This window comes from Pseudovibrio sp. WM33 (genome assembly GCF_001623165.1).
Lineage (GTDB): Bacteria > Pseudomonadota > Alphaproteobacteria > Rhizobiales > Stappiaceae > Pseudovibrio.
Map to the genome: position 1 here is coordinate 1 of NZ_LMCK01000110.1, position 57671 is coordinate 57671.

Sequence of the window (57671 nt, forward strand, 5' to 3'; positions counted from 1 at the left end):
ATACAACACCTCCTTCGGGGGGGAATAAACTCGCCTGTCTTTTCCAGGTTTCTAACCTCCCGCTCGCCAGTGGGTCGTAGAAAACTCTTTGTCGTGCGGATCTTCAACAGCCAGAAAAGAAGGCTTTGAATATGGACGACACTGCATGCGCCTGTGGCGCCACAAATACTCTTCAAAATGAAATTGACGAAGTAAACATTGCTGTTTCTGATCTTCAGAACCTTGCATACATCCAGCATATGGTGCTGAGCGAGCGGATGAAGAACAGCTGCGAGCGTGATGCTTTGTTCACTCTGCACCATGCATTATCTGACCGCCTAGAGGCACTCAACAAGACCTGCGGAATTTTAACTGATGCGTTGTCCGGTACGTCCTTCCCTAAAGGATTTTCCGGCCACGCGACACGCAGCGTCGCCTCTCCACCAATGGTCAACACCAATACTGTGTCTCTTGATTAGATCACTGTAACCGGCACTCCAAGGGCTGGCAGTACCACCCTTACACAGCCCTTCATGAGTGTCCTGCTGGTCTGCGGCCGGGCGAATTGTGCCCGCAGGCCAGCGTTTTTGCGTGTGCGTTTGTATGGATGTGTTGGTGCTTTCCCATGGGCTTTAGGGGGTATGTATCCCGGCTCGGGGGCCGGGAAGACACCGGGGTGTTCGCCAGCACGAGGCCTAGATCTGGCGAGTTCCCAGAGACTGGCAGAAGCGGAGCAAGTAACCGTCTGGATCAGCGACGACGAACTGGCGGTTGCCGACTTCACTACTGTTTTTGCGGTACCACTTGTCCTCGGGCTCCAAAAAGAGCGAGACCTGCGCTTGCTTCAGTGCATGGAGCATAGGCTCTATGGTTTCTACCCCAATCTGCACGTTCAATCCCCTGCCGAATGGATAGGATTGCGGGGCGTGGCCATTGTCGAACGTTCGGCCTACTCCAATCTGGTCGATCATGATCTCCGCAAGGCCAAGGCGCAGATAACAAAACCCTTCTTCTGGCCGCTCGTAGACGCATTCAAAGCCAAGCACCTCGCAATAAAAGCGCTTGGATGCAAGCCAATCGGAGACGGCGAATTCAGGGACCAGCGGGCTGCTCATGCCGGAACGAGGCCGAGCAGGTTTGGTAGGGTGGTCATGGATTGGAACGGGTGGGCGCCGAAGAAGTTTGAGGGTGCAGGAATGGATTCCGGCGTGTAGGCGAAGCAGCGCATGCCGGCGCTAGCGGCGGCTTTCATGCCGGTGGCGCTGTCCTCAATGACGACGCAGTGCTCCGGGTTGATGCCTGCCCTCTTCGCGGCGTGCAGGAACAGGTCTGGTGCGGGTTTACTGGCGCCGACATCCTTTGCGGTGAAGACGTTGCCGTCAAACCATGGCAGCAGGCCGGTGATTTCCAGCGACATGCGGACCGTGAACGGATGTCCGTTCGAGCCAACGCAGATGGGGATTTTTGCGTTGGCGAGTTGCTTTATCACCTGCTGAATGCCGCTCACGGGCTGGACTTCCTTTTCCAGTAGAGCGTTTGACTGCTCGTGGAAGTCCTTGTTCCAATGGCTGGGCGCGTTCAGGCCTTGCTCTTTGAGGTAGGCTTCAACCTCGCGGCTGGTTTTGCCGACGAACATCTCCCAGCATTGCTGAAAGGTGAGCGGCGCCCCGTAGGACTGCAGCAAGCGGTGCAGAGTGCGGATGTAGAGCGGCTCGGAGTCCACAAGCACGCCATCACAATCAAAAATCACAAGTTTGGGTGGGGCCGACAAAAAAGACACTGCAATATTCCCGAGAGTAAAACCGGAGCCTAGCTTTTGGAGGCGGGCGTGGCAAGCGTGGTTTGATGGGTGGTTCTTGTGAAGACTAGCCTGCCACTTTGCGCATGAGGGCTTCGACTGGGCCGCGTTTGAAGAACTGGCTCCAGATGAGGGCGTAGATGACTGCTGTAGCGCAGAAAATGGCTGAGGCGAGGAAGGCTGCTTGCGGGGTTTGACCGCCGAGCAGGCCGAGTTCTTCCATCACGCCCATGCCGAGCAGGATGTGAGCGAGGTAGAGTGTTAATGTCTGGCGGCCTGCGGGGTTGAGGACGGTCAACACGCCGGAGCTTTTCAGCATTGGGGCTGCGCGCAGGCATACGCCGACGACCATAGAGGCGACGGACATGCCAGCCATCAGGTAAAACGGCATTGGCGGCACCGGGCTTGTGCCCACCAAATCGGCCAGTTCCGGCTCTACCATCGCGATGAGCGGTTGCAGGTAGGCACTGACAGCGTTGACGAGCAAGAAGACCAGAAGGCCGCCGAACATGAGCGCATCTTGCGTTTTGGTGGAGGAGAGGTTTGAGCGGCTTAGCATCACGCCAAACAGCAGGAACCCAAGCCACGGGATGACCGGATGCCAGCCGTTGAAGAACAGATTGCGGAGGAAACCGACGGGTGTCCAGAACTCAGGATAAGTCAGGTCGGTCCAGTTCCAGCCAGCGTCATAATCCAACAGGATGACCATGACCACCGCGGTAGTGGCCAGACCCGCAATGAGCCAGCCCAGAGTGCGGGTGCTCAATGGCAGCAGCAGAGCGCCGAAGAGGAAGTAGAACGCGTAGTAGTGCAGGATGTCAGCATCAAAAATGAGCATGTTGAGCAGGCCGAGCACGAGCAGGAAGGCAGCGCGTTTGACCGTGGTGAAGATGGTGAGGTTAAGCTCCCCTTTCATCCCCGCCAGACCAAGGCCGATGCCTGCCAGCACGACGAAGGTGGCTGCAGCGCGTCCTTCCAGTGCGTAGATGATGTTGCTGAGGATACCCTCAGCGCCTTCTGCACCCATCACGATGGAGAAGTTGACGATCACCATACCCACGAAGGCGATGAACCTGGCAAGGTCCAGCCCCTCCAGTCGCCCGATTTTAGTTGCTGCAGCCATCACGTTCCTATCCGACCTGATATGGCCTATACTGTTCGTTCTGCCTCCCAGAGCACCCCGCGTTCATTTACATTCGCGCACCGCACTCTAACATCTTTGTCGGAGCGAATTCTTTTCGTTTGCTTGAATCCAATCAAACGGAACACGCTCTAACCCCCAACGGGTTGCATGCCCTTTACCTTCTTCGTAATGCCGCCAAACAAGGTTTGAATTGCAAGTGCGCTGGCATCATTGGTTGCGATGTTTCCGGCCTGTGATGTGCTTGCTGCTGCATACAAAACAGCGTCCAGCGAGGCTATAATCCAGCTGTTTGGAATGAAGGAGAGAATGTCGCCTTCTTCCTTTGCGCGAACAATTAAATCACAGAGTTCCTTGTCGTGGCGCTTGATTTCTCTAGCAATTTCGGGATCATCCCAGACGTCGGGATTCTTCCAGAGGAAGTGACAGGAATCTGCATAAGGCACCAGAGCGCCTACAATGGCTTTGAGCTGTTCAAACGCTTTGCGCTTGCCTTTGATGGCTGCATAAGACGCTTCGTCCATCTGGTCTAAAGCGCGCAAGGCCACGTCACGCAGCAATTCCTCACGTGTGCCAATAACACGGTGAAGAGTTACGCGTTTTACGCCTGCGGCCTCTGCAATATCTGCCAGAGACGCCCGTGGCTGATTGTTGAGCACACGTACGGCTGCTTCCAGCAGTTTGTCTTTTGTGGTGTTGTTCAATGGTATCGACATGATACTTATATGTATCATTAGATACACAACTGTCAATAAAGGTCCTGTAATTTTCTGCAGGAAATAAGAAGGTTAAAAGCCCATGTTTCTTCTCAATACGACGGATTTTTTATGAATATTATCAAAAGAATGTGCCAAGCTTGCTTTGTGGCACCGGCTCTTTTCATGAGCGTGATTATTTGCCCACCAGCCTTGGCTGACCATTGGGTGCCCTGGGCGTTTTCATGGGACAAGAATGGCGCAACACAGCAGCATATCAGCCCGCAGCAGGGCTTGAGTAAAATAAAGACAACCTCTCTGTGGAGCCCGGATGGGGAGCTGCTGGTGGTTCAGCTGGTTTCTTCCAAGAGCTTCCAAAAGACAGTTGAGTTGCTGGACAAGGACATTTCCTCCAACAGCAATCCGGAACTGATTGCCCGGTATGGCACGCTTCTGACGTATGGGGCCTATATGTCGGAGGATGAAGGCGAGATGGCTGAGTTGGCAGCCCGTGCTGATGTTTATTTTGATCAGGCCCTGAGTCAAGATAAGGCCAGCTGGGGCGCGTGGCTTGGGAAAGCGACTCTCTATGGCTTCTCTCATAAGCGGGATCAGGAGGCTTCCTCCATCAAAATTCTGAAGTCCATGATTGAGGCGCAGCAGAAAACCAAGTCCAACTGGCATCATGTGTACCCGTATCTGGTGCTTGGGGCGATTTATGAGCAGAAGCGGGACTTTCTGACTGCCAAAGAAATCTGGACAGAAGGTCTGCAGCACTTCCCTAATAACGAAGCACTGCTTGCAAAAATGATCGACTGATCTGATGTGCTGGCGAGATAACCTCTTGCCAGCCCCTCTCCTGCTACTTTTTCTTCAATGCTCTGATGAAGGAATGCGCTGTTAGCCCGTGCAGGATAACGCTGAGGCCGATGGTGGTTACAGCAGTTGATGCGATGACGGAACTGCCCGGCAGGTTCGCATCCAGCACGATAATAGCGAAGACGATGCTTGCCAGACCTCGTGGGCCAAACCAACCAATAAAGAGCTTTTCTTTTGTGCTCAAAGGCTCACCGCGCAAGACGAAAAGGACAGGCAGAATTCTGACGACCGTCAGGCTCAGGATGGAATAGGCTAGGATTTCCCAAGTGAACTCGTGCAGGACTGAGCCAATGATAGCAGCACCGAAGATGAGCCATGTCATGAGGGAGAGCGAGTCCCCTATTCCTTCTGCTGAATCCAGGAGCTGCTCTTTGTAAGGCTTCTCCAGCCAGCCGAAAACAATACCGCCCACAAAGGCCGCGATGAACCCGCTGCCACCTGCCAGTTGCGCGACTGAAAAGCAGCAAATCGCCAGTGCAACGACAGTCACTTGCTCCCACGTTTTGGATTGCTCCTTGGTCTGGAAAGAGTAATCAATGATTTGCCCAGCGAGAATGGCAATGCCAATCCCCACAAGAACACCCAGGCCGATCTGCTCAGCAAGCAATTGCGCGGCCATTTTGTTCAGGTGACTTATCAGGGATGGATCAGCCGCAATTGGGAGGAGAGAAAACACAATTGGAACGCAGATGCCGTCGTTTAACCCGCTTTCGGCATTCAGAGTTCCTCTGATCTTGGCTGGTACAGAGGGATCTGTCACCACGGCCTTGCCAAGCGCGGCATCCGTTGGAGCGAGTAAAGCGGCCAGAATTGCAATCTCGATGACGGGGAGTTGTGGCAACAACGCCATCCCGGCTCCGATGCCAAATATGATTGTGAGCGGCAAGCCAACCAAAAGGAGCCGTCGTGGCAAGTCAATGTTGGTGGCAAGGACTTTGAGGTTTGCTTTGGCCGCATCCGTAAACAAAACAATGGCAAGGGCTAATTCGGCCAGTGTCTTGATGGATTCATTGGTGAGTTTGACCTGAAACCACCCCAAACCGTCATTGCCAAGCAAAAAGCCAATTATGCAAAACAGCAATGCTCCATTGATCGGCTTTTGCTCCAGCCGTCGGCTCATCACGCTGTACAAAAAAACCACTGCAAAGATGACGGTCAGATTTTGATAGGACATTTGGCCATTTTAATCCCGGCGGTGTCCACTATTCATGTTCAATGGATCGCCTTTAAGTTGCGCATTCCCGACACTCTAAGAAGATAGTCTTTGCATTGGTTTAAGCTGCACAAGCCGATTTGCCTCAGCGCCTCAACAGTCTCATTGCTGCCCAACGAAGACCTGCGTCGAATAATCAATCACGATTTGCTCGTCCTCCCCCCAATGTTCTTGCAGAATCTGATCAAGCTCAATCAGGAAAACGCCATTGCTTGCTTTGATCGCAGCTTGAACTTTTGAGGAGGATTTGGCCATTTCAACAAAATCCTGATGTGACATGGAACGGGACCAGGGGAACCGCCGAACGTTTGCCTGAGCAAAGCCTGCCTTTTGCATCTCCTGCGCATAGTCGAACCTGCGGTAATCTCTTGAGTAACTGGTGTTGTGCGTTTCGATTAAGGTTTCATAGGCATGCATGAAAGCCTTGCCTTCCAGCTGCCGGTTGTTCTCGATAATTACCAGACACCCCTGTGAGGTGAGGACACGCTGTACTTCCCGGTAGAACTTCGGTCGATCAAACCATTGTGCGGCCTGTGCGACGGTGATGAGATGAAAGGCACTGTCTTCGAACGGAAGCTTTTCAGCAGCGGCTTGATGCCAAGACACTTCACCTGCCTTATCCCTTGCTTTTGCCTGAAACAGCATGTCTTCGTTGACGTCGCATCCTGTAAACTTGCTGCCTGGTGACAGCCCTTGAAGTTGGCGCGTCAAAATTCCGGTGCCGCAGCCAACATCCAATAGATGCCCCTGCTCTGCACCTTTGGGCATCTCCAACAGATCCACGATGTGTTCCAGCGCATCCTGTGGGTAGCGCGGACGAGCTTGGTCATAGATTTTTTGCAGGCCGGAAAATGCGTGATCACTTGCGATATTCATGAAGTACCTCAATTTTGCATACATAAGTATACAAAAATCAAACCTGGCTCAAGTTGTTATTGGCAGATCATGCATCAGACACCCGAAGGCGGGATGTTCAGTTTCAGATACTCAGGCCAATCAACACTGTGATGTTTGATGTAAACTCACTTGTTCCATCTGTGTCGGGCAAGGTAGGTTTCTTCCATGAAAACAACGAATGATATCATTGATGGTGTACCCGTCATCGAAAAGCTCAGTGTTGATGAGCTTGCTGCTGGGAAACACCGTTTCTTCTTTAAAGCCTCCACAGACTCCCTGGGAAATTACCACCGTATTCCGGTGATTGTGATCAAGGGTGCGGAGCGCGGAACAAAGCTATTCATTCAGTCAACGCTGCATGGCGATGAGGTTCAGGGGGTGGATGTGATCCACCAGTTGTTACCGCATCTTGATCCAGCGGCTCTGAAAGGTACTGTTGTTCTGGTACCGGGCGCAAACCCTCCTGGCATGCAGCTGGCTTCGCGCTACTACCCTTCGCAAAATGAGACACAGACCTTCACAAACCTCAACCGCATGATGCCGGGGGATGCGAAGAGCTCAAATGCGGGAAGCCGGTATGCCTATGCGCTTTGGCATAATCTTTACATGGACAATGCGGATATCTTTCTGGATCTGCACACGGATTCAACCGGAACAGCTTTCCCATTCTTTATGTTCGCAGACTTCCGCAGTGCAGATGTATGTCGACTGGCCGCTCTTCAACCTGCAGATCAGATCCTAGAAGATGACGGTATTGATGGCTCGGTTGAGACTGAGTTGGTTCGGGCTGGCGTTCCATCGCTTACCATCGAGCTGGGCTGTGCCAATGTGTTTGATCCGGATATGACCCAGCGCGGCGTTCAGGGCATTTTGAACACTTTGATCGACTACGGGATGATTGCGGGTAAAGTGAACCTGCTTGGGATTGAAAGCTATGTGGGGAACGACGATGTGTCGATCACTGCAGACACTGGCGGGTTTGCGCGTGTACTCGTGCAACTTAATCAGGAGGTGACCAAAGGCCAGCTGGTTGCCACCATGACAAACGCTTTCGGCGATGTAGTGGCGAAGTACACTGCGCCTTGTGATGGGCGCGTGCTTTCCGTTTGCACCACTCCATTACGGGAACCGGGCGCGACCATCGTGCAGATACTGCGACGGGTATAGGTCTCACAGTGAGAGCAGGCCGCTTCGTAGTGACCTGCTCTCATTTTCATTTATGCATATCGTTTGGCACCGACAACACAGCCAACCACAACGACTGTCGCTGCAATCATCATTGACGAAATCGTCTCCTGAAGCAGCAGTGCTGCGAGCATGAGGCCGAAGAATGGTTGCAGGAGCATAAGCTGTCCAACCCCCGCTGCACCGCCCAGAGCCAGCCCGCGATACCAGAACACAAAGCCAACCAGCATTGAGAAGACAGATACGTACATGAGGCCATACCACGCGGTGGACTGACTATCCGGCAGCTCCGCAGGTACACTCAGGATTGCAGCTACCAGCATGACTGGAAGAGCCAGCACAAGTGCCCATGAAATGACCTGCCAGCCTCCCAGCTTTCTTGAAAGTGTCGCCCCTTCTGCATATCCAAGGCCGCACACAATAATTGCGCCGAACATGTAAAGTGAGCCGAGCAGTGAGCCCTCTGCATTTTGTGAGAGCGCGAACACCGCCACAGCAAGACTGCCCACACCTGAGAACACCCAGAAGAATGGTTTTGGTCTTTCCCCTCCTCTCAACACAGCGAAGATTGCCGTTGAGAATGGTAAAACTCCCATCAGAACCAGTGACTGGGCTGCTGTCATCTGCGCGAGTGCTAATGCAGACAGCAGTGGGAAGCCGATCACGACACCAAGTGCAACGACTGCCAATGACAGGATATCCTGCCGTTTTGGGAGAGGCTGTCTCAGCACGCTCAGCAACGCAATGCCCAGCAATGCAGCAATCACTGCGCGTATGCTTGTCAGAAAGAATGGATCAAATCCGGCGACCGCCGTGCGTGTTGCGGGTAAAGAGCCGCTGAAAATTATGACACCGAGCAGACCGTTTCCCCAGCCTGCTGAGCCTCTTTGTGCCAGTGATGCTTGCATCATTCACCTCCGTTTTCCGTTTTTTAGCGAGGTGGGGCTAGGCACAACAGCCACAAAACAATACAATTACAAGAAACTGTACTGCTACAATCATCAATACAGCAGGTGAGATGTAAAATGGCTTATGGGCAGCAAACACAACGTGTGATGCAGGCGGTGCGCAGCAAGATCAGCAGCCGCGCGTTGGAACCGGGTGAGAAACTGCCGAGCATCCGGGGGTTTGCCTCTACAATGAATGTTTCCGTCTCGACAGTGGTTGAGGCTTATGACCGCCTTGCTGCCGAAGGGATTATCTTTGCCCGCAAAGGGGCCGGGTTTTATGTCTCCCCGAAAACGCAGCCCTTTACGGTTTCAGAGATTGGACCGCATCTGGACAGGGAGATCGATCCGTTCTGGGTCTCGCGTCAGTCGCTGGATACCGGACGGGATATGCTCAAACCCGGGTGTGGCTGGATGCCAGCGGATTGGATGCCAAATGCATCCCTGCGCAAGGCCATTCGTAATTTGAGCAAGGCTGATGATCACTTGCTTTCAGATTATGCAACTACACGGGGAGCCAGCAATCTGAGACGGTTGCAGGCACGGCAGTTTGCGGCAGAAGGGATTGAGGTTGATCCGAACCAGATTTTGCTGACAGGTTCTGCTACCCAATCCATTGACCTGTTGTGCCGGTTTTTGCTGCGCCCCGGAGACAAGGTTCTTGTCAGTGACCCGTGTTACTTCAACTTTCAGGCAATCCTGAAAGCGCATCAGATTGAGATTGTGAGCGTGCCGTACACCAGGACAGGCATGGATTGTGAGCAGTTTGAGCAGGCTGTTGTGGAGCATAAGCCACGTTTTTACATCTCCAACACCTCCTTGCATAACCCCACGGGGGTCACCCTCTCTCCTCAAGGTGCTCATAAGATCCTGAGTATCGCAGCTCGGCATGATCTCATCCTGATTGAGGATGATGTGTTTTCTGAGTTTCTGCCAGAAATAACGCCACGCCTGACTGCCTTGGGTGGCTTTGATCGTGTGATCCGTCTTGGCAGCTTTTCTAAGACATTGTCGGCTTCAGTTCGGTGCGGATACATCGCTGCCAAACCAGAATGGATTGAAGCATTGGTTGACCTGCAAGTAGCCACCAGCTTCGGCGGCCCAAGTCCGATTGCGACAGAGTTGATTTACTCCTGCCTGAGTGATGGGTCCTACCGAAAGCACATGGAGGCCTTGCGTACTCGCCTCGCGAAAACACGGCGCGAGGTTTCCGCTAATCTGGCTGAGCTGGGCATTCAGACCTGGTTGATGCCAGAGGGCGGATTTTACCTCTGGTGCTCGCTGCCGGAAGGTATCGATTCAGCTGAACTCGCCCGTGCAGCCCTGCAGCAAAACATGGTTCTTGCCCCGGGCGATGTCTTCAGCCCAACCCAATCCATGGGCCAGTTCATGCGCTTCAACGTCAGCCAGATGGGAAACCCGATGACCTACGAGATTCTGGCAGACGTGATGTGTAATCTTTAGTGGGTTATTGCCGACCTCAATTCAGTAGGAACAAGCCCCCAAATCTTTGTTCTGGGGGCTTGTGGTTGATGTCACGCCTCTACAAATTCATCTGCGAGTAAGGCTGAGTGCACTTGTGTTCTCAGGTTAGTATGATCAGCAAGTTGAAGGCGCACGACTGCGCCGTGTTTGGGAGGTTTCTTCAATTGAAGAGGTTCTTCGTTTCCATCAAGAAGCCCACCTTGTCTAACAAGTAGTTTCAGAGCACTTCGTGACACTCCCAGCTGCTGAGCGAGCAATCTATCCAGTCTCAGATTGACGGGCATGACCGTGTTCAGTGCGATCTCAAGATCTGTCCAATCTTGCACCGTGCCCTCCACGATTTGCTTATGAATGGTGACCATCCCCTCACCTGGCGTGGCGACAGCAGGCAAACCCGTTTTATCAAAGGCATACCTTTTCACTTGCTCCGGGCAATTGATTTGCAGTGCTTCCAACAAGTCCGGGGCGATCTGCTTGCGGTTACGGCGTTCAAAAATCGAGCGATTCCACGTGGCATCGCAGGTCATGCATTTGTAAATGAGCCATGCGTCCAGTCTGGTGCCATTTGCATTGAGACGGAACTTCCCTGATGGTTTGAAGGGCTTAAGAACACCGCAGTTCTTGCAGGGAATGACTGGGTGTGGTGGGTTTTCTGGTTGAAGGGTCCAGACGCATTTAAGCGATTTCGACATGCTTTCAGGTTTCCACTTGTCAAAAAGCGGATGCGCAGCATGATGCCGTTACAGCACACGGTAAGGCTAAGGATTTTATAGAAAGCGGCGCGCAAAAGTGCGCAGGGATAGTGCCAGAAATCACGAGGCCAAACCGGTCTCATGCCACCATCCGCACAACAAAAAGCGCGCCGCAAAAGAGTATCTTTTGCAGAACAATGATAGGCTAAAAGAGACCGGTGATTACATAGGCAAAATGGATTTCTCACGTTGTTAAACTAGGCAGTCAGCCCTAGCAAAACATGCTCATCAGTGAAAGAGGCTTTGAACGCTGCGGAACTTTTCAAAAACTTACTGTGGCTTTGCCGCAACTTCTACCTAGGTATGCAATCTTTGAAAATTATTTATGGGCGTACAGTCTCTGGTTCGAGGTAACCTTTATAGGAAACGATGTGTCCTACCACTGGAGCGGAAATCTGGACATCAAATGAAAATCGGTCATCTGTCTCTTGCTCAAAGCTCTCTCCGCCAGGTAGCAAAAAGCGTGGCATTGGTATCGAAAATATGGACCATCTCCGCGGAATAAAACGCAGTTTTCCATCATCTAAGACGAGTGCCAGTGCAACCTTTACTGGTCCAAATTGCTCGGTTAACAGATAGCTGTCTTTTCCTGAGCCCACTTTCAGAAATGATCCAAACGTTTTTCCATCAAATGATCGGGTCCAGCTTACACCATTTTCTTCAGGAATCTGGGTGACACGTACAACCACCGACTTGGATTCTTTGGGAAACCCAAACAACCAACCTATTATTTTCGAGAGTAGCCCTGAACCTTGGTGAACTTCTGCCTGACCTTGCCACGTCTGTTTCTGGTCTAAGCCATGAAAGTCTTGTAACGGCGTTGGAAGAAGATTGAAGGCACTCCCAAGCACCTGTTTGAACGGGTTGAGCTCGGCTCTCTGATCCTGCCGGAATCCCATAGTGATCGGTCTCTTTTCAAAGAGTTTACTATAGTCTTCCAGCTCCAATTCCCGGGTTGCAGATCTTGCACCTGTTTTGGGTACTTCGCCTGCAAGAATTTTCCGAATAATTGCTTCGATGGCCATAGAAGGAATATATGGGCCATCGTCACCTTCGGCCAACATATGCCATGACTGTTCGACGGGCTTATTATTCGCTGCACCGCTTACATGAACAAACATGCCGCCTCTATGCTCGCCAAACTTAAAGAGATTCAATACCCGATAGAAAAGTGGAGATAGCGGTTCAAAGGATGGAAGCCTGAGTGTTGACCGCATCCGAGCCATCCAGTTTAACATCTTATGCAAAACCTCAGGAATAGGTCCCGCCCCCATCCAGATCGATTGCATTGTGGGATGCTCAGGTGGCAGGACTTGCAGTTCAGGCACGTCGACTAGCGAAAAATGGGTATTTCTCATGGGCAATTTGCCCGGTACAGAGATCGTGTAGCGCCGTGTTTCAGCAAGACCAATTGCTTGTGCACGTTCGCCCTCACGAAACAGCGTGATTGGCGAACCAGCATAACCAACAATCGCGCGCATTACGTTGAGACCAACTCCAGCAAATGGAGATGGCGCAATACCTCCAGTGACGTGGTGTATCTCCATCGTCTTAGAGATCTCCCGAAGGACACTTGCCGTCAGAACCGGAAAACTGCTTACGCCAGAGATCACAAAAATTCCGGCGGGCTTTGCCTGCTGGTCAAACTGCGAAACACCGAAGACAAAATCTGCGGCATCTGCAAAGTCGAGATAGTTCACCTTAGCTGCAATACAGGCTTCAACGGTGGCATATCTGTTTTGACCGTAGGTCTGAAACGGGCCTGAGGCATCAATTACAATATCAGGCTTTATTTCCGGTAGCTGGAGAGCAACATCCGTGCGGTCTAAAGCTAAAGGGGTGAGTGTTGCATCACCACTGTGTTTTTTACAGAAATCTTCAGCCTTATTACGATCACGTCCAGAAACGACAATCTCGAGACTCTCAATATTTAAAAGAAGTTCGATCAGTCGTCCACCAAAGACCCCGTAGCCGGCTAATACCAATATTTTCAAAATAACAGCCTTTTTTTGACTTCAGAATTTTGCACTGAACACAAATCTGCCCTGCCGAAAAACTTGTAGCGGTTACGAGCTACAACCCCGTATATCGCATCCTGCACAAAGCGCGGTAGAATTCGCAATACAAACAGAATGTTCCAAACTCCTCCAAGGCGTAAGCCAATGCGTATCAGCGCATCCAAAGAGGTATGTGCCGCTCCATTTTCCAGATACAGCCAGGTCGATGGATTAGATGGATCAAGTCCATAATGGACAGCCAATGCCTGACCCAGTCTGGATTGCAGAGGCACAATCCTGAACTCTACTTTCCTATCATTCCTTGCTATCCACGCAGCTCCCTTCGCACACAGTCCGCAGTGGGCATCCATGATTGAAATGGGTCCATCATCTGGGAATGCTGGGATACTGCTATCATCCCGATAGGAGAACTTGAGTTGCTTCGTTTCCATGCACAAGAGTTACCATTTTATATTGGTCACTGTAACGCAAAAACCCCGGAGCTGGTGCCCCGGGGTCTTTTTTCGAGCCGCAATGTTTAGTTTGCAGGAATGGCGCTGAACCTAAGCTTTCGCTTTAGAGGCTTTTTTCGCTTTTTCCTGCGCAAGATCTACAACATCCTCCGCGCGACCCTCTACGTAGACGCGACCGTAGTAACCATCGAGAAGGAGCTGTTTGATCTCATCGATCAGTGGGTACCGTGGGTTAGCACCGGTGCACTGGTCATCGAATGCTTCCACTGCGACTTCGTCGAGTTTCGCCATGAACTGCTCTTCAGTGATACCCAGGTCTTTGAAGCCTGCTGGGATCTCAAGAGCCTTCTTGACGCTTTCTACCCAAGCAACCAGTTTCTCAACCTTTGCTTCACGGCTGTCTCCAGCTGCTGTGAGGCCCAGATGGTCAGCAATATCGCCGTACCGGCATTTTGCCTGAGGACGCGCATACTGAGAGAATGCGGTCTGTTTGGTTGGGTTGTCATTTGAGTTGTAGCGGATCACGTTAGAGATCAGCATGGCATTGGCCAAACCGTGTGGGACGTGGAACGCTGCACCTACTTTGTGTGCGATAGAGTGACAAACACCGAGGAAGGAGTTCGCAAATGCGATACCTGCGATGGTTGCGCCATTGTGCACTTTCTCACGGGCATTCGGGGATTCAGCACCCTTTTCGTAAGATTCTACGAGGTTCTCTTTAAGGAGTTTGAGAGCCTGCAGAGCCTGACCGTCAGAGTACTCGTTTGCCAGAACAGAGACGTAAGCTTCTGTTGCGTGGGTGATGGCATCAATGCCACCGAACGCTGTCAGAGACTTCGGCATGTTCATGACAAGGTTCGCATCCACAATTGCCATGTTTGGTGTGAGTTCATAATCCGCAATTGGGTACTTCATGCCGGTTTCGTCATCAGTCACCACCGCGAACGGGGTTACTTCAGAGCCGGTGCCAGAAGTGGTTGGGATCGCAACCATCTTGGCTTTTTCACCCATTTTAGGGAACTTGTAGATACGCTTGCGAATGTCCATGAAGCGCAATGCCAGATCAGCAAAGTCAACTTCCGGATGTTCGTACATGACCCACATGATCTTTGCTGCATCCATTGGGGAACCACCACCAATTGCAACAATCACATCTGGCTTGAATGCCTTACACAGGTCAGCACCTTTGCGCACGATGGACAGTGTCGGATCAGCCTCTACTTCGTAGAAGACATCTGTTTCCATGCCCAGGCCTTTGAGAACACGAACAGTCTCATCAGCGTAGCCGTTCTTGAACAAGAACCCATCGGTTACGATCAGTGCGCGCTTTTTACCTTCCAGATCACCCAGAGCGATTGGCAGACAGCCGCGACGGAAGTAAATGGATTCAGGCAGTTTGTGCCACAGCATGTTTTCAGCTCGCTTCGCAACAGTCTTTTTGTTGATCAGGTGCTTTGGACCTACGTTCTCACTGATGGAGTTACCACCCCAAGACCCACAGCCCAATGTGAGGCTTGGCGCGAGGGAGAAGTTGTAAAGGTCACCAATGCCGCCGTGGGATGCAGGAGAGTTGATGAGAATACGGGCAGTCTTCATCCGACGGCCAAATTCTTTCACACGATCTGCGCAGCGGTCCTGGTCTGTATAGAAGACTGAGGTGTGACCGATGCCGCCCATGGTGACGAGCTTTTCAGCGGTGTCACATGCGTCTTCAAAACTTTTTGCCTTGTACATGGCAAGCGTTGGAGACAGCTTTTCGTGTGCGAAGGCTTCGGCTTCACTGGCTTCGGTTACTTCACCGATCAGGATCTTGGTGCCAGCTGGCACTTTTACGCCTGCCATTTCAGCAATTTTTGGTGCTGGCTGACCTACGATAGCTGCGTTGAGACCGCCATTTTTCAGCAGTACATCTTTAACAGCCTGAAGTTCTTTGCCTTTCAGCACGTAGCCCTGGTGACTGGAGAAGCGCTCTTTAACCTGCTCGTAGATTTCCTCGACAACAATGACAGACTGCTCAGATGCGCAGATCACGCCGTTATCGAATGTCTTGGACATGAGGACAGAAGCAACGAGGCGCTTCACGTCGGCAAACTCATCAACCACAACCGGGGTGTTACCTGCGCCCACGCCAATGGCTGGTTTACCAGAGGAGTAAGCCGCCTTCACCATGCCCGGACCACCGGTTGCGAGGATCAGGTTGATCTCATCGTGTGTCATCAACGCGTTGGAGAGTTCCACTGTTGGAACGTCAATCCAGCCGATGATGTCTTTTGGCGCGCCAGCTTTGATCGCTGCATCCAGAACAATGCGAGCAGCTTCATTGGTTGCCAGTTTTGCACGAGGGTGCGGGCTGAAGATGATACCGTTGCGGGTCTTCAAAGAGATCAGCGCTTTAAAGATCGCAGTAGATGTCGGGTTTGTGGTTGGGACAATGCCGCAGATGATGCCTGTTGGTTCTGCAATGGTGATGGTACCAAAGGTGTCATCTTCATCGAGGATACCGCAGGTCTTTTCATCCTTGTATTTGTTGTAGATGTATTCGGAAGCAAACTGGTTTTTGATAACCTTGTCTTCCATGACGCCCATACCGGTTTCTTCAACCGCCATACGGGAGAGTGGGATGCGAGCATCCGCAGCAGCCAAAGCCGCCGCACGGAAAATCTTATCTACCTGCTCTTGTGTGTATGTAGCGTAAGTCCGTTGCGCTTTCTTAACCCGAGCAACCAGGGCGTCTAATTCTTCGCGATTAGTGACAGGCATTCTCTTCTCCGTAGGCAAGATCCGAAGCAGAAACGTGACAGACTATCCGTAGTTGTCACAAAACAGCTCTAGGGAGGAAACCGCTCTTCTGTTCGACACAGATATTATTGGGTCACATTGTACTTTAGGCGCATGACTTAAGTCAAAAATCAGAGATATATGAATAGGATGTCATAAAACTGGCCATCTGAAAGCTGCTTTCAGAGACTGGAATCACCATAAAAGCCAAACTTGTCATTTATTGCATAGCATTGCATACAGTTTTCACTGGTGAAGTCAGTGATATTACATTTTTATTTCAATAACTTAATGACACACGAGAGTAGGCATATGACTGAGAGGTAGCAAGCGATTTGCTTATAGGACAAGTACTCTGTCTTATACTGTGCGAAAGTTCTTTTTCTGCAATAATTTGACGGTAGTTTCACCTAGTGCTTGTGAATAGTGCGCTCTGGCTGCACAAAATACGATATTACCCGTATTTAATGTGACTCATTTTTACAAATTCAATGAGTCTGGCAGGTATTGGCGACTTACAGATCCCAAAACGGACAGGAAGCTGTAAAGGTATTGTATTCACCACCTATGGGATGACGCAGTTCAAGCGTTTGCGCGTGGAGGTGCAATCGCTCTGAGAACACCAGCGCCTCTCCGTCTGCGTAGAAGCGGTCTCCCACAATGACATGACCAAGCGCGAGCATATGTACGCGAAGCTGGTGAGAGCGGCCTGTGACTGGCATCAGCTTTACAAGGGTTGTCGCTTCCTCGCGGCGGACCACTTCCCAACGCGTGAGTGCTGAACGGCCCTGCTCATGGTCAACCATCTGTTTTGGGCGATTGGGCCAGTCACATCGTAAAGGAAGATCAACCTCTCCCTGATCCTCAAAGACATGACCCCATACGCGGGCAATGTAAGTTTTTCGCGTCATGCGCTTTTCGAACTGAAGCCCGACATGACGGTGCGCATCTTTGTTCATGGCCATCACAAGCAGGCCAGAGGTATCCATATCCAATCGGTGGATGGTTGTTGCTGTTGAGTAGACGGATTGAGCGCGGCTTTCCAAACAGTCCCTATGCTCTTCTGCGCGACCGGGGACACTCAACAAACCACTCGGCTTGTTGAGGACCAGAAGCTGCTCATCCTGATGAACGACATCAAGGAAGGGCTCCATGGGTGGTGCGTAGATAAAGGATGGGCTCGGAGTGTTCATGGAGGGGCTTATAACGGCTTGTAAGCAAACGTCAACGGATGAGCCTGTCTGTGTTGTACGAGACTGCAACAGCACCATATAACCGTCAGTATCCTGTTTTTATGAGGTTCCTATGATTGGCAATTTTGATTCTGAATTTGAAAAGATCACTGACTACTGGTCCCCTCGCGTCGTCGCTCAAGTGAACGACCAGTATGTTAAGGTCGCCAAGGTCAAAGGAGATCTCGCCTGGCACAAGCATGATGAGGAAGACGAGCTCTTCTATGTTGTGAAAGGCAGTGTCATTATTGAGTACGAAGGGGAAGCTGTTACTTTAAATGAGGGTGACTTTCATGTTGTCCCCAAAGGTAAAATGCACAACCCGGTTGCTCAAGAGGAATGCTGGATCGTGCTCATTGAGCCGGTAGCGACAAAGCACACGGGCGATGTTGTGACTGAGAAGACAAAGTCTTTGGCAGATCAGTTGGCATAACGCCCTACTAAGGCAGCAGGGCTAATCCCGAATAAGCGGAATCTGGTGTCTTTACATTCAACGCATGCTGAATTACGCTTACGTTAACAAGATGCCTGATGCGTAATACGTAGTGCGCTACTTAGAACACCTTAGGCATCTGCCCGGATTTTTCAAACACTGTAATTTAACAGATGGAGGGAACAAATATGAGCATGGACGCACTCTTGAATGACCTGAAAGGCCGCGTAGAATCCAGCGACTTTGACAGCTCAATCAAGTTTGACTGTGGTGACGAAGGTGTTCTGGTGATTGATGGCAATTCCATATCCACCGACAACAAAGACGTTGATTGCACAATCGGCGTGACCTTTGAAGACCTGCAGTCTCTGATTGCTGGCGATCTGGATCCAACAGCGGCATTCATGCAGGGCAAGTTCACTATTGATGGTGACATGAGCGTTGCAATGAAACTTAGCCAGCTGATGTAATCTCGGCTGCTAAAAGATCGTGCATTCGGGCCATGTGCCCGGATGCCACATAGACTAAAGTCTACGCAGATTCCTGCATTCTATGCTCGATGAGTTGCTGCAAAAACATCGCCCAGTGCTCGATGTAAGCCTGCTTATCTTCTTCCTTCATAAACAAACCATCTGAGCTGATCAGGCCTGTCATCATCTGACGGGAGGCTGTGATGAGCGTACGTGCGATTGTCTGACTTATTCTATTGCTATCAAAAATTGCCAGAATTCGATCGTCAGTCACTTTCGCGAAGTTGTCGAAGGTGGGTTTGATGCGGCGACGCAGCGAGTCTTCCGTTCGCGCTGCAACAAGAATTTCCACCATGGTGAGGTACTCAGGAGAGTTCGCCTGATTCGTCCACCATTTGATAGTCAACTCAGAAATTCTGCTTTTATCCTCACCGATTTCGTTCAACCACTCCAAAGTCAACCGAACGGATTTCGCGAGCAGCCTTTCCAGAACAAAGACCATCAGATCTTCTTTAGTCGGGAAATGATGCTGCAGCGCACCCTGCGAAAATCTGGTCTTTTCGGTAATTTTCTTAATAGATGCACGGTGATAGCCAAATTCGTGCAAACAGCTGATAGCCGCAAGGAGGATCTCCTTACGCATGCGGTCACTCTTCTCTGCCTGAGTAGACTTTCGCGTTTCGCCGGTATCTTGAAAATTATTTTTCATGGAGCCTCACATCAACGCTTGTAAAAAAACCATATGCATGTATTTTTTTCAAGAGATAAGACGAAACACGTAGTGCATAGTTTAGGGAGGAGAAATTATGTATCGGGAGCGTCAGTCCACTGTTGGAACCCTAAGGGAGAAGGTTTCCATGCACACTGTTATTATTGGTGATCCACATCCGGCATTTTCCAGAGCACTTGCGAGTATCTACTCCAATGAGTGTCATGGCGTGAATGTACTTGTGACAAAAAGCTTTTCCGAGTTGCAGACTTGGGTAGAACTTCACCCTTCCGCAGTGGTACTTGTGAACCCTCGTATGAAGGGGGCACCAGGACTCGGCACGGCATCCGCACTGCTGGAGACCTATGAGATTTCCAGCCTTGTCATGCTGCTTGAGCAAGACAATCCGGGCCTTGCAGATTACTTCATTGCCCGCGGTGCAAGTGCAGCTGTTCCAAAGACAGCTGATTTTTCTGTCTTCAAAGCGATTTTAACCGGCGGCACTGTTGAGGTGACCACAGAATCCGAAGATGCGCAGAACGCGTTTGGTATCGACTTTTATGAAGGTCTGGCCAATCTGACACGCCGTCAGGCTACCATTTTGACTTACTTGAAAGAAGGTAAGTTGAACAAACAAATCGCTCATGAGCTCGGAATTTCCGAAGCGACCGTGAAGCATCATGTTTCTGCACTGCTGAGCACCCTGGGCTTTTACTCCCGCTCTCAGCTGGTCGCAATGATCAATGAGCTGGGCATCAACGTGGATTATCGTGGCGGCAACCGCAAAGCGGCGCGTGCCAAGACCAATGCACGCCGCGGAGCCAATGGCTACAAAATCTCAGGCGCGGGTACTGGTGTGACACCGTCCTCCACATTGCAGCCGACGTATGTTGCAGCTCCTTAAACGGAACTGACACACCTGTGGCGAGATTACCGCTCCCTCGCCGCAGTTTATTCTCCTTCCTTTTACGGGTGTTACAGCAACGACCAGTCCAACAGGTGGCGTTGCTGTAGCGCTCTTGCCACAGCAAGCAATTTGTTTTTCCAGTTTGACTGTTTGCGCCTTACACGCACTTGCCGTAGCGTCAACTTTTCCTCATTATTGATTTTGTAGGCTCCCAAGGCCCGGCTTCAATCTTTCAGAGGACTAGAAAACTGTGCAGCCAAGCGATTTTGCCAGTTTGAGCGACCTTGAGGTCATTTGGAGCGATCATGGCGGTATATGTCCGATCCCCACGCGCACCCTTGTTGCTTCTGATTTGCTCTTAAGCATCGGTCCCTCACCGGACAGAGAGTTCGACCAGACGTTTCAACGCATTTCTGGTGCGCTTGTGCTTGCCTATGGAGATCCGCTCTATAATGGTGGGCTCCGCATTATAGACGAAGCTGTCGCGCCTGAGCAGAACCAGTTGAACCTTGTGTTTTCGTCCAAACATCAAGGCCACTTCAACACGGTTAGCCATGAAGCCTTCTACAACAACGAAAATGCGCTGTATGTTCCGTTTCGAAATTGGAGCGAAGTACATCCAGAGGACGACATTGAAAGTCTGTTCGGGGATTACTCACCCGGCATCTTTCTGAGGTACGTGGTGAGTGAACGTACTCGTTCCTTCCCGGATATCCTTGCAAGACTTGCAAAACGAGCCACTGGGTTACAGGTGTGTAGTAAGAACCGATCCTTGCTGTTTTCCAGCCTCTCCGAACTTCGGCGAAAACTTCCAAGTGATCTTATTCTTGTCGATGGCAGCGGGTTTGGCGGCCAACCAACGTCTCGCCAACAGAAGAAGCCTTTGCTTTACACGACAAACTGGATTTCGCGAGAACTGATCGAACCTTCAGAACTGCACCACACAGAGAGCGATGTACCCAGCCTCTTTGATCTACGGCGCAGGTTCTCACTCAGCTCCTGAGGAGTTTTCCAACTTTTCTTGGCAGGATGCACAGGTGCCTTTGATCTCAATAGAGGTTGATTTGGCATCAAAGCCATTCGCGCTTGCCCAACCGCTCAGAATTTCCGCGACATCATTGTCAGCAAATTCCAGCGCTTTGCCACAAGCTTCACAAATCGCAAAGCCAACCATCTCTACAGAATGACATGAGGGATGCGCACACGCGACAAAGGCGTTCATACTTTCGAGGCGATGGATCAGACCCAGCCCGATGAGCTTGTCCAGAGCACGGTAGACCTGCAATGGTGCGCGAAGTCCCTCAGAGCGAAGTTGATCCAGAATGGAGTACGCGCTCATAGGTGCATCTGAAGCGCACAGCAAATCCAGAACCAGACGCTGATTTTTAGTGAGCTTCACTTCTGCAGTTGCCATTGCCACTTCTTTCACTCCAAAGCTTGTTGCGTTCCTATGTATTCACGCATCAAGCCCAAACACTTTGTTCTCAAGCGTCTTCTGATCCAAAAACCGGAACCACTTTTGGAGAATACGTTCTACTACCCTCGCTCCTTTCCCAATACTCTGTTTATGAGCCGAGATGCAAACAATGAAAGCAAAAATAAGCACAGGCTGGCCACAACGATGGATGGACCGGACGCACTGTCAAACTGCAGAGAGCCTTCCAGACCAAGGATAACACTCGCCACACCGATGATAGATGAGGCAACGGCCATTTGCTCCGGTGTTCTGGCAAACCAGCGCGCTGTCGCTGCTGGGATAATCAGAAGCGCAGTGATCAGCAAAACGCCGACAATCTTCATGGCAATGGCGATGATTGCTGCCATCATGACCATGAAAACGAGCTGTGTCAGGTCTGGATTGAAACCTTCAGCTTCCGCCAGTTCCCGATTGACCGTGGACGCCAGCAATGGGCGCCAGAGGAAGTACATCAAACCGAGAATGACTGCGGCACAGGCGTAAATTGCAATGACGTCCTCATTGCCAACAGCAAGGATATCACCAAACAACAAAGAGAGCAGATCAAAACGCACTGAGCTCATGAACGCAATCAGGACCATGCCGAGCGCAAGAGCCGAATGCGACAGTAACCCCAGCAAAGCATCCGTTGAGAGCGCCCCCCGTTTTTGCAAGATGAGCAAGCACAGGGAAACCGTCACTGTCACACCCAGTACGCCTACCATGAGATTGATGTTCAACAGGAAGGCAAGCGCAACGCCAAGAAGCGCTGAGTGGGACATGGTATCGCCGAAATAAGCCATCCGACGCCAGACGACGAAGCAGCCGAGTGGTCCGCTCACGAGAGCAAGTCCAATCCCGGCCAACATGGCTCTTAGAATAAAATCATCCATGATTGCAGCAGTCTCCAGAATCCCCTTTGGATGGAACGATTGTTCCGTCGGCCTTGTGGCTGTGGTCGTGATGGTGGTGGTAGATCGCCAGAGACTGTGAGGCAGCATCTCCGAAGAGCTGCTTGTAGGCATCCGAGGCTGCCACATGTTCCGGTGCGCCGCTGCAACACACATGGCCATTAAGGCAGACCACTGTATCTGTCTGCGCCATCACAACGTGCAAGTCGTGCGAAATGAGCAGGATACCGCAGTTCAGTTCCTCACGAATTTGGAGGATCAGATTGTAAAGAGCTATCTCACCGAAATAGTCGACACCCTGTACTGGCTCATCCAGAACGAGAAGGTCTGGTGTGCGCAGGATCGCTCTTGCCAACAGTGCTCTTTGATATTCACCACCCGAAAGCTGCTGCACATTGGCATCGATGAGATGCGAGATGCCCGTTTTCTCCAACACCTTATCAATCTCAGTCTTGGATGGTTTGGCGGTCAGGCTCATCAAGCGACCGACAGTCAAAGGCATTGTCCAGTCCACGGCAAGCTTTTGAGGGACATAGCCGACTTTGAGATTAGGTTTGCACTTGATCTTTCCGGCATCCGCTTTCAACACGCCTAACGCGGTTTTTGCGGTCGTGCTTTTGCCAGCTCCATTCGGCCCGATGAGGGTTACAATCTCACCAGCTTTCACACTCAGAGTCACATTCTGGATCAACCAACGGCCTTGCCGTTTGATCCCAACTCCATCCATCTCAATCAATTGCACAATAGGCACCTCAACTCACCATGGGCAGCACCACGAAGGGGATGGCTTTTATATGTTATGTAATAATATTACACAAATAAAATATTCGTTGATTTCACAGTGAGCACAAAAAAACCGGAGCAATGCCCCGGCTATTTGATGCTTGATTTTCCGAATTTTTCTTATGCAGGTTCACGCATTGCCCGCACAGCGGTTTCAACACCGCGCAACTCTGCAAGGCCGCGTAGACGACCTACCGCCGGATAACCCGGTGCAGATTTCATTTGCAGGTCTGAGAGCATGGCATGGCCGTGATCTGGCCGGAACGGGATTAGATCATCTGAACCCGCTGCTTTTCTGCGCTCTTCTTCATCCACCAAAGCTGAGATCACACCAACCATATCAACGTCGCCGGTCAGATGATCTGCTTCGTGGAAGGACAGCGGATTGTCTTCGCGTTTGGTCGCCCGCAGATGGACGAAATGAATACGCTGCGCGTATCGCTCTACAATGCCTACAAGATCATTATCAGGCCGAACACCCAGAGAGCCAGTGCAGAATGTAAAGCCGTTCTCAGGTACATCGATTGCCTTCGAAATATATTCGTAATCAGATTCAGTGGAGCAAACCCGCGGCAAGCCCAAAAGAGGACGTGGAGGATCATCCGGGTGGATTGCCATAAGTGCACCGGTTTCTACACACACTGGAATAACCTCTTTGAGGAACAACGCCAGATGCTCTCGCAGTTTATCGGCATCCATGCCGTTGTAGCGTTCCAGGTGGGCGCGAATGTCTGCAACTGTGTAGGATTCTTCTGAGCCTGGAAGTCCTGCAAGGATCGTTTTGACCAATCCATCTTTGTCTTCCTGAGACATCCCCTCAAAGACAGCAGTTGCGCGTGCAACTTCTTCTGCTGAGTATTCTTCTTTAGCGTTCGGGCGCTCAAGAATGAAGATATCGAAGGCTGTGAAGATATCTGCGTCAAAGCGAAGACAGGTCGCGCCTGTTTCCAGTTCGTAGGTCAGATCTGTTCGTGTCCAGTCCAGTACAGGCATGAAGTTGTAGCAAATCTTGGTGATGCCACAGGCCACCAGATTGCGGATGGACTGCTTATAGGTCTCGATATACTTTTCGAAATCCCCAGTGCGCGTTTTTATATGTTCATGTACCGGAACACTTTCGACAACAGACCAGACGAGACCGGCAGCTTCGATCTCATCTTTGCGCTTTTGAATTTCTTCAACTGGCCACACTTCGCCATTCGGGATGTGGTGGAGAGCAGTGACAATGCCCGTTGCCCCTGCCTGCCGAACATCTTTGAGGGTGACCGGATCATGTGGGCCATACCAGCGCCAAGTCTGTTCCATGTTTAGCTCTTTGCTTTTCAAATTTTGGGGCCAAGGCCCGGTTTAACATTTCACTTCAGTTATTTTTTGAGATCGTTCACCGCAGCCAGCGGATCCGTATCAAACAGGTACGCATCAAATGCAGGGTCATCGACATCTGAAAGTTCCAGCAATGTCATCCGCACATTCTCCAGATGTTGCCACATGGCTTGTCGGGCCATTTGTGGATCCCGGCATTGCAGCGCGGTTAGGATTGCCTGGTGATCATCCAACCACTTGATTTGATAGCCTTGGTCGAAAATGCGCTGGTGCAGTTGCTCCCACATGCGGGAACGCTTGCGCAATGTCCAAAGGTGCTCAACAGATTCGGTCAACACGGAGTTCTGGCTCGCCTGCGCAACCAGTCGATGGAACTCTTCATCAGCCTTATGGCTTCCAGATCCGGATTCTATCTCAACTCGCTCCTTTGCCAGCGTCTCACGCATCTGCATCACGTCAGCTTTTGTTGCCATTGTTGCGGCAAATGCTGCGATGTTACTTTCCAGAAGCTGGCGTGCCTGCAGCAGCTCAAACGGCCCGATGTCCTGTTCCAATGAACTGTCTGGTGTCACATCACCCGGCAGACGAAGAACATAAGTACCCGAGCCTTTGCGGACATCGACAAGCCCCTGCACTTCCAACATGATCATCGCGTCTCTTACCAATGACCGACTGACGCCCAGATCTTCAGAAATCTTGCGCTCTGTGGGGAGCTTGTCACCAATGGCAAATGCACCGTTCGCCAAATCGCGAACCAGTTCTTCTGCCACATCCTGATAACGTCTTCTGTTCGGGTCTAATGTCATGGTGCAATCCAGATCAGTTTTTCGCTTTCAGCTCTGCATAAAAATCTGCAAGAAGTTTGAAGGCTGTTTTCTTGGTTTTCTTGTCTGAGGCAATCAAGCCTTTGCGGTTCCAGCCTTGCTGGAACATATTCTGTCGACGTTCGACACGGAAATCATAGAGAATCCAAGGTGAGATGCCCTTCACGAATTCTCGCTGGCGCAAGGTTGCAATTTGCTTGCGGTAGACCTCGGCCATATAGCTTTCACTAAAGAAGCCCTTTTCCAGTTTCCCCTCACCGATGTAACCATCTGCACCAGTTTCGGAGATGACCACAGGCTTGCCCGGCTCGGAGTTGTCCAGGAAATCGATCAGGTCTTCAAAGTTCTCCTCATACCAACCGTAATACTCGTTGATGCCGATCACATTGATGTATTGGATCAGGCGATCTTCAATCCGGTTCTTGGCATGGTTCACGAGACAGGCAGCCGAGGTCAGGCGTGTTGGGTCCATGTCTCTTGCGGTATCGACCAGATGTTTCATGAAGGAGAGGCGCTCGTCTGTGTCCGGGTTCTCATTGCCAACAGACCAGATGACGACAGATGCTCTGTTGCGATCACGTTTGATCAGCTCCTGAAGCTGATTTCTTGCATCTTTCAGGGTATCCGGGTTCTTGAAGTCGATTGCCCAGTAAACCGGTATCTCTTCCCAAAGAAGAATACCTTCACGATCGGCCATTTTGGCGGCGCGCTCATCATGCGGGTAGTGGGCGAACCGCATGAAGTTGCAGTTCAGCTCCTTGGCATGTTGGAACCGTTGCTCCAGATCTTCATCACGTAGGACTTTGCCGGTGAACTCGTCATCCTCGTGCACGGAGATGCCACGGAAAAAGATTGGTTTGCCATTGAGCAGAACGTCCGTTTCTACTTGCTCTATCTGGCGAAACCCGATCATGTCTTCAACACGATCTTCTCCAACTGAGGCTGTTACCTGATAGAGGCGTGGGTGCTCTGGTGACCACAGTTCTGGCCTAGCTGGGAGGACCAGTTTTCCAAAGCCGTCTTCATCGACGGAAACCTCAGTCTTGATGCCCAGTTCTTTGAACTCGACTGTAACGGATGCCCTGCCTGGACCGCTGACTTGCAGCTCAACCGCGATTTTATCGTAGGAGTTATCGGGGACTAGGTAGGCGAAGAAATCTGAAATGAATGTTTTCGGGGTTCTATAGAGTTCAACATCCCGATAGATGCCACCGTAATTGAACCAGTCTGTGTTGCGCATTGGCACGCGGTCGAGGGTGCGGGTGTTGTTCACGCACAGCATCAACCAATTGCGACCCAGTTTTGCGTGTTTGGTGAGCTCGACATTGAAGGGAGTGGACCCGCCGTAGTGGCTGCCGAGAAACTCGCCATTCAAAAACACCTTACAGTCGTATTGGGCCGCCCCTACTCTGAGGAAAAGGCGTTCGTCTTCCGGCAGCTCTTCCAGATCCAGCGGGCGTGTATACCACGCGCTGCCTTCAAAGAAGTACCATTTGTCCTTGAGCATGGACCAGCATGAAGGAACTGGAACGGTTTCGCCTGCATAAGGATCGTAATCGTAAGGCTCTGTCTTATCTTCTGGTGCTTCTGGCGTGAAAGAGAACCATTTTTGGCGCAGGCCGGTATCCAGCAGGTCAACGCAGAAGTTCCACTCTCCGTTTAACGACTCAGCTTTACGGCCACCTGTGAAAATCAGCGTGCTGCTGTTCAGATTCTGCTTATTGAAAGGGACGTCATAGTCCTCATCATGCAAGCAAGCCAGGCCATTATCGGCACCTTCCATCCGCTCAAGCATCACTGATCCTCGTTGACCAATATTGGTTTCGTCGTTGTTGGGACCTCAGTCCGAGTTGGTCGACCTATTTAGGTGTATCTGAAGAGACAGGGTAATTATGTCATTGAGTTGAAAGCCGCCGCGCTGGAACTTCTCTACACTCAAAGAGCGCCGTCATTCCGCAACGTATGTATCAAACCAACAACCCAAACTCTCAAGCTACTGTTATAAATAGTTTAAATAGCTGATTGAGAGATTTCTCCCCTTTCCTTCGTCTTTGAATACATCTTTCAACATACTACCGCTGGTTTGCACCTCTCCCACCTCCACATCTTCTTTTAAAAACAAGAGGTCAGAGCAATTCCGCTGGTACCGTTGAAATGTGGAGAAAGGAGATCAACCAAACCTCTCTCCACACATGTCACATTTGTACAAAACTGCGACATTGTCAAACCATTTTATCATATTGGTTGACCAGTAATCAAAAATCAGCAATTAATTTGGAGGAGAGGTAATTTAATTGGATTCATTGGGTATCCGTAGATTTGCAGATCTCCAACTGAAACCCTCTCACGAATTCAAGATCTCCTGAACAACCCCTCAGGAGAAATTGGTCGCCCACTGTAGATTCTTTCTGCATACTGAGCCCGCGCCTTCACCTGGATTAGGGAAATAAAATGCAAGCGCTGACCAAAATAGTTAACACGATCCTCAAAGCCGTCACGGTGTCGGTTTTTGTCGTGCTCGTGGTGTGTGTGGTTTGGCAGGTTTTTTCGAGATACGTTCTTGGCACGCCAAGCACCGTGACCGATGAACTTGCTCGTTTCATGTTTATGTGGATCGGCCTGATTGGTGCGGCCTATACACTTGGAATGCGAAGACACCTGGCAATTGATCTTTTAACCGGCTCACTGGTCGGCAAACGGAAATTGTTCTCAGATTACTTCATCATTCTGGCGATCGCCTTCTTCTCAGGTGTTGTCATGTTTTACGGCGGCGGACAACTGGTCCTGAAGACACTCGCAAACGGGCAGGTCTCGCCCGCTCTTCGCATTCCAATGGGCTACATCTACGCAGCTATTCCGTTCTCTGGCAGCATCATGCTGTTCTACTGCATTGAGTTTTTCATTGGTCTCGTCAATGGCACGGGTACAGGTCCAAACGACCAGATGCCTGACGCCGCTGATCCTGCTGCAAAATAAGAGTAAGTCTGATGGAATTTTTAAGTAGTGAGCTTCAAAGCGGTCTTATTCTGTTTGGTGTGTTTGGCGTTCTCGTTACACTCGGCGTGCCGATCTCCTTTGCAATCGGGCTGGCGGCAACAGCAACAATCACCTTTCTGATCTCGTTTGATCAGGCCCTTTTTGTTGTTTCACAGAAGATGGCGAGTGGTCTGGACAGCTTCACACTGTTGGCGATCCCGTTCTTCATTCTCGCTGGCAACATCATGAACTCTGGCGGTATCGCACGCCGCTTGATTGAGCTGGCCAAGATTGTTGGCGGACGTTTGCCGGGGGCTTTGGCACACGTCAACGTTCTGGCAAATATGCTGTTTGGCTCCATTTCGGGCTCTGCTGTAGCCTCTGCTGCTGCAATCGGTGGCATCATGTCTCCGCTACAGCGCAAAGAAGGCTATGACCCTGCCTTTTCTGCTGCGGTGAATGCAGCCTCCTGCCCAACTGGCATGCTGATCCCACCTTCCTCAACGCTGATCGTTTACTCTCTGATCTCTGGTGGCACATCCGTGGCAACGCTGTTCGTTGCCGGATACTTGCCAGGTATCCTGATGGGTCTTGGTGTGATGGTTGTGGCTGGTATCGTTGCTGCGAAACGTGGCTATCCGCTGATCCCGCTGCCAAGTTTCAAAGAGATCCTCTTCAAAATCGCTGATGCTTTCCTGCCGTTGTTGCTCATCTTCATCATCATGGGCGGTATCATTGGTGGCGTCTTCACAGCGACTGAAGCTTCTGCGGTGGCGGTTGTTTACACCTTGCTGCTGGCGGTTGGCATTTACCGCGAAGTGAAGGTCACTGATCTACCAACCATCATTCTTGAGAGTGCGATCACCAGTTCCATCGTGCTGCTGCTGATTGGTTGCTCTATCGGCATGTCCTGGGCCATGACATTCTCTGACATTCCGTACGCAATTGGTGAAGCGCTGGCGAATGTTTCCGAGAACCCATTCATCATCATGCTGGTGATCAACATCTGCCTGCTGGTGATTGGTACTTTTATGGACATGACCCCTGCGCTGCTGATCTTCACACCAATCTTCCTGCCTGTCGCGACTGAGCTTGGCATGGATCCTGTGCACTTCGGTATCATGATGACCTACAACCTGTGCATCGGCATCATTACGCCGCCAGTGGGCAGTGCGTTGTTCATCAGTTGCTCTGTAGGCAAAGTTGCTATTCAGGACCTGATCAAACCAATGCTGCCATTCTATGCTGCGGTGATTTCCATCCTGATGCTGGTGACTTTCATTCCAGAAATCAGCCTGTTCCTGCCGCGCGTCATTCTTGGTTACGGCGGATAACAGACAGACACTTTGCAACCATAACAACACCCAATAAAACTGGTTGAAGCATAATGAAAACGCTAGGTAAGTGGTCCTACATCGCGACCGAACAGAACCGGGTTGACCTGCTTGTAGATAACAAGCATCTGCTTTCTCTGTTCGTTCTTGAAGACAAGCTTGTTCGGGTTCTTTTGCGCAAGAATGGTGAGTTCCGGCAAGGACGAACATGGTCCATCACTCCGGCAGAAACGCCGGTACCGTTTGAAGGCCGGTCTCGTCTTTCTGTCGAAGGCTTTTCGCTGCCAGAGTTTAAGCAAGAGCTTGCAGAGGATACACTTACACTGGAGACGCGGGCTTTGCGCGTCTGCGTGAAAACGCCGCTTCAGATAATCTGGGAGGCAAAATGCGAAGACGGGTCTTACCAGGTTATCGCCAGCGAACGGCCTACAGGCGCTTATATGCTAGGCGTTAAAGATCACAAGAACTCGCATTTCTTCAGCCAACCTGCAGATGACCGGATTTATGGTCTCGGTGAAAAGACTGGCGATCTGCTGCGCAATGGTCGCCGCTACGAAATGCGTAATCTGGATGCAATGGGGTATGATGCAGAGACCACCGACCCACTTTACAAACATCTGCCGTTTACGCTGACACGCACCGGTTCTGGTGTCTCTTATGGGGTGTTCTACGACAATCTTGTGAGCTGCTGGTTTGATCTTGGCAACGAGATCGACAACTATCATCAGCCTTACAGATCATACCGTGCTGAAGACGGAGATCTGGACTATTACTTTATGCTTGGCCCTTCCCTATTGGAGGTGACCAAGACGCAGGTTTGGCTGACTGGCAAGCACATCTTCCCACCGAAGTGGAGCCTCGGGTACTCCGGCTCGACCATGTATTACACCGATGCGGAGAATGCGCAGGAACAGCTGGAAGGATTTGTTGATCTGATCAAAGAGCACGCCATTCCTTGCGACAGTTTCCAGCTTTCCTCCGGTTACACATCAATTGGCTCCAAGCGCTATGTGTTCAACTGGAACTACGAGAAATGTCCTGATCCAAAAGCCATGACTTCAAAGTTTCTGGATGCTGGCGTTCATCTCGCCGCGAACATCAAGCCATGTCTACTACAGGACCATCCTATGTATGGTGATGTGGCAGCGAAAGGCCTGTTCATTCAAGACAGTGAGGTTGATCAGCCAGAGCGGTCTCTGTTCTGGGATGATGAAGGTTCTCACCTCGACTTCACCAATCCGGATACTGTGAGTTGGTGGAAAGCCAACGTCACCGAGCAGTTGCTTGAGCGCGGTATCGGTTCTACCTGGAACGACAACAACGAGTATGAGATCTGGGATTTCTCTGCTCGCTGTCAGGGGTTTGGTGAAGAGATTGACGTCGGGCTCATTCGTCCGCTTCATTCTTTCCTGATGATGCGTGCCTCTTATGAAGCACAGGTGGAGTATGCACCGGAAGAACGCCCTTATCTAATCTCTCGCAGTGGCTGTCCCGGCTTGCAACGCTATGTACAGACGTGGACTGGTGATAACCGAACTGGCTGGAACAACCTGAAATACAACATCAAGATGGGTCTCGGGCTGTCGATGTCAGGTATCTACAATGTCGGCCACGATGTGGGCGGCTTCTCTGGTGCTCGTCCTGATCCTGAGTTGTTTGTACGCTGGGTTCAAAATGGCGTCATGCATCCGCGTTTCACGATCCATTCGTGGAATGATGATGCAACGGTCAATGAAGCCTGGATGTATCCGGAAGTTACGCCCCTCATCCGCAATGCCATCCAACTGCGTCAGCATCTGATGCCGTATTTCTACACCATGCTGCACGACATGCATGTGATGGATGAGCCTCTTTTGCGCCCAACATTCCTTGATCACGAAGGAGACGCGCGCACCTTTGCGGAGACGGATGATTATCTGCTCGGCAAGGACCTGTTGGTTGCTTCTGTGGTTGAGCAAGGAGCGACAATACGTGAGGTTTATCTGCCAGATAATGGCGATGGCTGGTACGAATTCGATACAGGCGCGTATCACAAGAGCGGACAGACCATCGTTGTTGATGCACCTTTGGAACGCCTCCCCCTGTTCGTGCGTGCTGGTACCGTCATTCCGCTTGCTAACCCAACAGCTAAAAACACCACTGAGTGCCATCTTGAAGCCCTGGCGATCTTCCCGTTCCAAGGCACCGGAAAGCGAGAGCTTGCTGTTTTTGAAGATGATGGCATCAGCCATAAATGGCTCGATGGCACGCACAGCACCTTGCATATGGTTCTTTCCTGCAGTTCCAACGAGCAAATTTTAACTTTGTGCCGCAGCGGTTCACTTGAGATTGATGGACGAGAACTTTCCGTTTTCATCAAAGGCCGCTCACCGAATGGTCTTGTTCCGACTGTGGTCGTGAACGGACAAAAGGTTTCGGATGACACTAACACTTTCTCACTCAATGAGCTTTGATAAGGTCCACCTCCTATGACTTTTGAATTTCAGAAACTCGATCTCAATGCGCTTCCAGGTGATGTGTCTGTCCCATCTTATGATCGTACATCACTAAAGCCGCGTGTCGCTCATATTGGTTTTGGTGCCTTTGCCCGTGCTCATGTTGCAATGCATCTGCACGAAACACTTGCTGCCGGTGGTGGAGATTGGGGCTTGCGGGTGATTGAGTTGTTCGGCACGCCGGATCTGTTCAATAAGCTTGCAGAGAATGATCACCTCTACACGTTGGTTGAGACTGCTGATGAGGGCACCAATACCCGGCTCCTCGGTGCTGTATGCGAGACACAACACGTGGCACGCGATGGCGTATCAACACTGATCAACGGACTAGCCGAAGAGCAGCTGAAGGTCATTTCTCTCACCATTACCGAGAAAGGCTACTGCGTTACAAACGGGAAGCTGGATCTGGATAATCCAATGATCCAGCAGGATCTAAGAGCACCAGAAGCTCCCCAAACCGCTATCGGATTGATCGTTGCTGGCCTTGCGAAACGTCGGGCGCTTGGCAACGGCCCTATCACGGTGATGTCTTGCGATAACTTACCTCATAATGGCGTGCTCTGCGGAGTTGCTGTTCGTGAGTTTGCGACCAAGCAGAATGCAGAGTTAGCTGCATGGATCGAGGAAAATGTCTCTTTTCCATCCACCATGGTGGACCGCATCGTGCCTGCGCTGACTGACGAGTCCCGAGACCTCATCCGCGAGAGCCTTGGCGGACAAGTCGATCTGAATGGCATCGTATGCGAGCCGTTCCGTCAGTGGGTGATTGAAGACAACTTCAAAGCTGGACGGCCACAGTGGGAGCTTGCTGGCGCGCAACTTGTTGCGGATGTTGAGCCGTTTGAAGAAATGAAGCTTCGCACTCTGAACGGCTCTCATTCCTTCCTTGCCTACCTTGGCTTCCTTGCTGGCAAGGAGACCATTGCGGATTGCGCTGCCGATCCTGTATTTTACGCAGAAGCGCGCAAGCTGATGGTGGATGAACAGTTGCCCACACTGGATGTTCCAGGCGATGTGGATTTGGAGGCTTATGCGGACTCATTGCTCAAACGCTACTCCAACTCCAAGCTGAAACACCGTACCTGGCAGATTGCTGCGGATGGAACGCAGAAGATGCCGCAGCGCTGGTTAAACTCTGTGAAGTTTCATCTCGCCAATGGCGGCGACTATCGTCATCTGGTGCTCGGTATTGGTGGCTGGATGAACTACATCCGCGCGGATCGCAATGGCGAAAGTTACGAAGTAGTTGATCCGATGAAAGAGAAGCTTGCCGAAATTGTCGCCAAAGACGGCGGCGACGCAACAACCTATGTCGATGCACTGCTTGCTATGCATTCTGTGTTCCCATCTGAACTTGTTGCTAACGATGAGTTCAAGAAAGCGGTTCACAAGGCCTACTGCGCAGTGGCAGAAAAAGGTGCCGCGCAGGCCGTCGCTGATTTGGCTGACTAGGTTTTAAGGAAAATCTTGCTCGGCCGCAGGCTGAGCAAACGCTCATACTCAGGGATTGGTCACAGGATCAATCCCCCTACCTTCAGGGCAAAAACGATGCAGCCATTTCTTGGACAAGACTTCCTCCTCGAGACAGAAGCAGCACAGCGGCTTTACCACGACTATGCAGCTGAAATGCCAATCGTGGACTACCACAACCACTTATGTCCGCAGACCATTGCTGAAGACCATCGCTTTGATGATATTGGCCGCGTCTGGCTTGAGGGCGATCACTACAAATGGCGTGCTATGCGGTGGGCCGGGATTGATGAAAGCCTCATCACCGGTAAGGACACCAGCTTCAAAGAGAAGTTCGTCGCCTACGCTTCCGTGATGCCGAAGTTTCTTGGGAACCCGCTGTACCATTGGACGCATCTGGAGATGTATCGCTACTTCGGGCTGGAAGGTGTGATCCTCTCAGAGAAGTCTGCTGAGACTGTCTGGGAAGTTTGCAACGGAAAGCTTGCGACCAAACCATTTTCCGCTCGTGGCCTGTTGCAGATGCAGCACGTGAAGATGCTGGGAACGACTGATGACCCTTGCGATGACCTGCATTGGCATAAGATGATCGCGCAGGATCCAACCTCTACAATGGTTGTTCGGCCCACCTTCCGGCCTGACCCGGCCTTCAAGATCGATAAGCCGACGTTTCCTGATTACATCATGAAACTCAGCAGAACCGTTGGTTTCCATATCGACAAGTATGAGCGTTTGCTTGAGGCGCTATCCATTCGGTTGGATCACTTTGGACGACATGGTTGCCGTGCGGCGGACCATGGTCTGGACTCCATGCTGTTCTGCCCGGTTCCGTCCGGCACCGAATTGAACCGCATCTTTAAAGAAGGGCAAGGCGGAGCAACGCTGAGTATTGACGATGTGACTGCATTTCAATCAGCTGTTCAGGTGTTCCTAGGAAAGGAATACGCAAAACGTGGCTGGGTGATGCAGATGCACATTGGCGCAACACGGAACAACCGTAGCCGCATGTTCAAAGCACTGGGGCCAGATGTCGGCTGTGATGGCATTGATGATCGTGAGCTTGCTAATCCACTCAACCAGTTCTTCGACACGTTAGATCGTGAAAAAGCATTGCCCAGAACTGTGCTGTATTCTCTTGATCCAACCAAGAACGAAGTTGTCGTAACAACAGCCGGAAATTTCCAGGACGGTTCCTTCGGCGGCAAAATTCAAGCAGGAACAGGCTGGTGGCACAATGACCAACTGGACGGCATGGAACGCCAGATGACACAACTTGCGCAGATGGGACTGCTTTCTCAGTTCCTCGGCATGTTGACAGACAGCAGATCGTTCCTATCTTTCCCTCGACACGAGTATTTCCGTCGCTTGCTTTGCAGGATCGTTGGGGAGTGGATGGATAAAGGCCACATTCCGGGTGATTTTGAGCTTGCGGGAGGCATGATCAGGGACATTTGCTACAACAATGCAGCAAACTGGTTCCTTGATGAAAAGTAGGTAAGCTTTGGCCCCTGCTTTATCCCTTGGAAGCCCCTTGGACCATGCCTCTGGACCAAGGGGCTTCTGACATCAGGGACCTGCTTTAATCGTCGTGCTTGTAGATTGCTTCCAGAGCATCAGCATGGTTATTGAGTACTTTCGCGCGTCTGATCTTCAATGTTGGCGTCAGTTCGCCGGTCTGGATCGAGAAGCCATCTGGTAAGATCTCAAACTTGCGAATACGCTCAACCCGTGAATGACGTGCATTCACTTTTTTGATGCTGGCCTGAATTATACTCCGCAACTGATCTGATTTCAGAACATCTTCAGGCTCGATGTTGTTCTCAGTTGCAAATCGCTGTGCCATCGCACCATCAATGGTGATCAGAGCACTTAAAAAATTCTGATTGTTGCCTGCAACAACAGCATATTCGACAAAAGGAATTTCCATAAGGTCTTGCTCAAGCAACGCAGGCGAGATGTTCTTACCTCCAGAGGTGATGATAAGCTCTTTTTTACGGCCTGTGATAAAGAGATAGCCTTCCTTGTCGAAGTAGCCGATATCGCCGCTGTAGAGCCAACCATCGCGCAGAGATTCATCTGTTGCGGCAGGATCATGCGCATAACTAGAGAAGTTGGTGTCTGCCTTGCAGAGGATCTCACCATCTGCGGCGATCTTGATCGTGACACCATCCATAGGCTTTCCGACAGAACCCAGACGGGTTGCTCCAATGATGTTGATGGTCGCACCACCACAGTTTTCTGACTGGCCATAGACTTCGCGGATGACGATATCCAGTCCTGTAAAGGCCTCCAGAACGCGTTTGGATACGGGCGCACCACCGCTCACGAACATGCGCATTTTATCGAGGCCGATCTTGTGTTTGATCTTATCGAGTACGAGACGGTTCGCGATCTTCTTTTTAGTGTTCAGTACCAACCCAGCAGACTTGCCGTTGATGCTTTCTTTGTACCAATCCTTGCTGATTTGAAGAGACCATTGGATGAGTTTGCCTTTGAAGCCTTTCTCTTTGCTGAGCTGCTTTTCGACTTTCTCATTGATCTTCTCAAAAATTCGCGGAACCCCAAAGGTTACAGTCGGCCTCACCTCTGGCAAGTGCTCCCCCAGACTGGTTACGGACTTGGCGTAGTAAACCGGGTAGCCAGTGTCACAAGCCTGAATAATGGTGCCACACTGCTCTGCGATATGAGCCATGGGCAGATAGGAAATATAGCGGTCAGCTGAGGTCGGCTTAAAGGCCAGATTCAGTGCATCAGATTCTGCACGGATTGCGCGATGGCTGATCTGCACGGCTTTTGGCAAACCTGTCGTCCCCGAGGTGTAAATCTGGAGTGCAATGTCTTCGGCAGCGATGTCATTGAGGCGTTGGTCAAGCTCAGCATCCAGTCCAGGGCTGTTCTCACCCAGAGACATAAAGCTAGCCCATGTGTATTGATCTGGATTTTCGACGCGCCCATCCAAACGAATGGTCTTACGCAGGTGGCGCATGTTCTCCGCTTGCTCGCCTATACCTTTGAGCTGAGTTTTGGTTTCAGCAAGCAAGATGCGGCCTTGCGAATGGCGCAGGATGTAATTGATCTCAGGTGCAGCAGCTGTCCAGTAAATGCCCGTTGGTACAGCCCCGATCATCATGGCAGCTACGTCCATGATGGTCCATTCAGGACGATTGTAACTTAGAATACAAACAGAGTCGCCGGGATTAACGCCCAGTGCGAGCAGTGCTTTTGCAGCGTTACGTACCTGCTCGCCATATTCGGTCCAGCTCGTTGCTTCCCATCTATCTTTCCCACGAACAAAATATGCTGGTTTGTCTGCAAGACGCTCGACAGATTCCATGAATGCTTGGGGAATGGGTATAAATGTGTTTTGAGCTTGTGCTTGAGTAACGGGCCGGGCCTGCGAACTCATGTTATTCTCTCTATTTTTATTATTTCCAGAGCTTTACATCCTCTGAATTTGTCGGTGTCAAATACAGATACCAAGAATACCCATCAAACCCACAAGAACTACAGGAATTTTCTCTTATTTTCATCTCTCTGGTTCATGAGCAACGAATATTCATTTTTGATTTGACAGAAATTTTACTGAATCCCTGATATATCTAATTGGAAATTTACTTTAATGCTTCTTAGAGGCATTAAATATTAATCATTATCCCAAGAGTTCTTTGGGGATGCTTCTTATTTAGTTGAGTGGTTTCTGCAATTTAGCGGTAAACCAGCGGAATAGATCTCCTATGGTAACTGGGATCGAAAGTCACTCAGTCGGGCAAGTTCATTTATGCAGCAGTTCAGTGTTACGCGCGGTCTAAACCTACCAGATCCTGTTCGCATCAGTCGCTACAAGCGTCTGCCAGAACTTGGCCCTGCCCTCTTGTTCTTCAGCGGAGGAAGTGCGCTAAATCCAACAGCCCGCGCTTTGAAGCAGTACACCCACAACTCCATTCACCTGATGACGCCGTTTGATAGCGGTGGAAGTTCTGCTGTTTTGCGTCATGCCTTTGGTATGCCTGCAATCGGAGATCTGCGCTCACGCTTGATTGCACTGGCAGATGAAAGCGTTCTTGGGCAGTCCGAGATCTACCGTCTCTTCACACATAGGTTTCCAAAAACAGCTTCTCTTGATGACTTGCACGGTGAACTGGTGGATTTGTTGGAAGGGCATGATCAACTGATCGCACGGGTTCCCAATCCAATGAGACGCCTGATCCGGCATCAGCTGGCATTTTTTCATGATGCAATGCCATCAGACTTCGATCTTAGAGGCGCCAGCATTGGAAATCTGATCCTTGCCGGGGGGTATCTGAACAACAATCAGAAGCTTGATCCGATCATCTTCCTATTCTCAAAACTGGTGAACACGCTCGGCACAGTTCTGGCGACAGTCGATGCACGTTTACATCTGGCTGTTGAGCTGGATTCTGGTGAAATCATTGTGGGCCAGCATAATATGACTGGCAAAGAAACCTCGCCCATTGCAAGCCGGATTCAACGGACCTATCTGACCCGTTCTTTGGCTGGAGGTGATCCGGTGGAGATTGAAGTCTCTCCTAAAAAGCAGCATCTTATCGAGACTGCGGACATGATCTGCTATCCTCCAGGAAGCTTTCACAGCAGCTTGATTGCAAACCTTCTGCCAAAGAGCGTGGGCAAGTCTATTGCACGTAGCCCAAACCCGAAAGTGTATGTCCCTAACCTCGGCAATGATCCTGAGCAATTCGGGATGAGCCCAAATGAGACGGTGGATGCACTCTTGGAACATCTGCGCGCTGATGCGGGGGAAGATACGCCAACAGACAAGCTACTCAATTTTGTCGTCACAGATGAAAAACATGCTGCTGAATTTGATTGGGCTGAGCTGGAAGCACAGGGCATTTCCTTGATTGGAGCTGATCTGACAAGCACGCATTCGGTTCCTTATTACGACCCAGAAAAACTAGTTTGCATGTTATTGAGTTTTCTCTAAAGTCCTTTTCGTTCAGTTAAATCATTGTATTTTCGTGATTTATTCCTTTCGCAATGCAACATCTGACAGAAGCAGATGATTTACAATAGTTTGCCTTGCCCTATTGTCGGTTGATTGTTGCAACTTAGTTAGATCACCTCGAATATCATCTTCAACTTTACTTAAAAACTGCCCAACGCCTCACAATATTTTATTTGCAATGACGCTTAATCAAGAAACAGAAGACATGTTGACGCAAGTATACGCATAGATATTAGGTAGTAGGAGCATGTTTACATTCGGCACATAACCAAGCGGAAAAGCAAATGTCGAAGTTCAAGTTTCCTACCGCGTTTACAATTCTATTTGCCCTCATCATTCTCGTTGCAATTGCAACCTGGTTCGTTCCTGCTGGGAAGTATGATCGGGTGATCAACCCAATCCTCGATAAGGAAGTTCCAGTCCCCGGCACCTATCATCTGGTAGAGGCCAATCCTCAAGGCCCTGTTGAAGTCTTTATGGCTCCAATTGCAGGTCTTTATGATCCGATCTCCTACACGGCGAATGCCATCGACGTTGCGGTGTTTGTTCTTGTGATTGGTGGCTTCCTGATGGTTGTGACCCGAACAGGTGCAATTGATGCAGGGATCGCTAAGATTATGACAGGATTAAAGGGGCGAGAGAACCTGATGATCCCGATACTGATGGCCTTCTTTGCAGCTGGGGGCACGATCTATGGGATGGCGGAGGAAAGTCTTGCATTTTACGCGCTCATCATTCCAGTGATGATCCGCGCAGGTTATGACTCTATGACGGGTGTTGCCGTTATTCTTCTGGGCGCAGGCATCGGTACGCTTGGCTCAACCATCAACCCGTTCGCAACCGTCATCGCTTCCAACGCAGCTGGTGTGCCTTTTACCGACGGCATCGGCCTTCGCTTCCTTATCCTGATTGTTGGTTGGCTAGTCTGTGTGGCTTGGGTAATGCGTTATGCTGCAAAGGTGAAAGCTGATCATACTTCTTCCCTTGTTTCCGAAATGAAGGAAGAAAACGAAAAGCACTTCCTGCAAGGCGTTTCAACGGACGATATTCCCGACTTCACGGCAAAGCACGGCTGGATTATGGCGATCTTCGTCGTCACCTTCGGACTACTGATCTATGGTGTTGCTGTCCTTGGCTGGTGGATGGGCGAAATGGCTGCCCTCTTCCTCGCAGCCTCTATTCTCGTGGGGATCGTTGCCCGACAAGGTGAACACGAGTTCGTCGACAACTTCCTGGATGGTGCGCGTGATCTGCTTGGTGTCGCGCTGATCATCGGGGTTGCCCGCGGTATCGTTGTGGTGATGGATGCTGGTTCAATTACCGATACAATCCTTTACTGGTCCGAGCAGGCGGTCAGTGGTCTCAGCAAAGTAGCCTTTATCAATGTGATGTTCTGGCTGGAGCTGGTGCTGTCGTTCTTCGTGCCCTCATCCTCGGGCCTCGCAGTCCTGTCCATGCCGATTATGGCTCCGCTGGCAGGCTTCTCAAATGTTGGCGCAGAATATGTGGTCACAGCCTTCCAGTCCGCCAGTGGACTGCTGAACCTGTTCAACCCAACCTTTGCCGTTGTGATGGGCGGCCTTGCAATTGGCCGTGTGCCTTATGACAAGTGGCTTCGATTTGCCATTCCGCTCGTGATCATTCTGTTCATTTTGATCTCACTCGCGCTGTCGCTCAGCGTTTAGAGGCGGTTTCTCCAATCTTTGCAGAGGCAAACATGCCTCTGCACCGCACAAATCAAACCTCTGAACCAAACATAGAGACGTTGATCTCTCACAAAACAAGAATTCTGGAACGGAGTCTGCAACATGACTGAATTTGGTGTTCATTCGGAAGTTGGCAAACTGAAAGAAGTATTGGTTTGCCGTCCCGGACTTGCGCATATGCGCCTTACGCCCGGCAACTGTCAGGAGTTGCTATTTGATGATGTTATCTGGGTTCGTGAAGCGCAAAAACACCACTACGATTTCTGCCTCAGAATGGAAGAGCGCGGTGTGAGCGTACTGGAAATGCACAATCTGCTGAAGGAGACGTTGGAGGATCAGGAAGCTCGTAAGTGGGTGCTGGAACGCCGTATCACGCACAACCGCGTTGGGTATGGCATGGCCGAGGATCTGCGAGCCTGGCTTTACGAACAACCCGAGAAATTCCTCGCGGATCATCTGATTGGCGGCATTGCACGGTGTGAGTTGGGTTTCAAACCAACAGGTGTGTTTGGTAGCTATCTGGATGCAAATGATTTCGTCATTCCGCCTCTGCCGAATACACTGTTCACCCGCGATACGACCTGCTGGATCTATAACGGCGTCACGCTTAATCCGATGTTCTGGCAGGCGCGCCAGAACGAGACGCTCCTCACCACTGCAATTTACAAATTCCACCCCCACTTCAAGGGCAAGGTCAACTTCTGGTGGGGTGATCCGGATGAGGACTTCCATGAATCAACCGTGGAAGGCGGCGACGTCATGCCAATCGGCAATGGGGTTGTTTTAATCGGGATGGGTGAACGCACCACACCTCAAGCTGTCGGTCAGGTGGCGCGTGCTCTTTTCCGCAATAAGGCGGCAACTCGGGTCATTGCCTGCCAGATGCCAAAGAGCCGTGCAGCGATGCACTTGGACACTGTTTTCACCCTTCTTGATCGCGACAAAGCAACAGCGTTCTCAGGCGTTTGTGATGAGATCATCTGCTTCTCGATCCGTCCCGGAGACAAACCGGAAAGCGTCGATTACAGGCAGGATGAAGGACATCTGTTCGATGTCATCGCCAATGCACTTGGTATGCAGAAGCTGCATGTGGTGACCACAGGCGGCAATGCTTATGACCAGGAACGCGAGCAATGGGATGATGGCAACAACGTTGTCTGCATCGAACCTGGTGTCGTGGTTGGGTATCGCCGAAATACCTATACAAACTCAAAACTCCAACGAGCCGGTGTGGAGGTTATCGCCATAGACGGGTCTGAACTGGGCCGTGGTCGCGGTGGTGGACACTGCATGACCTGCCCAACGGTGCGTGAGGCCGTGGAGTTCTAGTCTTTTCAAACTCCGTTGAATTATAAAAACATCCAAGAGATGGAGAGTAAGGAAAAATGGCTTTCAATCTGAAAGGTCGCAGTTACCTTAAGCTCAAAGACTTCAGCCAACGCGAAGTACTTTACATGCTGGATCTGGCCCGTGATCTCAAGCGAGCCAAATACTCTGGAACAGAACGGCAGACACTTGTCGATAAGAACATCTGCCTTATCTTTGAAAAAACCTCTACCCGTACCCGTTGCGCCTTCGAGGTTGCCGCTCACGATCAGGGAGCACATGTCACCTATCTGGATCCATCCGGCTCTCAGATCGGTCACAAAGAATCCATGAAGGATACCGCGCGTGTGCTGGGTCGGATGTTCGATGCCATTGAGTTTCGTGGTTCCGGGCAAAAGGCCGTTGAAACTCTGGCGGAGTATTCCGGCGTCCCGGTCTATAACGGTTTGACTGATGACTGGCATCCAACCCAGATGCTCGCTGATATGTTGACAATGACCGAACACAGCCCCAAGCCACTGCATGAAATTTCATTTGCCTATCTGGGCGATGCTCGCAACAACATGGGCAACTCTTTGCTGATGCTGGGTGCTCTATGTGGCTGTGATGTTCGCATTATTGGCCCGCAAGAGCTGCACCCCGAACCGCATGTGCTGAAAGCAGCCGAACTCAATGCGAAGCGGTATGGCGCGCGCATCACAATTACGGATGACGTTAAAGAAGGCACCGAAGGTGTTGATTTCATCCATACAGATGTCTGGGTCTCAATGGGTGAGCCGCCGGATGTCTGGGAAAGCCGGATCAAATTGTTGCGTGACTACCAGATCAACAAGGCCCTGATTGAAGGCACCGGCAACCCGAACACGTTCTTTATGCATTGTTTGCCAGCCTTCCATAACCGGGAGACCAAGGTGGGTGAAGAGATCTTCCAGAAGTTCGGTATCTCCGAGATGGAAGTGACCGATGATGTCTTTGAATCGGATCGCAACCTGGCGTTTGAGCAAGCTGAAAACCGGCTCCACACTATTAAAGCCATCATGGTTGCGACGATTGGAGGTCGATAATGCGTGTTGTCGTCGCTCTTGGCGGGAATGCCCTTCTCCGACGCGGGGAGGCAATGACTGCCGAAAACCAACGGAAGAATGCGCGGATCGCCGCGAAAGCGCTGGCGCCACTTTATGATGATGGCCATGAGGTGGTCATCACTCACGGGAATGGCCCGCAGGTCGGTTTGCTGGCTTTGCAGGGAGCAGCCTACGAGCAGGTTGAGGCCTATCCACTGGATGTGCTTGGCGCAGAAACAGTTGGCATGATTGGTTATATGATCGAGCAGGAGCTTGGGAACCTCCTGCCCTTTGAAAAGCCATTTGCCACGATCCTCACGCAGGTTGAAGTTGACCCAAACGATCCTGCTTTCAAAGATCCAACCAAGCCCATTGGTCCGCTTTATTCCAAAGAGGAAGCGGAGAGACTTGCCGATGAGAAAGGCTGGTCCATTCGAGAAGATGGAGATAAGTGGCGGCGAGTTGTGCCAAGTCCATTACCCAAACACATCTTTGAGATCCGGCCAATCAAGTGGCTTCTGGACCATGATGTGCTTGTCATCGCAGCAGGTGGGGGCGGCATTCCAACTATGTACAACGAAGAAAAGAAGCTCGTTGGTGTGGAATGTGTGATCGATAAAGACCGGTGTTCAGGCCTTCTTGCCAAAGAGATTGATGCTGACGTCTACATTATGGCAACAGATGCGGATGCCGTCTATCTGGATTGGGGTACACCAAGCCAACGCGCGATCAAATCGGCCTCTCCGGATGCACTAGATGCCTACGGTTTTGCTGCAGGTTCTATGGGACCAAAAGTAGAAGCAGCACAGACTTTTGCACGGCAAACCGGCAAAAAATCCGTCATATGCACGCTCGCTGAAGTGCCTCAAGCAATTTTGGGAGAAAAAGGGACTTCGATTACCACAGCGGCTGGTGACACCACGTTTTACTGAGATGAACGCCCCGAAGCTGAGTGAGCTTTGGGGCGTTCCTGTTTTCAAATGCATTTGATTGTCCTTGGGCTTCATTTTGCCCATCAAAACAACAGGAAAACAAAGGACGAATTGCATATGGCCAAAGTGCCAGCTCCATATTCTCAAAAAATGTCGCTGGCCGGAGCGATCATTCCCGTTGCCTCGCTCGTTATCCTGCTTGCGCTTTCCTACTATCTGTTTGGAGATGAAGCCTCCTCAGGACCAAACCAGATTGCGCTCTTGTTTTGTGCCCTGATCGCCAGCTTTGTGGCTCTGTTTCATGGTTTTCAATTTGATGAACTGAAGGATGCTGTCGTTGATAGCGTGAGCACCGGCCTTCATGCGATCTTCATTTTATTTGCAGTGGGCTCGCTGATCGGCACATGGGCTATGTCCGGCACCATCATGGCGATGGTTTATTATGGATTACAACTTCTTAGCCCAAATTACTTCTACTTCACGACCGTCATCATTTGCGCCTTGGTTTCGGTCAGTATTGGTAGTTCGTGGACCGTTGCAGGAACCATTGGTATCGGGTTGATGGGAATCTCGACAAAGATGGGCCTCGATCCCGCTATCACTGCCGGCGCGATCCTGTCAGGTGCCTATTTCGGGGATAAGTCCTCCCCACTTTCTGATGCAACTAATCTGGCAACTGCGGCGGCAGGATCCAACCTTTATACGCACATCAAAGAAAATCTCTGGACGTCCATACCTGCTCTCATCATTTCGCTAGCCCTCTTCTGGTGGCTCGGAGAACCCGGAGACTTTGTCGCGCAAGGCACGTTGACCAGTATTGAGCAGCACTACGACATTACCTTGCTCAATTTCCTTCCACTCCTGCTGGTTTTGGGACTGGCAATGATCCGCTATCCTCCGTTTACAACTATCTTTATTGGCGCGCTGGCGGGGGGGCTTTTTGCAATCATTATGGATCCAGACAAAGTGATTGGTCTTGCCGCATCTCCGGCATTGCCCTACTCGCTTGAGGTGATCAAAGGCGTCTGGATCGCGATGTCCAACGGCTATGTGAGCGTCACAGGAGACCCTTCCATTGATGCTCTTTTAAGCCGTGGTGGCATGGGCAATATGCTGACGACCATCTGGCTGATCATGACTGCTTTAGCGTTTGGTGGCGTGGTTGAGAAAGCTGGTATTCTGGATCGGATTATTGGCCCTATCCTGCACGCAGCCAAGACCACTGGTGCGCTGGTATTGTCACTGGTTTCAACTGCAATCGCGACTAACATTCTGGCTGCAGACCAGTACATTGCAATTGTTATTCCGGGTCGGATGTATCGCAAATCTTTCCGCCAACGCCGTTTGCGGCCTGAGGTTCTGTCTCGTGCGGTTGGGGATAGCGCAACAGTGACCTCCGCTCTGATCCCGTGGAACAGTTGTGGTGCTTATATGGCGGCTACGCTTGGTGTTCCAACTCTGGCGTTTGCCGGGTTTGCCTTCTTCAATATCGTCAGTCCCATACTGACAGTTATGTTTGCTGTGATGGGATGGCGGATGTTGACAATGACAGATCACAAACCTGAGCGTATTGTGCTGCCGGATGATGAACAAGAAGCCTGATAAGCAAGAAATGCAGTACCGCCATGAAGAATTTTAGCTGGCACCAGATGCAAGAAGATGATCTGCCGGAGATAGACCAGATCATGCAGCAGACCTATCCACATTTGCCAGAGGATATCGACTGTATTCGGGAACGTGTGCGACTGTTCCCTCATGGCTGTCATGTGCTGCGGCAAAACGATGAAGAGGCCATCCTCGGCTATATCATCTCACATCCATGGGAAAATCGCAGCATCCCGCCGCTTTCCAGCTTACTGGGTGCCCTGCCCTTTAAGGCTGAAGTCTATTACATTCACGACATTGCACTATTGCCTGAAGCACAAGGCATTGGCGCGGCCCGGGCTATTCTTGAGCAGTTGAACCAGATCGCCTGCAGTCTGTACATCAACAAGTTTGCACTGGTTGCCCTCGACACCGCCTTCGAGTTTTGGCGGGCCCGTGGCTTTCGAGCAATTCACGAGCAAATACTCAAGGAAAAACTCTGAGCGTATGGAGCAAACGCACACTACATGCAACGTGGTGTCGACTAGAACGGCCTGTCTTTGACCTGCTCCATGCAAACGAAGGTGGATGTCTGGGCAACGTAAGGCATCTCAGAGAGCTTCTCCCCGAGTACGCGACGATAACTCCCGATGTCTCTGGTTCGCACTTTCAGCAAATAGTCAAATCCGCTTGCAATCATGTGGCATTCTTCGATCTCTGGAATCTCCCGCGCAGCTGCGTTGAAAGCTTCCAAGGACCGTGAGCGCGTGTCGTTAAGCTTGACCTGCACAAACGCGATGTGGCCTGCCCCTAACTTGGTGTGATCTACTTCTGCCCGATAGCCAAGAATGTATCCTGCATCCTCCAACTTCTTCATGCGAATTTGGCAGGGCGTTTTGGAAAGACCTACCTTTTTCGCAAGGTCAGTGACGGTGATGCGCCCGCATTTTTGCAGTTCTTCCACTATCTTACGATCAAAATCGTCCAATTTCTCCATGATATGCCATTTTTTTATTCATAACGACCATTTCGACTGAATATCAAAGTCGAATAGTCTTTACCATCAAAAAATACAGGAAACATCCCTATGGGTATTTTGCTAATGTCGGATCAACAATAGGTATTTAACAGTAGGGAGCACGGCATGGGTTCAGAGGCTACGCCGGAGATCATCCGCAACAAAATCAGAGATAACTACCTTCCTGACGAAAATCAGGTGGTTCAGGAGCTCATTTCATCCCTGCAAATGGACGAAGCAGCGCGCAAGCGGGCATCGAACAAAGCGGCAGATTTGATCTCGGATTTGCGGGCGAACACCTCTCCAACAATCATGGAGAGTTTTCTCGGCGAATACGGCCTCTCAACTCAGGAAGGCATTGCATTGATGTGCCTTGCGGAAGCTCTGCTTCGCGTGCCTGATGCCCAGACAATCGATGCATTGATTGCGGATAAGATCACTCCGAGTGCCTGGGGGGAGCACTTGGGTCAGTCTTCTTCCACACTGATCAACGCATCCACATGGGCGCTGCTGCTGACTGGTAAGGTTCTGGCACAGGATGATCAGGGCCTCGTCGGCACCATTCGCGGTGTTGTGAAGCGCCTTGGTGAGCCAGTGGTTCGTACCGCTGTTGCGCAGGCGATGAAAGAACTGGGTCGTCAGTTCGTTCTTGGCCGCACAATCCGGGAAGCGATGCGTAATGCGCGTGCTGAAGAAGGCAACGGCTTCACTTACTCCTACGACATGCTTGGCGAAGCTGCACGGACCGAGGCTGATGCGAAGCGCTATCATCTGTCCTACTCCAAAGCGATTACCGCGCTTTCCAGCAACTGCACGAAGGCAAGCATTCGCGAAAATCCAGGCATTTCAGTCAAACTATCTGCCCTGCACCCACGTTATGAGTTTGCCAAGCGCGAACGCGTGATGAAAGAACTGGTGCCTCGCACCCTCTCACTTATCATGCTCGCGAAGTCTTCCAATATGGGCTTTAACATTGACGCGGAAGAAGCGGATCGCCTCGACATTTCCCTCGACGTGATTGAAGCACTGCTGGCAGATCCAGCGACTGAGGATTGGGATGGTTTCGGGATTGTTGTGCAGGCGTTTGGCCCGCGTGCAGCACACGTGATCGACTGGCTCTATGCTGTTGCTGAGAAATATGATCGCAAGATCATGGTACGTCTCGTGAAAGGTGCTTACTGGGACAGCGAAATTAAACGCGCCCAGACCCTAGGCATTGATGGCTATCCGGTCTTTACCCGTAAGGTGTCCACTGACATCTCTTACACCGCTTGTGCTGAGAAACTGCTGGGTATGACGGATCGGATCTATCCGCAGTTCGCAACTCACAATGCGCACAGTGTTGCAACTATTCTGGAGTTGGGTAAAAATCTCCCACTGAGCTCCTACGAGTTCCAGCGTCTGCATGGCATGGGTGAAGCGCTTCACGAGCGCACCATGAAGAAGCATGGTTCCAACTGCCGTATCTACGCACCGGTCGGGGCACACAAAGACCTGCTGGCTTATCTGGTTCGGCGCCTGTTGGAAAACGGTGCAAACAGCTCCTTTGTTCATCAGATCCGCGATGAGAACGTAACGCCGGAGGCTATTGCTCAGGATCCACTCGTTCATATCGAAAAATATGGTGAGCACGTCGCGAATGCAAAAATAGCACTTCCACCAAAGCTTTACGGCGCAGGTCGTAAAAACGCAAAAGGCTGGGATCTGAGTGATCCACGTCAGGAAGCTGAGTATATTGAGAATCTGAAGTCCTTCTCAGCTACCAAGTGGAACGGCCATCCCGTCATTGCAGCTTCCGTCAAAAATGCTGAAGCGGTGAGCGTGAAGAATCCAGCAGATCTGCGAGATGTCGTTGGTAGCGTAGCAACCGCGACGCCTGAGCAGATTGAAGCGGCTCTGACTACCGCACATAACGGCTGTGTTGCATGGGCAGACATGAGCGCAGAGGACCGTGCCGTCATCCTGCGCAAGGCGGCAGACCTGTTTGAAGAGAACGCTCCTGAGATCTTTGCTTTGCTCACACGCGAAGCTGGCAAGACCTACATGGATGCCATCAACGAGCTGCGTGAAGCGGTTGACTTTGCACGCTATTACGCGAACGAAGCGATCCGTCTTGATGAGCGAGATGGCAAGGGCGGCCTTCGCGGTCCAATCACCTGTATCTCGCCTTGGAACTTCCCACTGGCGATCTTCTCAGGTCAGATTTTTGCTGCTCTTGCAGCTGGAAACCCAGTACTTGCGAAACCTGCACCTCAGACTCCGCTGATCGCAACGTTTGCTATCGGTTTGATGCACAAAGCTGGCATTCCTGTCGAAACTCTGCAGTTGCTGCCAGGTGCTGGTGAAGTTGGCGCTGCGTTGACATCTGACAGCCGTGTAGCTGGTGTCTGTTTCACTGGTTCCACCGGAACTGCGCAGCACATCAACCGTGCGATGGCAAAAGCGCTTTCTCCATCTGCTCCACTGATCGCGGAAACAGGCGGTCTCAACGCCATGATTGTGGACTCCACGGCTCTGCCTGAGCAGGCTGTTCGTGATGTGATTGCTTCCAGCTTCCAAAGTGCGGGTCAGCGTTGTTCTGCGCTGCGTATGCTTTATGTTCAGGAAGATATCTTTGAAGATTTCAAAGCGATGCTCTTGGGTGCCATGAGTGAGTTGGAACTGGGCGATCCTGCAGCCTTGTCAACGGATGTTGGTCCGGTGATTGATGCAGCTGCACAGAAGAAGATTGCTGCACACTGTGAGAAGTGGGCTGAAAAAAGTCGCATTATCAAACAGATGAAGGCACCAACCAAAGGCCACTTCATTGCACCAACTCTGATCAAGCTGGACGGCATCGAAGAGCTGGACGAGGAAATCTTTGGTCCTGTTCTGCACATTGCAACCTTCAAAGCAGAAGAGATCGACCAGACGATTGACGCAATCAATACAAAAGAGTTCGGTCTGACATTTGGTCTGCATACCCGTGTGGATAGCCGTGTTCAGCATATTGTGGAGCGCGTGAAGGTGGGCAACCTTTATGTAAACCGCAACCAGATTGGCGCGATTGTTGGATCTCAGCCATTCGGTGGTGAAGGTCTGTCTGGTACTGGCCCAAAAGCAGGTGGTCCTCACTATGTGGCTCGTTTCCGTCTTGCAGACACGTCAGCGGCGACCAGTGTGGAGCTGAGCAAAACCGTCTCCGCCGAGGATATCTTTAAAGCGCGAGGGGCATTACGCACCAGCACGTGGGAAGGTAATTTCGGTCGCTTCACCGAGCTGGCAACTCTGTTTGAGAAGGAAACAGGTCTGCTGAACCGTGTTGCGGCTGATCACGCGCACAACATGCCTGGACCAACCGGTGAATCCAACCGCCTTTATGCTGCACCACGCGGCACCGTGCTTTGCCTTGGCCCGGATACAGAAAGCCTGAACCATCAAGTGGTTCTGGCTTTGGCAGCTGGCAACGGCGTGATTGCTGTTGGACAAGACGCTGAGAAACTGGCTGTGAAGCTGCGCACTCTTTCCGCTCCAATCGTCGCATTGGAAGGCAATCTGGCCGTTGGTGCACTGAAAGAGCTTCAAGGTGTTGATGCCATTGCAGCGAACCACGCTGAGCAAGAGCTGAAGGAAATGAAGGCTGAGCTTGCCGAACGTGAGGGTGCATTGATGCAGCTGATTATGGAGCGTAACCAGCCTGAGCGTTATCAGCTGGAACGTCACCTCTGCATTGACACAACGGCGTCTGGTGGCAATGCGAGCCTGCTGGCTGCGACAGAAGACTAAGCTGTTCTTAAACAACAGAAAAGCCGCCTCAAACTGAGGCGGCTTTTTCGTTTTGAACCACAATCAATGACTATGACGCGGTAGACCTTTTTGCGCGATGCGCTGGTATTTAACGGCTGGCTTCAGCACCATGCCTTCATCAAACTGATCTACGATACCGCGCTGGATTTCCTGCCACGGCGTTTGATGCTCTGGGAATTCATAGCCACCACTTTCAGCCAGTTCCTGCTTTCGCTTCGCCAGCTCCTCCTCAGAGATCAGCACATTCGCTTCCCCCTTGTTCAGATCAAGGCGAACAATATCTCCGTTACGCAACAAAGCGAGACCACCCATGACGGCGGCTTCCGGGGATGCGTTGAGGATAGAGGGAGAGCCGGAGGTGCCTGACTGGCGACCATCACCGATACATGGCAGTGCATCAATGCCTTGCTTCAAGAGCTCATCCGGCGGCTGCATGTTGACAACCTCAGCACCGCCCGGATAGCCGATCGGGCCAGATCCGCGAATGACGAGGATTGTGTTGGCGTCAATGCCAAGAGCCTCATTGTTGATGTTGTGGTGGTATTCTTCAGGACCGTCAAACACCACGACCTTACCTTCAAAAGCATCCAAGTCATCTGGATTAGACAGATAACGCTCTCTGAAATCCTTTGAAATCACAGAGGTTTTCATGATTGCAGATTTGAAAAGATTGCCTTTGAGGTTGAGGAACCCGGCGTCTTTCATCATCGGCTTATCATAGGGGTAGATCACGTCGTAGTCGGCGACTGTGCTCTCGTCGTAGATTTCACCTGTGGTCTTTCCTGAAACAGTGACAGCATCTTTATGGATGTGGTCGTGTTTCATCAGCTCTGAGAAGATGCCCGGTATACCGCCTGCACGATGGAACTCTTCTGAAAGGTAAGCCCCAGCCGGTTGAACGTTGGCAAGCAGTGGGATTTTATGGCCTAGGTTCTGCCAATCATCGTTGTGCAGCTCAACGCCGATATGTCGTGCGATAGCATTGATATGTATTGGCGCATTGGTTGAACCGCCGATGGCCGAGTTCACTGCAATTGCGTTTTCAAACGCCTTGCGTGTGAGGACATCTGACGGCTTTTGATCGTCATGCACCATCTGCACGATCCGCTTACCGGTCTCATAGGAGATCTGGCCACGTTCGCGATATGGCGCGGGGATAGACGCGCAACCTGGCAGGCTCATGCCCAGAGCTTCTGCAAGTGAGTTCATGGTTGAGGCAGTGCCCATGGTGTTGCAGTAGCCGACGGATGGCGCAGAGTCTGCGGCCATTTCCATGAACTCTTTGTAGTCGATCTCTCCAGTCGCCAACATCTTGCGGGCTTTCCAGATTACCGTGCCGGAGCCAACACGCTCCCCCTTGTGATACCCATTGAGCATAGGCCCAACAGTCAGGCAGATGGCGGGAATGTTGACGGTTGCGGCGGCCATGAGCAGCGCTGGCGTGGTCTTGTCACAGCCGATGGTCAAAACAACACCATCGAGCGGATAACCGTAGAGCGTTTCGACAAGCCCGAGATAAGCAAGGTTGCGATCAAGCGCTGCGGTTGGGCGTTTGCCGGTTTCCTGAATAGGATGAACAGGAAACTCGAAGCAGATGCCGCCCATTTCGCGGATGCCTTCGCGCACGCGCTCTGCCAGCACCAGATGGTGGCGGTTGCACGGGGATAAATCGGACCCCGTCTGGGCAATACCGATAATCGGTCGGCCTGACTGAAGCTCTTCACGCGTAATGCCGTAATTCAGGTAGCGCTCCAGATACAGTGCGGTCATGCCCGGATCGTCTGGCGAGTCAAACCACTCTTGTGAGCGGAGTTTTGTTTTTGGAGCTTCAGTCATAGCTCTTCAGTTCCTTCCCGAACCAGAGCAACCCCTGCTGGAGGCAGCTCCAATCCATCCAATTCCGCTGCATCAGCGAGACGCAGCGCTTTCAAATTCATCTTATTTTTCGAATAGTTATAGTAGAAAGTGCCGGCAGATGTTTTGCTTCTTCTCAATCCGCTCGGCAATTCCACCTTATCAATTTTGGCAGGTTTGAAGACCTCATCCAAAATGGCGCCCATGAGTGTTGGGTCGGCCCAGGCGGAGACGTAGTAGATGTTGTTTTCGCCCATGAAGATCGGTTGACCGCTCTCGTCTTCGAACAGGATTGGCAAGCCGGTGGTGACCTCTTCTTGCCAGACGTAGGCTTTGCCGCGTTCCTGATCTGCCAGGTCTGAGACTGGTGTCGCGAACTTTATCGGGCTGGTGCTGACGCGCAGAACCTCAACGCCTTCAAAGGGTTCAGGAAGATGAAGGGTCTTTTGAGAGATCTGGTAGTTCTTGTCTTTCTGAGCCAATCGGGGACCACCGAGGACGACACCGCCGAACTCGATGTAGGCTTTGAGGTTTTCTGAGAGTTCCTCGCTCATTGCATAAAGGGCGGGGACAATGACCAGCTTGTAGGGGGATAAGTCCTGAGAGGCTGGTCTGATGACTTCTACATCAACACCCTTTTGTCTCAGCGCGCGGTAGTAGGAGAGGACGAGACGGAAGTAGCTAAAGTCTTGACCCTGCTGCTGAGTTTCGTGTGCCCAGTGACTTTCGTAGTCAACAATGAGTGCAACAGGAGCTTCTGACGGGGTGAATGCGCCCAGCTCCTCAATTTCGCGGGCAACCTGAGCGGCTTCGACATAAGCCTGCGCAGGCTTATTATCGGTCTGCTTGAGCCCTGCATGCATTTGCTCCTGTGCGAATGGGGCCTGTCGCCAGCGGAAATAGCTTGTGGTTTCAGCACCATGGGCGAAAGCTTCCCAGCTCCACAAGCGCACCATTCCCTTCAGTGGGATTGGGTTATACGGTGCCCAATTCACGGGGCCGGGTTGCAGCTCCATGATCCAGAGGCGGCCATGACCAGCTTGTCTGTAAAGGTCGTGGTGGAAGGCCTGATAATCGGGATCGCCTTGCTGGAAATAGTCTTCCCAGTAGCCATCAGGTGTGCCCTGCGGGTTTTCCATCTGATATTGGCTGTGGAACCCAAGGGGATAGCAATCCCAGCTGGAGATATCGAGCTGGTCTCCGACTTTGTAGTGATCGAAGGAAAACGTGTTGCCCATGAAGTTATGGAGGATTGCGCGGCCCGGAGAGAGCTTGCGCAGGATATCGACTTGCTCACCATTGAATTCAGCGACTTGATCTGATGAAAACCGTTTGAAATCAAGCCTATGAGATGGGTTACTCTCTGTCACCGTCAGGTTTGGCAGATCGACCTGCTCAAAGCTGTTGTATTCCATTGACCAGAACACGTTGCCCCAAGCCTCATTCAAGGCTTTGATATTGCCGTACTTTTGCGCCAGCCAGAGTTGGAAGGCCTTGTGGGCGGAGCCAGACCAAGAGCGGACTGTCTCATGACAGCCGTACTCATTGTCGGTTTGCCAAGCTGCGACAGAGGGGTGATTACCGTATCGCTCAGCGAGGATTTCTGTGATCCGGCGGGATTCCCAGCGGTAGCCTTCGTGGGAGAAGCAGTAGTGGCGGCGGCTGCCGAATTTTCGGGGGTGGCCGTTCTCGTCAACGGCGAGCATGTCCGGGTGTTTATCCACCATCCAGCGCGGCGGGGTGGCGGTTGGGGTGCACATCACGATCTTGAGCCCCGCACTTGCGAGAGTCTCAATTGCGCTGTCCAGCCAATCCCATGAGAAACGCCCTGGTTCCGGCTCTATGCGAGACCAGGCGAACTCAGCGATGCGCACATAGGTAATGCCCAGCTCGGCCATTTCTTTGGCGTCTTGCTGCCATAAGTCCTCTGACCAATGTTCTGGGTAGTAACAGATACCTAAGTGTTTCTTATCGCTCATGAGATCACATTTGTAGTTCAGGGTCCGGCAGACCTGGAGTATCAATAGGGACTGCAAAAACCGATCCAGCGAGAGGCTCTTTCGCCAATTGCTCCTCACTCAGGTTTTCGCGAGCCGTGGTAATGAACAGCGTTTTGTAGTCGGCCCCACCAAACGCAGGACAAGATACCTGACTTGCGTCAATCTCAATAATGCGATCCACCATTCCATCAGGTTTATAGCGAACGACTCTGTATCCGCCCCATTGAGCGTTCCAGAGATATCCCTCAGCATCAACCACGGAACCGTCGGGGCCAAATCCTGTCCCGGAGATATCAGCAAATATCTCCGCGGGCCCTTCTGGCAGGCCAGTTTGCGCATTTAGTGACCATTTGATGATCTGAGATGTCACCGTGTCTGAAAAGTACGCAGTGTCCCCATCTGGCGAGAAACAAAGGGAATTCGGGATTGTGATGTCGCTGGCAACCTTCGCTAATTCCCCTTTGAAAAAACGATAAAGGCTACCTGCGCCTTTTTCTGCTTTGTGTCCCATGGAGGAAATCCAGAACCCACCGGTACGGTCGGTGCGGGCGTCGTTGGAGCGGGTGATGGGGTTTTGGTCCTCGACAGGGAGGATAAGGTTGCGACTGTGCGTTCCCGGGGACCAGCGATACAGACCTGTTGCAGAGGATAACATGAAGTCATCGCTGCTTGGGATCTGCGCAAAGGCGGAGACCGGCTCATCGAACTTCCATGTCTCAAGGTCGCCGGTTATACCCTTTTTCAGCACCAGATGATTGTTGATGTCCACCCAAAACAGCGCGTCATGGCGGGCGCTCCAAAGAGGGCCCTCCCCTAAGCTGCATTCTGTTTTAGCGAAAACATAGGGCTCACTCATGCACTCTCTCCGAGTTTGAGCGCATCGTATGCTGCAACCATTTCTTTTGCGTTTTCAGAAACCTGCACCGCTGTAAAGCCCGGTTTGTACAGGTTACTTGCCATGCCGAAGCCCTGACAGCCTGCTTCCACATACTGCGCAAATTCCGCAGGGCCGACACCGCCAACGGCGTAGACCAGAGTTTCTTTTGGCAGGACTGCACGCACTGCCTGAATGCCTTTTACTCCCACCTGAAAGGCCGGGAAGATCTTGAGTGCATCAGCCCCTGCCTTCAGCGCGGCAAAGCATTCTGACGGGGTGAGAACTCCCGGATAGGAGGCCATGCCTTCTGCTTTGGTGGTGCGGATAACGTCTTCATCGTAGTTGGGAGAAACGATGAAGGTTCCGCCTGCTGCGCGAACCTGTTTGACTTGCTCTGCGGTGAGAACTGTCCCCGCGCCGATGGCGGATAACTTGCCGAACTTGTCTTGTGCCATGGTGATAGACTTGAGTGCCTCTGGCGAATTGAGCGGCACTTCAATTTGTGAAAATCCTGCTTCTATAAGCACTTTCACAATATCCAAAATCTCAGCAGGCTTTACTCCACGGAGGATAGCCATGAGGTTGCGCTCTGGTGTTTGTTTAACTGTTGTCATTGAGTGCCCCTTGTCTGACGGCGGAAAGTCCTTTGAGCGCTGCTTTGTCTGCATCATGCACGATCGGCGTTAAGCCGAGATGTTGCAGGGCGAGCGCGTAATTTTGAGCGAGTTTGCTGCCACCGACGAGGTGGACTTGCTTGGGTGGGTTGTCCCCGCACTTTGCGAGCATGTCGAGAAGCTCTGTTCCGATAACAAGTGCGGAAAGTTTGGAAGCGCCTGCCTGTGTGCTGGTGTCGTTGAGCAGTTGTCCGGCGCGCAGACCAAACAGGTTGCCGAGCAGTGTAGCTTCCTGATTTTTCAGCTGATCCAGCGTGGAGAGGAAGACATCCCTGTCCAGCTCTGCTTCTGTGTCCAGTGAATGGCGCAGGATAGATTGTTTGGCGATCAGCGCGAATAACTCACCACTCAGGAAGGTGGAGGTGCGCGTCACTGTCCCCTCTTCCATCTCCACCCATTTGCTGTGGGTGCCAGGCAGGCAGAAAACGCCGGATTTGTCGGATAACTCATCCAGAATGCCGAGCAGGAGTGTCTCTTCTCCGCGCATAACATCCGGATGTTGCTCTGATTTTTGGCAGAGACCGGGCACTATGAACGGTTGGATGCGGGCATTCCTTGTTTTGGGTGCAACCAGATGCTGGTGCAGTTCTGTCAGTTTGGTTGGCACAGGCACATATTCCGCCTCTTGCCAGCCCTGACGGCTGCCAGCCATGCCGCAAATGAACACTTGCGTTGGTTTTGCGTTGCTATGTAACCAGTCTCCGATCAGACCCAGCAAAACTCCTTCAAATTCAGAAGGTTGCAATGTCCCCGCACCTTGCGTTGATTTTGCGTTGTTTTGCGTTACACCGTTTTCGTCAATCAGCCATGCGCGAAGACTGGAGGTCCCCCAGTCCACGGCGACCCAGCTGCTTGCCTTTGTGATCTGACGGAGGTCGTTATTTGGCGATGCCACTCGGTTCACTTATGCCCCCTGTTCCCTTTTATGTTTATTATTAGCTTTAGGCACTTCCTAAGCGCCTTCGGCATTGATTGATTTTTGGAAGCAGGATTGCTTGGGACATTCCTGCTTCCGGTATTCTGTTAGCCCTTGGTCGCCCCCAGCGTTAGCCCTGCAATGAAGTGCTTTTGCATGAGGAAGAACATGATGACCGGCGGCATGGCTGCAACGACGGACCCGGCTGATACCAGATGCCATTGTGCAACCCACTGACCGTTGAGCGAGATGATGCCACCTGTGACCGGCATGGCGTGCGTGCCCTGCACCAGAACGGTCGCCCAGAAGAAATCGTTCCAGATGAAGGTGAAGATGAGCACCGACAAGGCCGCGATGGCAGGCCGCATGAGTGGCAGCACCACGAACCAGAAGATGCGTAGCTCAGAGACGCCTTCCACACGGGCGGCTTCGATCAGTTCACTTGGCAGTGCCTTGATGAAGTTGCGCATGAACAGCGTACAAAAGCCCGTCTGGAAGGCCACGTGAAAGAGCACCAGACCTGTCACCGTGTCGTAAAGGCCCATCTTGAGCGTGAGATCACGAACCGGCACCATGAGGATTTGGAAGGGTACGAAGTTGCCAGCCACGAACATGAAGAACAGCCAGAGATTGGTTTTGAACTTGTAGGTCGCCAGCGCGTATCCGGTCAGGCATGACAGGGCGATGGCACCAATCACGGTTGGAATAGTGACCTTAAACGAGTTCATGATGAACAGGCCCATGGGCGTGTTTTGGAAAACGGTCAGGTAGTTGCCCAGTTCAAACGAGGAGGGCACGCCGAAGTAGTTGCCCATGGCAAGGTCTGAGCCCGGGCGGATGGAGGTGACCATGACGCCGATCAGCGGCAAGAGCCAGACCACTAAGGAGATTGGCAGGGCCACTTTGTAAGCGACACGGGTTGGTGCGGATGCATTTGCAACGGGAGTTGGAAACATCTTAGTAGCCCTCCCTTTCATCTTTCAGCATACGCACGATGAAGAGCGTGATGAACACCATCATGATGGCGAAGAGCACAACTGCGATGGACGCACCGTAGCCCATGCGGAAGCCGTATTCGGATAGTGCTTGCTCGTACATGTAATAGGAGAGCACGCGGCTGGACCCGTACGGGCCGCCGCTGGTCATGATGGAGACCAGATCAAACGAGCGCAGCGCGCCGATGATTGTGACGACAACTGCGATGAAGGTGGCCGGGCGTAGCTGCGGGATGATGACATACCAGAGCATCTTCCAGCCTTTTGCCCCATCCAGTCGCGCCGCTTCAATCTGGTCTGGCGAGACGTTGTTGAGGCCCGTCAGGTACAGGATCATGCAATATGCGATCTGCGGCCAAAGGCCAGCGACGATGATGCCATAGGTGACAAAGCGCTCGTCAGCAAGGATGGCA

49 protein-coding genes (1 of these 49 running past the window's edge) are annotated in these 57671 nt (G+C 51.5%); 21 read left to right on the forward strand and 28 right to left on the reverse strand.

What is annotated here, in order from left to right:
- Positions 1-131 precede the first annotated feature (131 nt).
- The gene (locus PsWM33_RS19460; RefSeq protein WP_063295432.1) at positions 132-458 is read left to right on the forward strand and encodes a hypothetical protein; all 327 of its coding nucleotides are present in this window, start codon (positions 132-134) and stop codon (positions 456-458) included.
- Between the two features lie 216 nt (positions 459-674).
- On the opposite strand, the gene PsWM33_RS19465 is transcribed toward PsWM33_RS19460, so the two are convergent.
- The 4 genes from PsWM33_RS19465 to PsWM33_RS19480 form a co-directional block, all read right to left on the reverse strand.
- On the reverse strand, positions 675-1094 hold the full coding sequence (locus PsWM33_RS19465) for a bleomycin resistance protein (protein WP_063301329.1): 420 nt from the start codon (positions 1092-1094) through the stop codon (positions 675-677).
- Positions 1091-1759 (reverse strand): HAD family hydrolase, encoded by a 669-nt coding sequence (locus PsWM33_RS19470; protein WP_208994648.1) that lies wholly within the window; start codon positions 1757-1759, stop codon positions 1091-1093. The genes PsWM33_RS19465 and PsWM33_RS19470 overlap by 4 nt, the downstream gene beginning before the upstream one ends.
- A gap of 85 nt (positions 1760-1844) precedes the next feature.
- Positions 1845-2900 carry a DUF418 domain-containing protein gene (locus PsWM33_RS19475; protein ID WP_063301330.1) on the reverse strand — a complete coding sequence of 352 codons (1056 nt, stop codon included), beginning with the start codon at positions 2898-2900 and terminating at the stop codon, positions 1845-1847.
- Positions 2901-3049: 149 nt separating this feature from the next.
- Complete coding sequence (locus tag PsWM33_RS19480) at positions 3050-3634, reverse strand: TetR/AcrR family transcriptional regulator (protein WP_208986469.1); 585 nt, start codon at positions 3632-3634, stop codon at positions 3050-3052.
- Positions 3635-3799: 165 nt separating this feature from the next.
- Here PsWM33_RS19480 and PsWM33_RS19485 point away from each other — a divergent pair, with 165 nt between their 5' ends.
- Entirely contained in the window at positions 3800-4432 is a 633-nt protein-coding gene (locus PsWM33_RS19485; protein ID WP_153039977.1) for a tetratricopeptide repeat protein, read from the forward strand.
- A gap of 43 nt (positions 4433-4475) precedes the next feature.
- On the opposite strand, the gene PsWM33_RS19490 is transcribed toward PsWM33_RS19485, so the two are convergent.
- Both PsWM33_RS19490 and PsWM33_RS19495 read right to left on the reverse strand, forming a co-directional pair.
- Complete coding sequence (locus PsWM33_RS19490) at positions 4476-5666, reverse strand: cation:proton antiporter (protein ID WP_057464745.1); 1191 nt, start codon at positions 5664-5666, stop codon at positions 4476-4478.
- A gap of 141 nt (positions 5667-5807) precedes the next feature.
- The gene (locus PsWM33_RS19495) at positions 5808-6581 is read right to left on the reverse strand and encodes a class I SAM-dependent methyltransferase (RefSeq protein ID WP_063301332.1); all 774 of its coding nucleotides are present in this window, start codon (positions 6579-6581) and stop codon (positions 5808-5810) included.
- Positions 6582-6767: 186 nt separating this feature from the next.
- On the opposite strand from PsWM33_RS19495, the gene PsWM33_RS19500 reads away from it, so the two are divergent.
- Positions 6768-7769 carry a succinylglutamate desuccinylase/aspartoacylase family protein gene (locus PsWM33_RS19500; RefSeq protein WP_063301333.1) on the forward strand — a complete coding sequence of 334 codons (1002 nt, stop codon included), beginning with the start codon at positions 6768-6770 and terminating at the stop codon, positions 7767-7769.
- 50 nt (positions 7770-7819) lie between these two features.
- On the opposite strand, the gene PsWM33_RS19505 is transcribed toward PsWM33_RS19500, so the two are convergent.
- Positions 7820-8695 carry a DMT family transporter gene (locus PsWM33_RS19505; RefSeq protein ID WP_063301410.1) on the reverse strand — a complete coding sequence of 292 codons (876 nt, stop codon included), beginning with the start codon at positions 8693-8695 and terminating at the stop codon, positions 7820-7822.
- A gap of 117 nt (positions 8696-8812) precedes the next feature.
- Here PsWM33_RS19505 and PsWM33_RS19510 point away from each other — a divergent pair, with 117 nt between their 5' ends.
- Positions 8813-10198, forward strand: coding sequence for an aminotransferase-like domain-containing protein (locus tag PsWM33_RS19510; protein ID WP_063301334.1), 1386 nt, complete (start codon positions 8813-8815; stop codon positions 10196-10198).
- 71 nt (positions 10199-10269) lie between these two features.
- Here PsWM33_RS19510 and PsWM33_RS19515 read toward each other — a convergent pair whose 3' ends face one another.
- The 5 genes from PsWM33_RS19515 to PsWM33_RS19535 all read right to left on the reverse strand — a co-directional run bounded on the left by PsWM33_RS19515 (position 10270) and on the right by PsWM33_RS19535 (position 17373).
- Positions 10270-10911 carry a DUF1062 domain-containing protein gene (locus PsWM33_RS19515; RefSeq protein ID WP_063301335.1) on the reverse strand — a complete coding sequence of 214 codons (642 nt, stop codon included), beginning with the start codon at positions 10909-10911 and terminating at the stop codon, positions 10270-10272.
- A gap of 383 nt (positions 10912-11294) precedes the next feature.
- Positions 11295-12965, reverse strand: a complete 1671-nt coding sequence (locus tag PsWM33_RS19520; protein WP_063301336.1) for an SDR family oxidoreductase — start codon at positions 12963-12965, stop codon at positions 11295-11297.
- Positions 12962-13420 (reverse strand): thiol-disulfide oxidoreductase DCC family protein, encoded by a 459-nt coding sequence (locus tag PsWM33_RS19525; RefSeq protein ID WP_063286944.1) that lies wholly within the window; start codon positions 13418-13420, stop codon positions 12962-12964. The genes PsWM33_RS19520 and PsWM33_RS19525 overlap by 4 nt, the downstream gene beginning before the upstream one ends.
- A gap of 111 nt (positions 13421-13531) precedes the next feature.
- Positions 13532-16201, reverse strand: coding sequence for a bifunctional acetaldehyde-CoA/alcohol dehydrogenase (gene adhE / locus PsWM33_RS19530; RefSeq protein ID WP_063301337.1), 2670 nt, complete (start codon positions 16199-16201; stop codon positions 13532-13534).
- Between the two features lie 533 nt (positions 16202-16734).
- Positions 16735-17373 carry a pseudouridine synthase gene (locus PsWM33_RS19535; RefSeq protein ID WP_063301338.1) on the reverse strand — a complete coding sequence of 213 codons (639 nt, stop codon included), beginning with the start codon at positions 17371-17373 and terminating at the stop codon, positions 16735-16737.
- A 151-nt stretch (positions 17374-17524) separates the two neighbouring features.
- Here PsWM33_RS19535 and PsWM33_RS19540 point away from each other — a divergent pair, with 151 nt between their 5' ends.
- Positions 17525-17884: a cupin domain-containing protein gene (locus PsWM33_RS19540; protein ID WP_063301339.1), complete on the forward strand. Its 360-nt coding sequence runs from the start codon at positions 17525-17527 to the stop codon at positions 17882-17884.
- A 188-nt stretch (positions 17885-18072) separates the two neighbouring features.
- Positions 18073-18354: an SCP2 sterol-binding domain-containing protein gene (locus tag PsWM33_RS19545; RefSeq protein ID WP_057464754.1), complete on the forward strand. Its 282-nt coding sequence runs from the start codon at positions 18073-18075 to the stop codon at positions 18352-18354.
- Between the two features lie 61 nt (positions 18355-18415).
- On the opposite strand, the gene PsWM33_RS19550 is transcribed toward PsWM33_RS19545, so the two are convergent.
- A complete protein-coding gene (locus PsWM33_RS19550) occupies positions 18416-19063 on the reverse strand; it encodes a TetR/AcrR family transcriptional regulator (protein ID WP_063295344.1) in 648 nt (215 codons plus the stop codon).
- Positions 19064-19211: 148 nt separating this feature from the next.
- Here PsWM33_RS19550 and PsWM33_RS19555 point away from each other — a divergent pair, with 148 nt between their 5' ends.
- Together PsWM33_RS19555 and PsWM33_RS19560 are read left to right on the forward strand one after the other, a co-directional pair.
- On the forward strand, positions 19212-19967 hold the full coding sequence (locus tag PsWM33_RS19555) for a response regulator transcription factor (protein WP_244276721.1): 756 nt from the start codon (positions 19212-19214) through the stop codon (positions 19965-19967).
- A gap of 253 nt (positions 19968-20220) precedes the next feature.
- Positions 20221-20973 carry a hypothetical protein gene (locus PsWM33_RS19560; protein WP_063301340.1) on the forward strand — a complete coding sequence of 251 codons (753 nt, stop codon included), beginning with the start codon at positions 20221-20223 and terminating at the stop codon, positions 20971-20973.
- Here the strand turns inward: PsWM33_RS19560 and PsWM33_RS19565 are convergent.
- The 6 genes from PsWM33_RS19565 to PsWM33_RS19590 form a co-directional block, all read right to left on the reverse strand.
- Entirely contained in the window at positions 20959-21384 is a 426-nt protein-coding gene (locus tag PsWM33_RS19565; RefSeq protein ID WP_063301341.1) for a Fur family transcriptional regulator, read from the reverse strand. The two genes, PsWM33_RS19560 and PsWM33_RS19565, sit on opposite strands and share 15 nt — an antisense overlap.
- Before the next feature lie 122 nt (positions 21385-21506).
- On the reverse strand, positions 21507-22319 hold the full coding sequence (locus PsWM33_RS19570) for a metal ABC transporter permease (RefSeq protein ID WP_063301342.1): 813 nt from the start codon (positions 22317-22319) through the stop codon (positions 21507-21509).
- Positions 22312-23079: an ATP-binding cassette domain-containing protein gene (locus tag PsWM33_RS19575; protein WP_063301343.1), complete on the reverse strand. Its 768-nt coding sequence runs from the start codon at positions 23077-23079 to the stop codon at positions 22312-22314. The genes PsWM33_RS19570 and PsWM33_RS19575 overlap by 8 nt, the downstream gene beginning before the upstream one ends.
- 161 nt (positions 23080-23240) lie before the next feature.
- Entirely contained in the window at positions 23241-24425 is a 1185-nt protein-coding gene (uxuA, locus tag PsWM33_RS19580; RefSeq protein ID WP_063301344.1) for a mannonate dehydratase, read from the reverse strand.
- 59 nt (positions 24426-24484) lie between these two features.
- Entirely contained in the window at positions 24485-25249 is a 765-nt protein-coding gene (locus tag PsWM33_RS19585; RefSeq protein WP_063301345.1) for an FCD domain-containing protein, read from the reverse strand.
- Positions 25250-25262: 13 nt separating this feature from the next.
- On the reverse strand, positions 25263-27062 hold the full coding sequence (locus PsWM33_RS19590; protein ID WP_063301346.1) for a glycoside hydrolase family 2 protein: 1800 nt from the start codon (positions 27060-27062) through the stop codon (positions 25263-25265).
- A 656-nt stretch (positions 27063-27718) separates the two neighbouring features.
- On the opposite strand from PsWM33_RS19590, the gene PsWM33_RS19595 reads away from it, so the two are divergent.
- The 5 genes from PsWM33_RS19595 (at position 27719) to uxaC (ending at position 35036) form a co-directional block, all read left to right on the forward strand.
- On the forward strand, positions 27719-28243 hold the full coding sequence (locus PsWM33_RS19595) for a TRAP transporter small permease (protein WP_063301347.1): 525 nt from the start codon (positions 27719-27721) through the stop codon (positions 28241-28243).
- Between the two features lie 11 nt (positions 28244-28254).
- Positions 28255-29577 carry a TRAP transporter large permease gene (locus PsWM33_RS19600; protein ID WP_063301348.1) on the forward strand — a complete coding sequence of 441 codons (1323 nt, stop codon included), beginning with the start codon at positions 28255-28257 and terminating at the stop codon, positions 29575-29577.
- 53 nt (positions 29578-29630) lie between these two features.
- A complete protein-coding gene (locus tag PsWM33_RS19605; protein WP_063301349.1) occupies positions 29631-32030 on the forward strand; it encodes a glycoside hydrolase family 31 protein in 2400 nt (799 codons plus the stop codon).
- 15 nt (positions 32031-32045) lie between these two features.
- Positions 32046-33524, forward strand: a complete 1479-nt coding sequence (locus PsWM33_RS19610) for a mannitol dehydrogenase family protein (protein ID WP_063301350.1) — start codon at positions 32046-32048, stop codon at positions 33522-33524.
- Between the two features lie 96 nt (positions 33525-33620).
- The gene (uxaC, locus tag PsWM33_RS19615) at positions 33621-35036 is read left to right on the forward strand and encodes a glucuronate isomerase (protein ID WP_063301351.1); all 1416 of its coding nucleotides are present in this window, start codon (positions 33621-33623) and stop codon (positions 35034-35036) included.
- 85 nt (positions 35037-35121) lie between these two features.
- Here uxaC and PsWM33_RS19620 read toward each other — a convergent pair whose 3' ends face one another.
- Positions 35122-36948 carry an AMP-dependent synthetase/ligase gene (locus PsWM33_RS19620; RefSeq protein ID WP_063301352.1) on the reverse strand — a complete coding sequence of 609 codons (1827 nt, stop codon included), beginning with the start codon at positions 36946-36948 and terminating at the stop codon, positions 35122-35124.
- A gap of 372 nt (positions 36949-37320) precedes the next feature.
- On the opposite strand from PsWM33_RS19620, the gene PsWM33_RS19625 reads away from it, so the two are divergent.
- From PsWM33_RS19625 to PsWM33_RS19655, 7 genes are all read left to right on the forward strand, one after another.
- Positions 37321-38505, forward strand: a complete 1185-nt coding sequence (locus PsWM33_RS19625; protein WP_063301353.1) for a GAK system CofD-like protein — start codon at positions 37321-37323, stop codon at positions 38503-38505.
- A gap of 305 nt (positions 38506-38810) precedes the next feature.
- Positions 38811-40211 (forward strand): YfcC family protein, encoded by a 1401-nt coding sequence (locus PsWM33_RS19630; protein WP_063295330.1) that lies wholly within the window; start codon positions 38811-38813, stop codon positions 40209-40211.
- A 123-nt stretch (positions 40212-40334) separates the two neighbouring features.
- The gene (gene arcA, locus PsWM33_RS19635; RefSeq protein WP_063301354.1) at positions 40335-41561 is read left to right on the forward strand and encodes an arginine deiminase; all 1227 of its coding nucleotides are present in this window, start codon (positions 40335-40337) and stop codon (positions 41559-41561) included.
- A 56-nt stretch (positions 41562-41617) separates the two neighbouring features.
- Positions 41618-42622, forward strand: coding sequence for an ornithine carbamoyltransferase (argF, locus tag PsWM33_RS19640; RefSeq protein WP_057464772.1), 1005 nt, complete (start codon positions 41618-41620; stop codon positions 42620-42622).
- Positions 42622-43554: a carbamate kinase gene (gene arcC / locus PsWM33_RS19645; protein WP_063301355.1), complete on the forward strand. Its 933-nt coding sequence runs from the start codon at positions 42622-42624 to the stop codon at positions 43552-43554. Before argF ends, arcC begins: the two co-directional genes overlap by 1 nt.
- A gap of 117 nt (positions 43555-43671) precedes the next feature.
- Positions 43672-45156 (forward strand): Na+/H+ antiporter NhaC, encoded by a 1485-nt coding sequence (gene nhaC, locus PsWM33_RS19650; protein WP_063301411.1) that lies wholly within the window; start codon positions 43672-43674, stop codon positions 45154-45156.
- 23 nt (positions 45157-45179) lie between these two features.
- On the forward strand, positions 45180-45641 hold the full coding sequence (locus tag PsWM33_RS19655; RefSeq protein WP_063301356.1) for a GNAT family N-acetyltransferase: 462 nt from the start codon (positions 45180-45182) through the stop codon (positions 45639-45641).
- Between the two features lie 41 nt (positions 45642-45682).
- Here PsWM33_RS19655 and PsWM33_RS19660 read toward each other — a convergent pair whose 3' ends face one another.
- Positions 45683-46135, reverse strand: coding sequence for an Lrp/AsnC family transcriptional regulator (locus tag PsWM33_RS19660; protein ID WP_057464775.1), 453 nt, complete (start codon positions 46133-46135; stop codon positions 45683-45685).
- A gap of 147 nt (positions 46136-46282) precedes the next feature.
- Here PsWM33_RS19660 and putA point away from each other — a divergent pair, with 147 nt between their 5' ends.
- Positions 46283-49921, forward strand: coding sequence for a bifunctional proline dehydrogenase/L-glutamate gamma-semialdehyde dehydrogenase PutA (gene putA, locus PsWM33_RS19665; RefSeq protein ID WP_063301357.1), 3639 nt, complete (start codon positions 46283-46285; stop codon positions 49919-49921).
- Positions 49922-49984: 63 nt separating this feature from the next.
- On the opposite strand, the gene PsWM33_RS19670 is transcribed toward putA, so the two are convergent.
- The 7 genes from PsWM33_RS19670 to PsWM33_RS19700 form a co-directional block, all read right to left on the reverse strand.
- Complete coding sequence (locus PsWM33_RS19670) at positions 49985-51778, reverse strand: IlvD/Edd family dehydratase (RefSeq protein ID WP_063290748.1); 1794 nt, start codon at positions 51776-51778, stop codon at positions 49985-49987.
- Positions 51775-53775 carry a beta-galactosidase gene (locus PsWM33_RS19675; protein WP_063301358.1) on the reverse strand — a complete coding sequence of 667 codons (2001 nt, stop codon included), beginning with the start codon at positions 53773-53775 and terminating at the stop codon, positions 51775-51777. Before PsWM33_RS19675 ends, PsWM33_RS19670 begins: the two co-directional genes overlap by 4 nt.
- 4 nt (positions 53776-53779) lie before the next feature.
- Complete coding sequence (locus tag PsWM33_RS19680) at positions 53780-54652, reverse strand: SMP-30/gluconolactonase/LRE family protein (protein ID WP_063301359.1); 873 nt, start codon at positions 54650-54652, stop codon at positions 53780-53782.
- On the reverse strand, positions 54649-55287 hold the full coding sequence (locus tag PsWM33_RS19685; RefSeq protein WP_063301360.1) for a 2-dehydro-3-deoxy-6-phosphogalactonate aldolase: 639 nt from the start codon (positions 55285-55287) through the stop codon (positions 54649-54651). Before PsWM33_RS19685 ends, PsWM33_RS19680 begins: the two co-directional genes overlap by 4 nt.
- Entirely contained in the window at positions 55274-56251 is a 978-nt protein-coding gene (locus tag PsWM33_RS19690; protein ID WP_208994651.1) for a 2-dehydro-3-deoxygalactonokinase, read from the reverse strand. The genes PsWM33_RS19685 and PsWM33_RS19690 overlap by 14 nt, the downstream gene beginning before the upstream one ends.
- 119 nt (positions 56252-56370) lie before the next feature.
- The gene (locus PsWM33_RS19695; RefSeq protein ID WP_063286916.1) at positions 56371-57219 is read right to left on the reverse strand and encodes a carbohydrate ABC transporter permease; all 849 of its coding nucleotides are present in this window, start codon (positions 57217-57219) and stop codon (positions 56371-56373) included.
- A gap of 1 nt (position 57220) precedes the next feature.
- Positions 57221-57671, reverse strand: partial view of a carbohydrate ABC transporter permease gene (locus tag PsWM33_RS19700; protein WP_063286965.1) — the 3' portion only. The gene runs 371 nt beyond the window's last position; only the last 451 of its 822 coding nucleotides appear in the window; its start codon lies beyond the right edge, outside the window — the gene reads right to left on this strand; its stop codon occupies positions 57221-57223.

Bases quoted from the DNA above. Each gene is read 5' to 3' on its own strand.
- PsWM33_RS19460 (WP_063295432.1), top strand. From the start codon at position 132: ATGGACGACACTGCATGCGCCTGTGGCGCCACAAATACTCTTCAAAAT.
- PsWM33_RS19465 (WP_063301329.1), bottom strand. From the start codon at position 1,094: ATGAGCAGCCCGCTGGTCCCTGAATTCGCCGTCTCCGATTGGCTTGCA.
- PsWM33_RS19475 (WP_063301330.1), bottom strand. From the start codon at position 2,900: ATGGCTGCAGCAACTAAAATCGGGCGACTGGAGGGGCTGGACCTTGCC.
- PsWM33_RS19480 (WP_208986469.1), bottom strand. From the start codon at position 3,634: ATGTCGATACCATTGAACAACACCACAAAAGACAAACTGCTGGAAGCA.
- PsWM33_RS19485 (WP_153039977.1), top strand. From the start codon at position 3,800: ATGAGCGTGATTATTTGCCCACCAGCCTTGGCTGACCATTGGGTGCCC.
- PsWM33_RS19490 (WP_057464745.1), bottom strand. From the start codon at position 5,666: ATGTCCTATCAAAATCTGACCGTCATCTTTGCAGTGGTTTTTTTGTAC.
- PsWM33_RS19495 (WP_063301332.1), bottom strand. From the start codon at position 6,581: ATGAATATCGCAAGTGATCACGCATTTTCCGGCCTGCAAAAAATCTAT.
- PsWM33_RS19500 (WP_063301333.1), top strand. From the start codon at position 6,768: ATGAAAACAACGAATGATATCATTGATGGTGTACCCGTCATCGAAAAG.
- PsWM33_RS19505 (WP_063301410.1), bottom strand. From the start codon at position 8,695: ATGCAAGCATCACTGGCACAAAGAGGCTCAGCAGGCTGGGGAAACGGT.
- PsWM33_RS19510 (WP_063301334.1), top strand. From the start codon at position 8,813: ATGGCTTATGGGCAGCAAACACAACGTGTGATGCAGGCGGTGCGCAGC.
- PsWM33_RS19515 (WP_063301335.1), bottom strand. From the start codon at position 10,911: ATGTCGAAATCGCTTAAATGCGTCTGGACCCTTCAACCAGAAAACCCA.
- PsWM33_RS19525 (WP_063286944.1), bottom strand. From the start codon at position 13,420: ATGGAAACGAAGCAACTCAAGTTCTCCTATCGGGATGATAGCAGTATC.
- adhE (WP_063301337.1), bottom strand. From the start codon at position 16,201: ATGCCTGTCACTAATCGCGAAGAATTAGACGCCCTGGTTGCTCGGGTT.
- PsWM33_RS19535 (WP_063301338.1), bottom strand. From the start codon at position 17,373: ATGGAGCCCTTCCTTGATGTCGTTCATCAGGATGAGCAGCTTCTGGTC.
- PsWM33_RS19540 (WP_063301339.1), top strand. From the start codon at position 17,525: ATGATTGGCAATTTTGATTCTGAATTTGAAAAGATCACTGACTACTGG.
- PsWM33_RS19545 (WP_057464754.1), top strand. From the start codon at position 18,073: ATGAGCATGGACGCACTCTTGAATGACCTGAAAGGCCGCGTAGAATCC.
- PsWM33_RS19550 (WP_063295344.1), bottom strand. From the start codon at position 19,063: ATGAAAAATAATTTTCAAGATACCGGCGAAACGCGAAAGTCTACTCAG.
- PsWM33_RS19555 (WP_244276721.1), top strand. From the start codon at position 19,212: ATGCACACTGTTATTATTGGTGATCCACATCCGGCATTTTCCAGAGCA.
- PsWM33_RS19565 (WP_063301341.1), bottom strand. From the start codon at position 21,384: ATGGCAACTGCAGAAGTGAAGCTCACTAAAAATCAGCGTCTGGTTCTG.
- PsWM33_RS19570 (WP_063301342.1), bottom strand. From the start codon at position 22,319: ATGGATGATTTTATTCTAAGAGCCATGTTGGCCGGGATTGGACTTGCT.
- uxuA (WP_063301344.1), bottom strand. From the start codon at position 24,425: ATGGAACAGACTTGGCGCTGGTATGGCCCACATGATCCGGTCACCCTC.
- PsWM33_RS19585 (WP_063301345.1), bottom strand. From the start codon at position 25,249: ATGACATTAGACCCGAACAGAAGACGTTATCAGGATGTGGCAGAAGAA.
- PsWM33_RS19590 (WP_063301346.1), bottom strand. From the start codon at position 27,062: ATGCTTGAGCGGATGGAAGGTGCCGATAATGGCCTGGCTTGCTTGCAT.
- PsWM33_RS19595 (WP_063301347.1), top strand. From the start codon at position 27,719: ATGCAAGCGCTGACCAAAATAGTTAACACGATCCTCAAAGCCGTCACG.
- PsWM33_RS19600 (WP_063301348.1), top strand. From the start codon at position 28,255: ATGGAATTTTTAAGTAGTGAGCTTCAAAGCGGTCTTATTCTGTTTGGT.
- PsWM33_RS19605 (WP_063301349.1), top strand. From the start codon at position 29,631: ATGAAAACGCTAGGTAAGTGGTCCTACATCGCGACCGAACAGAACCGG.
- PsWM33_RS19610 (WP_063301350.1), top strand. From the start codon at position 32,046: ATGACTTTTGAATTTCAGAAACTCGATCTCAATGCGCTTCCAGGTGAT.
- uxaC (WP_063301351.1), top strand. From the start codon at position 33,621: ATGCAGCCATTTCTTGGACAAGACTTCCTCCTCGAGACAGAAGCAGCA.
- PsWM33_RS19620 (WP_063301352.1), bottom strand. From the start codon at position 36,948: ATGAGTTCGCAGGCCCGGCCCGTTACTCAAGCACAAGCTCAAAACACA.
- PsWM33_RS19625 (WP_063301353.1), top strand. From the start codon at position 37,321: ATGCAGCAGTTCAGTGTTACGCGCGGTCTAAACCTACCAGATCCTGTT.
- PsWM33_RS19630 (WP_063295330.1), top strand. From the start codon at position 38,811: ATGTCGAAGTTCAAGTTTCCTACCGCGTTTACAATTCTATTTGCCCTC.
- arcA (WP_063301354.1), top strand. From the start codon at position 40,335: ATGACTGAATTTGGTGTTCATTCGGAAGTTGGCAAACTGAAAGAAGTA.
- argF (WP_057464772.1), top strand. From the start codon at position 41,618: ATGGCTTTCAATCTGAAAGGTCGCAGTTACCTTAAGCTCAAAGACTTC.
- arcC (WP_063301355.1), top strand. From the start codon at position 42,622: ATGCGTGTTGTCGTCGCTCTTGGCGGGAATGCCCTTCTCCGACGCGGG.
- nhaC (WP_063301411.1), top strand. From the start codon at position 43,672: ATGGCCAAAGTGCCAGCTCCATATTCTCAAAAAATGTCGCTGGCCGGA.
- PsWM33_RS19655 (WP_063301356.1), top strand. From the start codon at position 45,180: ATGAAGAATTTTAGCTGGCACCAGATGCAAGAAGATGATCTGCCGGAG.
- PsWM33_RS19660 (WP_057464775.1), bottom strand. From the start codon at position 46,135: ATGGAGAAATTGGACGATTTTGATCGTAAGATAGTGGAAGAACTGCAA.
- putA (WP_063301357.1), top strand. From the start codon at position 46,283: ATGGGTTCAGAGGCTACGCCGGAGATCATCCGCAACAAAATCAGAGAT.
- PsWM33_RS19670 (WP_063290748.1), bottom strand. From the start codon at position 51,778: ATGACTGAAGCTCCAAAAACAAAACTCCGCTCACAAGAGTGGTTTGAC.
- PsWM33_RS19675 (WP_063301358.1), bottom strand. From the start codon at position 53,775: ATGAGCGATAAGAAACACTTAGGTATCTGTTACTACCCAGAACATTGG.
- PsWM33_RS19680 (WP_063301359.1), bottom strand. From the start codon at position 54,652: ATGAGTGAGCCCTATGTTTTCGCTAAAACAGAATGCAGCTTAGGGGAG.
- PsWM33_RS19685 (WP_063301360.1), bottom strand. From the start codon at position 55,287: ATGACAACAGTTAAACAAACACCAGAGCGCAACCTCATGGCTATCCTC.
- PsWM33_RS19695 (WP_063286916.1), bottom strand. From the start codon at position 57,219: ATGTTTCCAACTCCCGTTGCAAATGCATCCGCACCAACCCGTGTCGCT.